A 57,101-nucleotide genomic window follows, 5' to 3' on the forward strand; every position below is an offset into this window, starting at 1 on the left:
TGGTGAAGACCAGGACGTCCTCGCGCGCCTCAACTGCCGTCTGATCGAGGGGCCCGGGACGGAACTCGTCGGTCATCAGCAACGCGCCGCCGGTGGTGGGAACCGGATCCATCGGGTCGTAGGTGAACTCCTCGGGCTGCTCGGCGACAGGCGGCGGCTCCTGGGCGAGGCGTCCGTCCGCGCGCAGGTGGAAGTCGGTGTCCACGGCCCGCGACGGGGGCCACTGCGTCTCCTCGCGCCACTGGTTGACGCCCATGACGAACAACAGCACCCTGCCCGTGTCCGGCTCCAGCGCCTCACCGTCACCGATCGTGCGCTCGTACCAGTCGAGCTGGAGGCCGTGCAGGGGGCCGCGCATGCCCATGAAGGCGGAGTTCGCGCCGAACCCGAAGTTGACATCGCCGATGACATGCTGCTGGTTGGCGTGACTCCACGGCCCCATGATCAGCGTGGCTGACCGGCCGGCGCGGCGCATGGCGGTGAAGTTGTCGAGCGTGCCCTGGGCGAAGATGTCGTACCAGCCGCCGACCTGGAAGGTGGGCAGGTCCACCTCGTCGTGCCGGCCCGCGACCCGGCAGGCCCGTGCCCACTCGGGCTCCCGCCGGGACCGCTCATGGCCCAGCTCGGGAAGAGCGTGCCGGACGAACGCGGGGAACCGCCCGGCGGGCAGTTCGCCGTAGCCGCCGTCGGCCAGGCCGTCGAGATCCTGCACCAGCCTGCCGAGGCTGCCGACGAGCGTCGCGGGGTCGGTGCCGTGCCGGCGCGTCAGCGCGTCGGCACCCATCATGAGGGTCCACGGCGCGGTGATTCCGAGCTCGATCGCACCGCCGCGCGTCCACAGTCCGTCGTCCGGATCGGACCACGTGACCATCGGCGCGATCGCCTTCAGCTCCGGCGGCTTGGACAGCGCCGCCATCCACTGCGTGTGGCCGAAATAGCTGGCTCCGATCATGCCGACGGAGCCGTTCGCGCCGGGAAGGGCAGCGGCCCACCGTACGGTGTCGTACCCGTCGCTCTCCTCGTGCGTCCACGGATCCCACTCTCCCTCGGAGGTGAACCGGCCACGGGTGTCCTGGACGACCACCATGAAGCCCCGCCTGGCCGCCGCCAGGGGATCGAGCAGAGTGACCGCCAGGGGCATCTGCTTCCCGTACGGCAGCCGGCTCAGCAACACCGGCCACGGCCCTGAGCCCCCGGGGCGGTAGACATCGGCGCGCAGCACCGTGCCGTCACGCATCTGGGCCGGCACATCGAACTCGATCCGGATGTCTGCCACGTACTGCTCCTTTGCGTGTCGCGACGCTGCAACGCCACATGGTGGAACGTGGTCCACCTCACGCACTACACCCGAACGGGGGTGTCCTACGGTTTCGGGCGGGTCAGGCCGTTGTGCTGAGCAGGTCGGCCAGTACGTCGGGCCGTTCCAGGGAGATGAAGTGGCCGGCGTCGGGCACCTGTGTGAAGTCGGCGGCCGGCAGGAGCTTCTTGTTGGCTTCCCGGTCCGAGGGGCGGGACCAGTCGTTCTCCCCGTAGACGAGGTGGATGGGGGCCTTGACCTGGGGGTAGCGGGAGCGGGCCGCGATGAGGGTGGGCAGGTTCTGGTAGACGCCCCGGGCGACGGTCGGGTAGCCGGGACGGCCGCCGACCTGGAGGAGTTCGTCCAGGTAGTCGTCGCGCAGCGCGCTCTTGTCGCCGAGGCCGCCCTGGAGGATCGTGCGCAGGGCGGGCTTGGGCTCCACCCCGGCGATCACCGGGCCCACGCCGGGCGTGAGGACACCGCTGACCACCACACGGGCGAGGAGGCTGGAGCGGGTGATCCCGCCGCGGAAGTCGTAGGTGTTCACGGCGACGACGCGTCGTACCCGTTCCGGGAGATCGGCCGCGGTGGTCAGGGCGAGCACCGCGCCCATGGACTCACCGACCAAGGTCACGTCGTGCAGGTCGAGTTCGGTGAGGAGCCGTTCGACGCCCGCGCGCATGGCCGGCTCGTCGTAGGAGGCGCCGGGCACGATCTCGGAGTAGCCCATCCCCGGCAGGTCGAGGGCGTACACGGTGTAGTGGTCCGCGATCAGGGGGATGAGGTGGCGGAAGTGCTCGGCCTGGGTGCGCACGGTGTGCAGCAGGACCAGCGGGGCACCGGTGCCCGCCTTGAGGTAGCGCAGCGTTCCCTCGCGGCTGTCACGTCCTGCCCGCGGGGCGATGGTGTGGCTGGTGGTCCCCGGGATGCGGATGGTGGGGCGCGGTTCCTGGCTGGGCATTGTGTCGACTCCTTGTGCGTGAACTGCGAATGGATGATTCGGGGTGCGGGTTCGACTGGGAGGGGTGACCCGGTGGCGTGTGGCCTGCGGCCCTGCTGTGGTCCGCGACCCAACGATGGGAAACCGTTTGGTTTCCATTACGGTAAACCGATCGGTTTCCCGGCGCAAGGTCATTCACGGAACTCGCGTGGGGTCGTCGAGACGTACCGGCCCCCGTCGTCGGCGACTCGGGCCTGCGGCTCGGGTCCGCAACTCGGGCTTGCGTGTGGAAACCGATCAGTTTACGGTGGTGGAACTGATCGGTTTCTCGTCGTGCGGGCGGGCGAGTTCCGGACCCGAGTCATGAGGAGCACGGATGACTGCCGCGCGTGACGCCGAGGGACAACCGCCGAGTCCCAGGCTTCCGGCGAAGCTGGCCGCGCACCCGTCGGTGCAGGCCGTACTCGCCCGGCGCAGGGCCGGTGACACGGCACGCCCGACGGAGGTGATCGACGCGGCCTGGCTGCGCGAACTGTGCCTGGCGGCCGGCGCGGACGACGCGGCCGCGGTGAGCCTGGACCACCCCGATCTGGCCGGTGAGCGCGAGTACGCCCGGTCCGCGCTGCCCGGCACCCGCACCCTGATCGCGATGGCGGTCCGGATGAACCGCGACAACTGCCGCTCCCCGGCTCGCAGCGTGGCCAACCAGGAGTTCCACCAGACCGACGAACAGGCCAACCACGCAGCCCGCAGCGTCACCCGGGCGCTCCAGGACGCCGGATACCGCGCACTCAGTCCGTCCGTCGGCTTCCCCCAGGAGATGGACCGCTTCCCCCGTGAGCGGATCTGGGTGGTGGCGCACAAGACGGTCGCGGTGGCCGCCGGGCTCGGCGTGATGGGTCTGCACCGCAACGTCATCCACCCGAAGTTCGGCAGCTTCATCCTGCTGGTCACCGTGCTGGTGGACGCGGAGGTGAGCGAGTACGGGCGGGCGCTGGACTACAACCCTTGCATCGACTGCAAGTTGTGCGTCGCCGCCTGCCCGGTCGGCGCCATCCACAAGGACGGCGCCTTCGACGGCCTGGCCTGCACCACGCACAACTACCGCGAGTTCATGAGCGGGTTCACCGACTGGGCGCAGACCGTGGCCGACAGCGAGGACGCCGCCGACTACCGCTCCCGGGTCACCGATTCCGAGAGCGCCTCCATGTGGCAGAGCCTGTCCTCGCCCCCCGGCTACAAGTCCGGCTACTGCCTTGCCGTCTGCCCCGCCGGGGAGGACGTCCTGGGCCCTTACCTGGACGACCGCAAGTCGTTCATGGACACCGTGCTGCGCCCACTCCAGGACAAGAAGGAAACCCTGTACGTCCTGCCGGGCTCGCACGCGCAGGAGTACGCCCAACGCCGCTTCCCGCACAAGCCCGTCAAGGAAGTCACCGGCGGCTGGCAGCCCCCGGCGAAACGTTCCGCGTCCCCCGACCGAGAGACACGTACGTCATGAGTGGCATTCACCCCTTCCGCATCCTGCGCACCAAGCCTCTGTGGATCGCCAACGGCGTCATCACGGGCGTCCTCGCGCTGCTGTTCGCCGTGTTCTACGTCGGCGCCAACATCGATCCGGTCGATCACATGACCAAGCTGCCGGTCGGCCTGGTCAACGCCGACAAGGGAGCCACCGTCGGCGGCAAGCAGGTCAACCTCGGGGCTCGGATCACCGAATCGATCAAGAAGTCCACCACCGGCGGGAACAAGATCGACTGGAAGGTGATGGACCAGAAGGAGATGAAGGAGGAGCTCGGCAAGGGCAAGCTGTTCGGCGCGCTCGTCGTGCCCGCCGACTTCACCTCGGCGACCACCGCACTGACCGGCACAGCGCCCGCCGGAACCCCGGCCCGCCCGACGCTGAAGGTGCTGACCAACCAGTCCGCCGGCAGCATCGGCTCCAGCCTGGCCCGGACGGCGACGACGACCGCGGCCGAGAACGCCTCGCTCCAGCTCGGCAGGCAACTGACCGCGCAGACCGGCGCCCAGCAGGCGAAGCTGCCCGCCGCGGCACGCGTCCTGCTCGCCGACCCGGCCGCCGTCACGGTCAAGGACGGCCACCCGCTCGACTCGCACAGCGGCCTGGGCCTGACGGCGTTCTACTACGCGCTCACCCTCGTGGTCGTCGGCATGCTCTCCGCCAACGTCATCAGCGGCCAGGTCGACCACGCCCTCGGCTACACCCACAACGACATGGGCCCACTGCGCCTGCACCGCCCGCTGATCCGGGCCACCCGGGTGCAGACCCTCGCCATCAGCAGCACCCTCATGGTCGCTCTGTCCCTGCTGATGGGCACCCTGGTCATGGTCGGCGCGGTCGGCATCATGGGCATGGACGCCGCCCACCTGTCCCTCCTGTGGCTGTACTCGGTGTGCGCGGTCGCCGTCACCGGGATCGGCGCGCTCACCCTCCTCGCGGTCTTCGGCACACCCGGCATGCTCGTGGTCACGCTCGTCTTCATCGGTATGGCGGTGCCGACGGCCGGCGCCACCACCCCCATCGAGGCGCTGCCCGGCTTCTACCGCGTCCTCGCGGAGTTCGAGCCGCTGCGGCAGATCACCGGTGGCATCCGCTCGATCCTCTACTACGACGCCCAGGGCGACGCGGGCCTGACGCGGGGCTGGGTCATGATGGCGGCCGGCCTCGTGGCCGCAGCACTGTTCGGTTTCGGCGTACTGGGGTGGTACGACCGCAGGGGGCTGCACCGCATCCCGGTGGAGGCGACGCCCGAGAAGACGGCGACCCCGGCATAGCGCAGGCCACCCTCGCCACATCCCTGGGTGTCACCCCTGCCGGGGCGACGGGCACGTGCACTGACGGATCCCCCCTCCAGAACGCTGCCCACGAGTTCGCCGATCCGCGTCAGGAGGGTTTCGGGGCGCGTCGAGATCGGCTGTGCGTAGGCGTCCGCCATGGCCTGGCGGGCCCGCTCGACGCCCTTCACTCCATCGGCTGCCCCCTCGAGAGTCGCGCGGGTGTGACGCCGACCCGCCCGGCGAACGCCGTGCGGATGACGCTCTCGCGCCTCTCCCGCGCACTGTGACCCTGCCCATGCCGTCCTGCTCCTTGCTGAGCTTGCACGAGGAAACCGATCGGTTTACAGTGATGGGAAACCGATCGGTTTCTCATTTTCGGGAGTCATGATGACGACAGATCGGCCGGTGGCACTCGTGACGGGTGCGTCCTCCGGCATCGGTAAGGCGGCCGCGCTCGCACTGGCCGCAGCGGGTTTCGAGGTGGTCGGCACAAGCCGAGACACCTCACGCGTCACCCCGCTCGACGGTGTGACGTTCCTCGGCCTCGACGTGGCCAGCGACGCCTCGGTCGCAGGACTGGTCCAGGAGGTGAGCGAGCGGTTCGGCCGGATCGACGTCCTGGTCAACAACGCCGGCGTCGGCTCGACGGGTGCGGCGGAGGAAACCTCCGTCGAGCAGGCCCAGGCCGTCTTCGACATCAACGTCTTCGGGGTCATGCGCATGGTGACGGAGGTCCTGCCGTACATGCGCGCGCAACGACGCGGACGCATCATCAACATCTCGTCCGTACTCGGATTCATGCCCCAGCCGTACATGGCCGTCTACGCCGCCTCCAAGCACGCGATCGAGGGCTACTCCGAGTCCTTGGACCACGAGGTCCGGGAGTACGGCATCCGGTCGCTTCTCGTCGAACCCGCCTACACCAGGACCGGATTCGAGGCCAACAGTGCGAAGCCCGACACACCCCTGCACGCCTACGCGAGGCAGCGGCAGACCGTCGACCGCGTGCTGGCGGAGGCGATCAGGGACGGCGACGCACCCGCCGTCGTCGCCAAGGCGATCGTCGCGGCGGCGACCGACGTCAGGCCGAAGCTGCGCTACACCGCCGGTCCCACGGCCGGGCGCGTGAGCACGCTGCGCCGTCTCGTTCCCGCCCGGGCCTTCGACAAGCAGATCCGCAAGATCAACCGCCTGGCCGGCTGAGGCGCAGGCTCACACGGCGACGGCCGCCCGCGCGATGGCTGCCGCCCGTCCTCCAGCAGTGCGCCGCCCCGACCTTCCGGACCAACTGACCGACCTCCACGGACGGAGGACACCTTGATGCCGGAGCGCAATCCCACCCTGATCGCGGGTGCCGCCGGCGAAATCGGCGGTATGAGCCGGACGATGGTCGACCTGCTGCTCGAACAAGGGCACCCCGTGCGCGTGTTCGTACGACAGGACGACGAGTGCGCCCAGTCGCTCCGCCGGGCGGGGCGGAGGTCTTCGTCGGTGACCTGCTCACCATCGCGGAGGGAGGGCGTCGGCCGTCGCATGACGCGGTTGGAGCGCATTCGTCCCAGCACCTCGACCGGTAGGCCGCCCAGGAGGTGGGCCATGCGCGGGGCGTCGTAGGCGGCGTCGAAGACGATGAGGATGTCGCGGTCGCCCAAGTGCCAGCGACCCATCTCGATCAGCTCCGTGACCACCGGCGGAGCTGCGCGGCGGTGACCTCGGCGACGTCGGCCTTGGGACCTGGACGGACGGCATCCAGGAACTGGCACCAAGACGTTCGGCCCGATTCGAGGGCGGCGACGAAGGAGTACGGCCAGCCGGGGATGAACGGGTCCGAGGACCGTCCGCTGCGACCCTAGACGTCGCAGAACAGGCGATCCGCGCCGGTCGGCGCGTCGGGACGGAGCCGGCTGCTGACGTCGACCGCCAGGACCAGGCGCTCGTCGGCGGCCCTCGGCATCGGCAGGCCGGCCAGCACTTTCCGCAACTGGGGCACGTCCATGTTCCCGCAGCTCAACGCCTCGTACATCGCGCCGCGCCGGTGCTCGGCCACCGGCGTCAGGTCCACCGGCCAGGTCACCGGACCGTCCGCGCATAACAACGCGTCCACGAGTTCGAACAGTTCGTCCCCGCGCACGGTCAGACAGTCGAATGTTCGAGATGTCGTTCGACGCCGGGAGCCAGGCACGGGCACTGCTGCCTCAGCTGGCGAGCAGGGCCCGCATCCACTGGTCCTCGCGTTGCTCGACGTATTCGGCGTCGTTTCGCCAGGCGTCGCCGTGGCCTTCAGCCCACAGCCTTGCCCAGGGCTGGGCTCCTTGGGCTGCCTGGTCGCGCAGGAACTCGTGCATGGAACGTGTCGGATCAGCTCGTCCTTTGACCGAGTGCGCTGTGTCGGTTGGTTTGACGTCGCCCAGAGGCTTGAGCGTGCTTCCGTCAGAGGGTCCCGAAGCGGAAGTCTCGGTGGAAGGTCGGTCTGTACGCCGCGATCCGCCGTGACCACTGTGGCGGCATGTCGCGGTGGGTTCAGACTCAGCTGCCGGACCGGTAGCGCAGGCCGTTGACGATGAGAGTGATCATGTGCCGGGTGTAGGCGCTGTCTTCCGGGTCGACGAGGTTGGCCATGGTGCGCAGTAGGTCGTATGGGGTGATGTCGGCGCGGATGTCCCCTGACGCGTCAGCGGCGGTCAGCAGTCCCTCGACGACGGGGCCGAAGCGTTCCATGAAGTAGGCAGGGAGGTTCTCGTAGGCAGGGTCGCCGGAGTGCAGGGCGGTCTTGAAGCCGCGTTTGGTGGCGAAGAACTCCGCCAGGCATCCGAGCCAGAGGGTAAGGGCTTCCAGGGGTTCGTACTGGGCCGATAGGGCGGTGGCGGCGTCGACGCAGGCGTCGATTTCGCGGCGGAAGACGGCCACGATGAGGTCTGAGCGCTGCGGGAAGTGCCGGTAGAGCGTGCCCGACCCGACTCCGGCCTTCTCGGTGATGCGTCGCACGGGTGCGTCCACGCCCTCGGCGGCGAACACATCGGCGGCTGCTGTGAGCAGTGTGTCCAGGTTGCGCTGCACGTCGCGTCGTACGCGGTGGGGCGCTGGTTCCTCGGATGGTCCTGTCGTCACAGGGCACCTCCTTTTGTGAAACGGACCAATGTTCCGTATTGTAGTTCGCGGAACGATGTTCCGTTTCGTTTCCGGGGTGGGATACACGCCGGCCGTTGTCCAGCCGTTGGACCATCCCCTTTCCGTCCTTCCTTGCGTGTCAGGAGCAGATCCGCATGAACAACCTGATCAGCACAGCCCGCCAGATCCCCGTCAACGAGTCGGCAGGCAGTCTGACGGTCAGCACGCTCACCCTGCCGGCCCCGGACCGGGCACTGCTGCTCGAAGTGCGTGTCACCGCCCCCGCCACCGGCAGCAACCTGCCCATCGTCCTGCTGTCGCACGGCGGCGGCCAATCCCTCTACCTGTCTTCCAAGGACGGCTACGACCCGCTCGTTCACTTCTACGCCGCCCACGGGTTCGCGGTCATCCAGCCCAGCCACCTCAGCTCGAAGATCGGGGGTCTCGGCCTCGACCCGAACGCCGAGGGATTCCCGATTTTCTGGCGCTCCCGTATTGCCGACATGAAACACATCCTCGACAGCCTGGACAACATCGAAGAACGGATTCCCGCGATCACCGGCCGCCTCGACCACACCAACGTCGCAGCCGTCGGCCACTCCGGCGGCTCGCAGACCGTCGCCCTGCTGCTCGGCGCCAGGCTGACCGACCCAACCGACGGCACCCTCATCGACGAGGACTACACCGAGCCGCGCATCAAGTCGGGCGTTCTGCTGGCCGCGGTCGGCAACGGCGGCGACAGCCTCACCGACGCCGTCCGCAAGGGCTTCCCGGAACTCCACCTCGACTTCTCGCACATGACGACGCCGACACTGGTGGCCTACGGCGACGAGGACGACAGCCCCGAACTGACTGTCCGCGGCGCCACATGGCACGCGGACCCCTACCACCACGGCCCTGGCGCCGATCACCTGCTGACCCTGTTCGGCGCCAAGCACTTCCTCGGCGGAATCATGGGCTACGACTTGAAAGAGACCGACGACGAGGACCCGGAGCGCCTCGCGATCACTCAGCGCATGACCTGGGCCTACCTCCGCTCGGCACTCTGTGAGGGAGATTCCGCCTGGCCCCAAGCGTGTGCTGCGCTGGAGAAGCACGCCCCCACCTACGGCCGGGTCGACAGCAAGTCGTAACTGAGCGTTTCAGCCCCCGATCCACAGGCCTGATGTCTTTCGGGTTCAATCTCTCGCCGCGAGCGCTTGACCGTGCGTGCAAAAGCCGCCGGGAATCCCGGCGGGCCCCTGCCCCTTTGTATGTTGACCACATATGGGCAGGGAGGGGGCCCCGGCGCTGCGGCTGGTCGTGGTCACGGACGACGACTCGGGGCCGCGGCTGTGCCGGGGGTGTGGTGGTCCGCCCGATGCCTTCGGCGAGGGCGACGGCGGTGTTCTGTTCGCCGGGGACTTTCCGTGCGTGCCCATGACAGCGATCGACGTGTGCCCGGCCATCAGCGTGTTCAGCGCCGCCGAACAGTGCCCCACGGGGATGCCGAGGCGCCGAGCCCGCGCGATCTCCTGGTTGTCCTCCCGACCGCTTGGGTGAACACCGCAGCGGCCGCGGCCATGGGCGGCATACGGCCGTGGGCCTTGGCATTCCCACCGTGCGTGGTGATCGATGAACCCACGAAGGCGGACTGCCGCCGATGCCGACCGGACCGGCGGTCACCCGGTGGGGGTCTCGCACTCCCCATTGTGGGGAAGCGCTTCGACGCGCAACCTTCTCGACTCGATGGAGGTTCCATGCGGGTTAGCCCGTTCTCTCCGTCGCCAGGTTGCGCTAGGCTCCGCCCCGCGTTGAAGCGCTTCGACGGTCGATGTTCGATATGAGGGGAAGGGCTTTCGAGTCAATGGAGAGTTCCATGCCGAGTTCAGCCGGGTTCACTCGCCGTCAGGTCATGACGACCTCCGCGGCCCTCGCCGTCGCGGCGTTGTCCATCCCATCGGCCGCCCAGGCCGCTGCCCGGTCCACCGGTTCCGCCGCGTCGGCGTCCGCGCTGGACGTAGTGGCAGACATGCAGCCCGGTTGGAATCTGGGCAACAGCTTCGAGGCCATCGGCGCCGACGAGACGGCGTGGGGCAACCCGCGGGTGACCCAGGCGTTCTTCCGCAGGCTGAAGGCGCAGGGCTTCAGGAGCATCCGGATCCCGGTGACCTGGGGCCAGCACGAGGGCGCGGCTCCGACCTACACCCTCGACCCGGCGTTCCTGGCCAGGATCAAGCAGGTGGTCGACTGGGCCTTGGCCGACGGTTTCTATGTTCTGATCAACATGCACGGCGACGCGTGGCAGTGGGTGCCGAACATGCCGGCCCAGCATGACGCGGTCCTGGCCCAGTACACGGCCACCTGGCAGCAGATCGCGGCCACCTTCCGGGACGAGCCGCGCCGACTGCTTTTCGAGAGCATCAACGAGCCCTTCTTCAACGGCAGCGCCGGCGACGAGCAGAACGCCGTCCTGATGAACGAGCTCAACACGACCTTCCACTCCGTCGTGCGCGCGACCGGCGGAGGCAATGCCGACCGGCTGCTCGTCATGCCGACCCTGGGGGACACCCCGGATCAGCCCAAGATCGACACCCTGCTCGCCACCTTCACCGCGCTCGACGACCCCAACCTCGTGGCCTCGGTCCACTACTACAGCTTCTGGCCCTTCAGCGTGAACCTCGCCGGCTACACGACCTTCAACGCGGCCACCCAGCAGGACCTGACCGACACGTTCGACCTGCTGCACAGGTCCTTCGTGGCCAAGGGAATCCCGGTCGTCGTCGGTGAGTACGGGCTGCTCGGCTGGGACTCCGGCCCCGGCACGGTCGAACAAGGTGAGACGCTCAAGTATCTTGAGTATCTCGGCTACTACGCGCGGTACCGGGGCTTGACCACGATGCTGTGGGACAACGGCAGTCGCTTCAACCGCCGCACCATGCAATGGAACGACCCGAGCCTCTATGCGCAGATTCGTTCGAGCTGGACGGAGCGCTCCGGCACCGCGTCCACCGATCAGCTCTTCGTGCTCAAGGGCAAGGCCCCGACGGACGCGACGATCACGCTGAACCTCAACGGCACCAGGCTGAAGGGGATCGATGTCGGCACCCGCCACCTGATCCGGGGCGTGGACTACACCGTCAACGGCAACACGCTGACCATCGCAGCGGCGACGCTCAGCCGGCTGACCGCGTCGCAGGAGCATGGCACGAATGCCGTCCTGTCCCTCCGGTTTACGGACGGAATTCCTTGGGCCGTCAACGTCATCACCTATGAAAAGCCGGTGCTGACGAGCGCGACGGGTACGACGACCTCGCTGGTGATACCCACCGCGTTCAACGGAGACAAGTTGGCGACCATGGAAGCCGTCTACGCCGACGGCACCGCCGCCGGTCCGCAGTCCTGGACGACGTACAAGCAGTTCAATGTGGCCTTCACACCGGACTACACCGCAGGCACGATCACCTTGCCGACCGCGTTCTTCGACGCTGTCACCGACGGCTCCGCCGTGACCCTCACCTTCCACTTCTGGAGCGGGGCGATCTTGACGTACACGCTGGCCAGGTCCGGCACCGCGGTCACGGGCACCTCCGTTTGAAAACGGTCTGTCAGCAATGGGGAGGATGTCTCATGTGGTGAGTTCGGCGAGCTTCTTCGGCCTCCTTTTCCGCCTGGACGGACGCCGCGTCGACGACCGCAGAGGTCCAGTCCACCTCGCCCCTGGCGCCGGGTCCGTCCAACACCGCCCGGTACAGCCGGAGCCACAGGCCCGCCTCGGTCCACACCGCGAACCGGCGATGTGCGCAGCAGGAAAGGTACCGAACGTCGGCGGCAGGTGCCGCCAGAAGAGCCGCCGACGCCGGTGAGGACGACCGCCGCGCTTCAGGCGTACGTGCTGATGGGGATTCCTCCAGTGGACGTCGGGCACCAGGCGGAGCCGCCGCGAGGGCCGAGGCGCTCCTCGGGAGCACGAGACCGCAGATCTCCGGCGAGTCGCCCCACCGCTTGGCCCTCGCCGTAGGTCCTACTAGACGATCGCCGACAACGCCTCGTACTCCGACATGGCCTTCGGCCTGGACAAGATGCTCGGGAAAAGGGACGGCCGCCGGGTACGACGGGCCGCTGGAGGCCGTGGCCCGCAGCAAGGTCAACTTGAAGCAGCTGCCTGCGTCAACTCGGCTGTCCGGTATGCAGTTCGTCGATGCTCCGGCGCGTCATACCCCTTGTCTCTCGATCGCGGGAATGGGGTTTTCCTTGAACCATCGCGTGAGGAATTCGAGCAGGATGACGATCTTTCTGGGCACGGCCTGACCGGGACCGTAGATCGCGTACAGCGGGCGGTCCGGGACAGGGACGTCAGGGAGCTGGACCTGGAGTGCTCCGGAGACCAGGTCCTCGTACGCCGACCGCTGGGGGAGCAAGGCGATCCCGAGACCTTGGACGGCGGCCTTCTGCAGGGCGAGGTACGAGTTCGAGGAGAAGGCCACGTTGCGGATCTTGTGCAGGCTGGAGGTGGATCCCTGACCGAGTCGCCACACGGGCTCGTTCACGTGCACCAGGCAGTCGCGTTCGGTCAGGTCGCCGGGATGGTCGAGGAAGCCGTGTCGTTTCACGTATCCCTCGGACGCGCACAGGGTGAACGGCAGTGACGCGATCTTCTTGAGGCGAACCTGGGAATCCCGCAGGTCACGGGTATGGAGGGCGATGTCGAAGCCGCTGTCCAGGAAGTCGTAGGTGCGCTCCGACAGGCCACCCAGTTCGAACCGTACGGAGATCTTGGGATGCGCGGCGGCGAAGGCGGCGACAGCGTCCCCGACGTCCAGGCTTCCGATCCACTTGGGGCAGATGACGCTCAATGCGCCCTCCGCCCGGTCGTGCAGCTGCCCGATGAGGGCCTCCTCCGCCTCGACCTCCGCCAGGATGCGGGAGGCGAACTCGGAGTAGCGCAGCCCCGGTTCGGTCAGGCTGACGGACCGAGCCGTGCGGTTGAGGAGGCGGACACCGATCTGCCGCTCCAGTTCCGCCACGTGACGTGAGACGAGAGAGCCGGACGAGCTGAGGGCCCGGGCGGCTCCGCTGAAACTGCCGATCTGGGCGACGGTGACAAAGCTGCGCATCAGGAGCATGCGGTCCATGGAAATCCTCCAGTCGGCCACGGCTCAGGTGTCCCTCCGGCCGTGTGAGACATGGGGCGCGGTGCACGAGCACCCGAACTAGATCGATCTAGTTCGGTTCAGTCGACGGTAACAGAGGTTCTTGACTTCTCGCGAGGGTCGGGAGCGTCCAGGTGGGGGAGCGGCTATGCGGTCACGCCGCGTCGCCGTTCGGCGGCGTCGCGGCGGTCGCAGCGGGTCGCCGGGCCGCCCCGTGCAGGAAGACCCGGACCGCGACGGCGATGCTCTCCTGGACCTCGTCGTCGTCGGGCTTGTGCGGGGAGTTCGTCAGGAGCCGCATCTGAGCGTCGCCCAACATCGCCTGGTACAGCTGCGCTGCCGCACGGACGGGGTCGATCACTTCGATCTCGCCTGCGTCGCGGGCCTGGCGCAGATACCTGGCCAGAACTTGCTGGCCGGCGGAGGGGCCGTGCTCGAAGAAGGCGCGGCCCACCTCCGGCATCCGCTCGGCCTCCGCGGTGACCAGTCGGTGCAGGGCGATGGCCTGGGGGGTGAGAACCAGGGCGGCGAAGTGCCCGCCGAGGGCCGTGAGTGTTGCCGCGAGATCCGCGTCGGGAGGGGTGAAGGAGTGCACCGGTTTCGACCATTCGTCGCACAGGTCCTCCACCGCGGCCCGGAACAGCTCGGCCTTGTCGGCGAAGTGGCGGTACAGCGTGGCTTTGGAGCCGCCGACCTTCGCCAAGACGTCTTCCATGGTGACACCTGAGTAACCCCGGACGATGAACAGCTCGCCTGCCGCCCGCAGGATCAGCTTCCGACGGTCCGCTGCCTTCATCCTCTGCACGGTCGACATCGTATAAGCCGCTTCCTGTGCAGGGCGGGCACGCTGGTTCCCGTCTCGCGTCGACTGCCCTCACAACGCCTCTTGTGCATTTTCACGACAGGGCGGTACTGTACCGTACAGTACCGCTGCCGGTCGGGGCATGCCCCTCCGTGCCGCATGTGTACGTCGAGCCGAAGACACTCGCCGAGCGAACACTCATCCGGTCGCGCTGACGCTCGGGCAGCAGCTGCCCGAGCGCGGGCCAGGGCCCCTGCCCCCCTCACACCCGCAGTTGAAGCACCCGCAGCCGCGTCGGCATGGCACCTCGGCATGACATGGAGGAAGCAATGGCACACCTCGAGGATCAGATACGCGAGGCCGGCGGGCCGCTCGCGCTCATGCGCGGCGGGCGATCGGGGGCGTACCCCTTCCCGATCCGCGCCGAGTTCACCAACTGGCGTGACGAGCAGGAGAGCTGGCGCACGACCGCCGCGCTCATGGACCTCTCCCACCACATGACCGACATCACGCTGCAGGGTCCCGACTGCTACCTCCTGCTGGCGGCGCTCGGCGCGAACAGCTTCGAGGGCTTCGGGCCGATGCAGGCCAAGCAGTTCATCGCCGTCAACCACGACGGCTACCAGATCGGCGACTGCATCCTCTTCTGTCTCGCCGACAACCTGGTCCGTCTCGTCGGGCGCCCGCCGGCCCTCAACTGGGTCCAGTTCCACGCAGAGACCGGCGGCTACGACGTCACCCTCCGCCGTGACGAGCGCACCGCCCAGAACCCGCACGGCCGCGAGTTCTACCGCCTCCAACTGCAAGGCCCCCACGCGGCGCGCATCTTCGAGGAGGTCAACGGCGGCCCGATGCCGGACATCCCCTTCTTCACCATGGGCAAGTTCCATATAGGCAAGTACGAGGTCACCGCCCTCAACCACCGCATGTCCGGCTTCCCCGGCCTGGAGTTCTTCGGCCCCTACGCCGACCTCGACGGCGTCCGCGACACGCTCCTGGAGGCCGGCGAGCCCTACGGGATCCGCCAGGTCGGCGCGCGAGCCTACGCCTCGGTGGCCACGGAGTCGGGCTGGATCGCGTCCACCGTGCCCGCGGTCTACTCGGGCGAGAGCATGCGCCCGTACCGAGAGTGGCTGGGTGCGCGCACCTTCGAGGCGAACCTCTCCGTCGGCGGCAGCTTCACCCCGGACCGGGTGGAGGACTACTACGTCACCCCCTACGACCTCGGCTACGGCCACATCCTCAAGTTCGACCACGACTTCGTCGGCCGCGCGGCCCTGGAGGGGATGCGCGGGCGGAAGCACCGAAAGAAGGCGTGGCTGTCCTGGCACCGCGAGGACGTCGCCCGCATCTACGCCAGCATGTACGAGCAGGGCGACCGGCGGTTCAAGTACATCGACACACCCGCCGCGTTCTATTCGGCCTCCCAGTTCGACCGCGTCGAGAGCGACGGCCGGCTGATCGGGCTGTCGACCCTGTGCAGCTACTCGTCCAACGTCCGCGGCTGGATCTCCGTCTGCATGATCGACGCGGACGAACTGGGCTACGGACGCGAGGTCGACCTGGTCTGGGGGGAACCGGACGGCGGTTCCGCCAACCCGACGGTCGAGAGCCATTCCCAGACCATCATCCGCGCCACCATCTCCCGCAGGCCCTTCGCGGGCGACAAGCGCTGACGCGTCGACCCCACCGGCTCCTGGGCGAGGGCATCCCCGTTTCGGCGCGCAACCTCAGCTTTCGCTCGACGAACGGGAGTACACTGCCCAGAAGCTAGAACGATTAAGTTCCCGGCTGTAACATCCTGACCTAATCGATTTAGTGATCCTTTCCCGCGGCGGAACGCGGGCTGAAGGAGGTTGCCGCCGATGCCAACCGTGCAGGACGCCGCCGTCGGGCGGTCGAGAACACCCACCGAACCGGAGGGGCTGCCCCGGCCGGGCCGATGTCTGGTCATGGGGATCCTCAACGTCACGCCCGACTCCTTCTCAGACGGCGGCGTGTACGCGGACACCCGGCACGCGATCGACCGTGGGCTGGAACTCGCCGCTCAGGGCGCGGACATCGTGGACGTGGGAGGCGAGTCCACTCGGCCGGGAGCGAGGCCCGTGGGCAACGAGGAGGAACTGGCCCGCACCGTGCCGGTGGTGCGTGAACTCGCCCGGGCCGGCGTGTGGGTGAGCGTCGACACCATGCACGCTCCCGTGGCCCGCGCCGCAGTCGAGGCGGGCGCGCGCCTGGTCAACGACGTCAGCGGCGGCCTGGCCGACCGGGACATGGCGCGGACCGTCGCGGCGGCCGGCGTTCCGTACGTCGCCATGCACTGGCGTGCGCACAGTCGCGAGATGGACCGCCATGCGCACTACGGCGATGTTGTGGCCGACGTCATCGCCGAACTCCGCTCCCGCCTTCGGCGGTTGGCGGAGGAGGGGGTCGATCCGGACCGCATCGTCCTCGACCCAGGGCTCGGCTTCGGCAAGCGTCCCGAGCACGACTGGGCACTCCTGGCCGGGCTGGAGAGGCTGCGGACGCTGGGCCATCCCCTGCTGGTCGGCGCGTCGAGGAAGCGGTTCATCGGTGCGGCGCTCGCGGAGGCGGGTGCCGGCGAGGTACCTCCCGCGGGGCGTGACGTCGCGACGGTCGCGGTCTCCGCGCTTGCCGCCGTCGGGGGCGCCTTCTGCGTCCGGGTGCACGACGTCGGCGCGAGTCTCGACGCCGTACGCATGGCAGCCGCCTACGCCGAGAGCCTCCATCGCACGTAAGGATCGCGAAGGCCACACCTCTCCCTGGCGACGCTCTGCCGGCCACTAGATCGTTTAAGTTCCCGGGACCCGCCCTTCGCGCAGGCGCTCGCGACCGCCACTCACCAAATCGATCCAACGCTCACGGGACACACAGCTACGAACAGGAGCCGTTATGGCAACCCCTTCCCTCCAGGACGGCATCGACAAGGCCGGCTCGGCGATGAAGCTGCTGTGGCAGCCGAACGCCCAGCCCTGGACCCCCGAGGTCGTCGAGCGCGAGTACGCCGGCTGGCGCAAGGAGCAGGCGGCCTGGCACGAGGGCGTGGCCCTCCTCAACCTCTCGCACCACATGTACGACATGTGGATCGAAGGCCCGGACGCCACCCGCGTGCTGGCGGACCACGGCGTCAACAACTTCGAGAAGTTCGCGATCGGCCAGGCCAAGCAGTACGTGCCGGTCACCCGTGACGGACACATCGTCACTGACGGAATCCTCGCTCGCGAGGGCGAGAACACGTATCTGCTCAGCGGGATCCCGACCGCCCAGCACTGGGTGCAGTACCACGCCGAGAAAGGCGGTTACGACGTCGGCTTCGTCACCGACCCGTCCTCCGCCTTCCGCCCCGGCGGCGGTGATCCCAAGCTGTTCCGGTACCAGATCCAGGGGCCGCTTGCGGCGGAACTCATCGAGCGGGCCTTCGGCGGGCCGCTGCCCGAGACGAAGTTCTTCCACTCCACGGCGGTCACCCTGGACGGGCGTCCGCTGCGCGCCCTGCGGCACGGCATGGCCGGCCAGGCGGGCTTCGAGTTCATCGGCCCCTGGGAGCACGCGGCCTACGTGCACGAGACGTTCCTGAAGGTCGGGGAGCCGCTCGGCCTGATCCAGGTCGGCGCACTGGCATACGCCACACCCAGCGTGGAGAGCGGCTGGATCCCTTCACCCGTGCCCGGGATCTACACCGACCCGGAACTGGCCGACTACCGCGCCTACTTGCCCCTGTTCGGCATCGAGGGCAAGCGCCCCCTGAACGGCAGTTACTTCTCGGAGGACATCGAGGACTACTACGTCTCCCCGTACGAGCTCGGCTACGGGAAGATGATCCACTTCGGTCATGACTTCGTGGGCCTGGACGCCCTGCGGAAGGCCAAGGACGAGCCGCTGCGCGCCAAGGTCACGCTCGTCCTCGACCCGGACGACGTGCGCACGGTCATCGGCGAGGGCCAGGACCCCGGCTTCGTGCTCAGCTACGCCCGTCACCGGGTGGAGAACGGTGCCGGTCTGGTCGGCGTGACGATGCAGTGCGCGTCGATCGACCCGGTGGGCACCGTGCTGGCGCAGACCCTGATCGATGCCGAACACGCCGCGCCGGGCACCCAGGTGACGGTGGTCTGGGGCGAGCACCCCGGTTCCGGCACCGATCCCGAGGCCGACCTCGGCTTCCCCCGCATCCGCGCCACCGTCCAGCGCTCGCCGTTCAACGAGCACGCGCGCACCTTCTACCGCCGCGACCGCTGACGCCGGCCCGGAAAGCGAGACGTAAGACGATGAACCCCGCGAACACGGTACGAACAGCGGCCGGCACCGCACTGCTTGAGGACTTCTCCCTGGAGATGACCGGGAAGGACGTCCCCAAACTCGAGGAAGCCCGCGACACCATTCCCCAGGGCACCCGCATCAACGTCGCCTTCCTCGGCAACGAGGACCTTCGGATGCGGCTGGACGCGGCCCGGGCGGTCAAGCGGCTCGGCTTCGTCCCCGTACCGCACATATCCGCCCGCCGCCTCGGATCGCGCGACGACTTCGAACGGTTCCTGGCCGGCCTGCACGCCGACGGCACGTCCGACAACGTGTTCATCGTCGGCGGTGACCCGGCACATCCCGAGGGCCCCTACGCCGACTCGCTCTCCCTGATCGACACGGGGCTGCTGTCGGAGTACGGCGTCCGCCACGTCGGCATCACCGGATACCCGGAAGGCCACCCCGCGATCGACAGCACCGCTCTGTGGTCCGCGCTGCAGGACAAGCACACGGCCCTCAGCGCCCAGCCCCTGCAGGGCGGCATCATCACGCAGTTCGGGTTCGACGTCGAACCGGTGCTCGCCTGGGTGGAAGAGGTACGGCGCCGAGGAATCGGGCTCCCGATCAGGATCGGGGTGCCCGGCCCCGCCGGCATCAAGCGGCTCATGGCATACGCCTCCCGCTTCGGCGTCGGCACCAGCGCCTCCGTCGTCAAGAAGTACGGGTTCTCGCTGGCCAACCTCATGGGGACCGCCGGACCGGACCGCTTCCTGCGTGACCTCGCCGCGGCCCACGACCCGGCCCGGCACGGCGAGTTGAAGATCCACTTCTATACGTTCGGCGGGCTCAAGGCCACCTCCGACTGGGCCGCCCGCTTCCGCAAGGAGAGCCTGACATGACCCTCACGCAGGACGCCCCGGCCCGCACGGCGACGAGCGGGCCGGCCGCCCCCCAGGCCTCGCTCATCGTGCAGGGCGCCGACGCGACGGGCATCGTCGCCGCCGTGGCATCGGTCCTCAGCAGCCATGGCGCGAACATCGTCTCCCTCGACCAGTACTCCGACAACCCGCAGGGCGGCGCCTTCTTCCAGCGCACCGTCTTCGGCCTCGACGGTCTCCAGGCCGCGTTGCCCGCCCTGCGGGCCGGCCTGGACCAGCGACTTGTGGGCGAGTTCGGGCTGGACTACACGTTGCGCGACCTCTCGGTACCCAAGCGGGTCGCCATCCTCGCCTCGAAGTCCGACCACTGTCTGCTCGACCTGCTCTGGCGGCACCGGCAGGGCCAACTGCCCGTGACCATCGCCATGGTGATCTCCAACCACCCCGATGTGGCGGAAGAGGTGCGGTCGTTCGGCATCCCCTTCTTCCACGTGCCCTGCCAGGGCGCGGACAAGTCCGCCGCCGAGGCCGAACACCTGCGGCTGCTGAAGGGCAACGTCGACTTCGTCGTCCTGGCCCGCTACATGCAGATCCTCTCCGGAGACTTCATCGCGGACGTCGGCGTCCCGATCATCAACATCCACCACTCCTTCCTGCCCGCATTCATCGGCGCCGGACCCTATGCCAAGGCCAAGGAACGGGGAGTGAAACTGGTCGGCGCCACGGCCCACTACGTCACCGAGGACCTCGACGAGGGCCCGATCATCGAGCAGGACGTCGTCCGCGTCACCCATGCCCACACCGCCACCGACCTCACCCGCCGCGGCGCCGACGTGGAACGCGCGGTGCTTTCCCGCGCCGTGCTGTGGCACGCCGAGGACCGGGTCATCCGCAACGGCAACCACACCATCGTCTTCGCCTGACGCGGACTTTTTCCCGGCGGGCAAACCGGCTCGTGCTGGAGGAACAGGTCCTGCCGCGCGCGGCCGCCGACCGCGCACGGCCGATCCCGTCCTGGCCGGCCCATCGTTCCGCATGACGAGAAAGACAAGGAAGCGGTTCGCCACCATGACAACCAAGATCGACGGCACCACGATCGCCCGGCGCATCCGTGTACAGGTCGCCGAGGAGGTCGCCATGGCCGCGGCCACCGGTTCGGCGAGAGTCCCCGGGCTGGCGACCATCCTGGTCGGCGACGATCCAGCCAGCGCCGTGTACGTCGCCGCCAAACGCCGCGCCATCAGAGAAGCCGGCATGCGCGACTTCCATCGCCACCTGCCCTCGCACGCCACCCAGGACGACGTGGTCTCGGTGATCGACGAGCTGGCCGCGGACCCGCACGTCTCCGGCATCCTGCTCCAGCTCCCGTTGCCCCGGCACCTGGACGCCGCCGTGCTCATCGACCACATCCCCGTCACCAAGGACGTCGACGGCCTCACCACCGCCAGCGCCGGACGTCTCGCCCGCGGGGAACGGGGTCTGCGCCCCTGCACACCCAGCGGCGTGATCGAGCTCCTCGACGCGGAAGGCATTCCGCTCCAGGGCGCTCATGTCGCTGTGGTCGGCTGGGGCGAACTCGTGGGCCGGCCTCTCACACAGCTCCTGCTGCGACGTGGGGCGACCGTCTCCGTCGCGCACGAACACACCACCGACCTCGCGGCCATCACCCGGCCGGCCGACATCGTGGTGGTGGCCACCGGCGTCCGCGGACTCGTCGGCCCCGAACACGTCCGTCCGGGCGCCGTCGTCATCGACGTCGGCATCCACCGCACACCCTCCGGCCTGACCGGCGACGTCCGCTCCGCCGAACTCGACGGCATCGCCGACCGCATCACCCCCGTTCCCGGCGGGGTGGGCCCCATGACCATCGCCATGCTCATGGTCAACACGCTGCGGGCCGCGCAGTGGGGCGCCGAGCGCGAGAGTGTCGCGGCGTAGGTGTTCGTCCGGGGCAGTCTGTACGACACGGGAGGTGCGGAATGGAACAGTCCCGTCCGATGGCCCTGCTGGGAGGACATCTCGCCACTGGTCTCGCCGACGTCACCAGCGATCCGGCGGCGCTGGACTCCGAAGGCTTCTGGGCGGTAGCGGCCGACTTCGAGGGTGGCCTGGTGTGCGCCCGCTTCCTCGACGTACGGCCAATCGTGGACAGCGGCGTTCCCGGGGCACCGTGGCGGGGTCCGCGCGCCGACTCCTGGTCCACCTCGCTCGACCGCCTGGCCTACACGGACGCGGTGACCCGCATCCGTGAGCACATCGCCGCCGGTGAGGTGTACCAGGCGAACCTGTGCCGCGTCCTGTCCGCTCCCGTCGGCGAGGGCGCCGACGTTCAGGCGCTGGGCGGGCTGCTGGCACGGCACAACCCGGCGCCGCACGCCGGCGTCATCCGCCTTCCGGGCCATGGCGTGGAGGTGGCCTCCGCCTCCCCGGAGCTCTTCCTCCGCCGCAAGGGCCAGGACGTCACCTCGAGCCCCATCAAGGGCACCGGCCGCACCGAGTCCGACCTGCTGGACAAGGACCACGCGGAGAACGTGATGATCGTCGACTTGGTCCGCAACGACCTCAACCGCGTCTGCGACCCCGGTTCCGTGACGGTGCCCGACCTGTGCGCGGTGGAGAAGCACCCTGGGCTGGTCCACCTCGTGTCCACGGTGCGGGGGCGTCTACGCGACGGGCTGGGCTGGCCCGAGCTGCTGGCCGCGACCTTCCCGCCCGGGTCCGTCACGGGTGCTCCCAAGCGGAGTGCCCTGCGGATCATCGCTGCCCTGGAGACATCGGCCCGGGGCCCCTACTGCGGGGGCCTCGGATGGGTCGACGCGGACCGCGACTGCGGCGAACTGGCGGTCGGCATCCGCACGTTCTGGATCGACCGGGCCGAGGGACTCCTGAAGTTCGGTACGGGGGCGGGCATCACCTGGGGATCGGACCCGGAGCGTGAGTGGTGGGAGACCGAACTGAAGGCGCACCGGCTGCTGGCCATCGCGTCGACAGAGGTCTCGGGAGCCTGCCGCGAGGCGTGACGGACAGTGCGGGCCCGGCAAGGCCCGGCCCTCGCGCCAGGGGAGACAGCGTGAGGGGCCGTGTGGTGGGGAGGCGGTGGTCAGACGTCGCGACGGTAGTGCCGGCGGGCGGGATCGCCGTGCGGCGCAGGCGTAGGGTCGTACGGAGCGGGGAAGGCAGCAGCTGGCGTCGGCCGGCGCCAGCGCCAGAAGGGTGCCTACTGGGGCGAGCGGATCGGTCTGGAAGGCGGTGCCGGGCTCGGCGTCGGGTTTCCACAGCAGTCCCACGGCCGAGCCCGCCTGGTCGACGCCGTTCTGGAGACTCGGTGCCGAAGGGCTGAGGCCGACTGGAACGATCTAGTCGCGTAGGCTGGGGTCCCGAGCTTAAACGTTCTAGAGATCGGACGCCGCTTTCGGTGACACCGCTCGTGGGTGGGTGCGCCCAGTCCGAGGAAGAAGGAGTGTGCCGGTATGGGTCGTTCTGGCCGGGTGACGTTGACTGACGTGGCCAAGGCGTCCGGAGTGTCGCGCGCGACGGTGAGCTTCGTCCTGAACGACGACCCGCGGCAGACGATCTCGGCGGCCACCAGGGAGCGGGTGGTGGAGGCCGCCGCCGATCTGGGGTACGTCCCACACGGCATCGCCCGCGCCCTGCGTGAGGGATCCTCGCGCATCGTGGTTCTCAACGTCGACTGGGGCATGGAGGGCAACTTCTCCCGCAGCTACGTCCGGGGTCTCGACGAGGAGCTGGCCGAGCACGACCACATCCTTCTGGTCCGGCATGGGCATGCGATCCCGGAAGCGACTCAGAAGGTCCTCGACACCATCGCGCCCCGGGCCGTGCTGCGGCTCGGCGAGGTCTACATGCAGGGCCACGCGCCCAATGCGGAGGACTGGGAGAACGGGTTCGCCGCCAACGCCGCCCTGCAGCTCACCTACCTCGCCGAACGGGGACACGCCCGCATCGCGATGGCCATGCCCGACCACGACTTTCCACTGACCGCGGCCCGCCTCGGATTCGCCCGGGAGGCCGTCCGGCGGCTGGGACTTCCCGCTCTGGAACGCTTCGTCGTACCGAGGCCGCGGGAGGCCGGCGCGGCTGCCGTCAAGGTGTTCCTGGCAGCGCATCCGGATGTGACCGCCCTGGCCGCCTTCGACGACGACATCGCCCTGCGCAGCCTCACCGCGCTGAACGACCTCGGGGTGCGCGTGCCCGAGAACATGGCGGTGATCGGCTTCGACGAAACCGAGCACGGCTCCTTGTCCACGCCCGCGCTCACCACTGTCCACATCGACGCCGAGATCCTCGGTCGGATCGCCGCCCGCGACGCCCTGGGCATCGACAGCGGGGGGCTGGCGCCCGTGCCTGGCCGGATCGTGGTCCGCACGTCGGCGTGAGCGCGGTTCCGGTTCCTGGTTCTGGTTGTGCGTCGGCGTTTCTGGGGGCGTCCTGGGCTTTGGCTCCGCGATGGAGGCTCGCGACGCCGGCGCAGGGGTCCGTGGTCTGAGCCAGGGCCACCAGCACTCGCCGCTGATCGACGGGATCGGCGGCCCAGATCCGGATCCGGTCCAGCCTCCCCTTCACCGACTGTTCCCTCACCCCATCCGGTCCTCGGCTGACAGATGCTGCACTGTCCTGCCCGTTTGCGTGAAAGTCCGTGTCACATGCCCTGACGTGTACACCCACAGGATGCGAAGCGGGGTGTCCCCGATGTTGCGGAACAGGTGGGGAACGGGAGAGGGGATGTAGGTGGTGTCGAACTTCTCCAGCTTCGTCACCTCGCCGTCCACCACCACCTCCGCCTCGCCGTCCAGGACCGTCACGTGCTCGTCGCAGTTGTGCGTGTGCAACGGCGCCCCGGAACCGACCGGGTACACGCTCATCCCGCTGGTGATCCGATTCTCCCCGCCCGCCGAGGGCGTGGTGATCAGCGGCGTGGTCAGCACGGCTCCGCCTCGGTCGAGCAGCGGCACCGACGCGACCTTGATGATGGTGGTCATCCGGGGTTCCTCTCCACTTCACGCTGTTGCGTCGAATGACGTTAGGTCGCGTCCGCGTGAATGGGTGCCCTCCAGCGTGCAGTTTTACCTTGCACTCCGGGAGGGGTGAGCTTTTCCGGCCCGGCGGTACCGTCGGCTCGCACCGCACGGCTAGTGATCCGTTCGGGAAACGCGCCGGAAAGAAAAGGCAGGTACTGCCCAGATGAGGCTCCCCGTTCTCAGCGAAGAGGAAATGGATCCGCGCCAGCAGGAACTGGCTGCCCGCATCGCCGGCCGCCGCGGTGCCGTCCGCGGCCCCTTCCGGGTCTGGCTGCACAGCCCGGAGATGTGTGAGCGCGCGGAGTCCCTCGGTGCCTTCGCCCGCTTCGACTGCGGCCTCCCCAAGCATCTGCGTGAGCTGACCCTGCTGATGGCCGCCCGTAACTGGGACGCGCAGTACTCGTGGAACGCCCACGTCCACCAGGCGATCGAGGCCGGCATCCCGGAGGCGGCCGTCAAGGCCGTCGCCGAGAAGCGTGAGGCGGTCTTCGACAACGAGGCGGACCAGGCCTTCTACCAGTTCTGCCGGGAGGTGCTGGAGGAGCACTTCGTCACCGACGAGACCTTCGCGCGCGCCCATGAGCACTTCGGTTCCAAGGGCCTGGTCGACACCATCGGCGCGCTCGGCAACTTCACCATGCTCGGCATGTGCCTGAACACCTTCCAGGTGGACCTGCAGGCCGACAGGGAGCCCCCGTTCCCGGACATCCGCGGCTTCGGGCGGGTCGTCGCCGACAGCGACGGGCCGCGGCCGTGACAGCCCGCCGTGACCGGGGCTCCGAGGCCGTGGTCCGCGACCGGGAGGCCGTGGTCCGCGTCCGGGGCGTCACCAAGACCTTCGGCGGGGCGGCCGCCCTCAAAGGCGTCGATCTCGATCTGTATCCCGGTGAGATCCACGCGCTGATGGGCATGAACGGCGCCGGCAAGTCGACGCTGGTGCAGGTCCTTTCCGGCGTGCACCAGGCCGACGACGGCACCATCGAGGTGGCCGGGCAGGCGCACTCCGGGCTGACCGTGCGCAAGGCGCGCAGGCTCGGCATCGCCTGCGTCCCGCAGCGCCGCGAACTGGCCATGGGGCTGACCGTCGCCGAGAACGTCATGCTCGGCGACCTGCCCACCCGGGGCCGTACCGTTCGCTGGAAGGCCGTTGAGCAGGGGGCCCGCGAGGCGCTTTCCGGCCTCGGCATCGACATCGACGTACGCCGCGTCGCCGGGACCCTCACCGTCGCCGAACAGACCATGGTCGAGGTGGCCCGCGAGGTCCGCCGCGGCGGCCGGATCCTGATCCTCGACGAGCCGACCGCTTGTCTGAGCGCCAAGGACGCGGACCGGATCCGTTCGCTGGTGCGGACCTTGCGGGACGACGGCGTAGCCGTGGTCTACATCTCGCACTACATCGACGAGGTCATGGCCGTCGCCGACCGGCTCACCGTCCTGCGCGACGGTGCCGTGGTGACCAGCGCCCCGGCTGCGGAGATGGACCCTGCCTCGCTGGTGCGCAGCATGGTCGGCCGGGACGTCGTCTCGCGGCGCCCCGAGCGCCCCGCGCCGAAGGACGACAGCGGTCTCACCGTCCGCGGGCTGAGCCACGGTCGGGCCGTCCGAGACTTCACCGTCGACGTGCGCAAGGGCGAGATCGTCGCCGTCCTCGGGCCCGCCGGCGACGCCCAGTCACTTTTGTTCGACCTGCTGTCCGGACGGCAGTGCCCGGACGCGGGGCAGATGTGGGTCGACGGGCGGGCGGTGCCCTTCGGCAAGGTGTCCGCCTCGCTGGCCAGCGGGCTGCGCTGCGTGACCGGCGACCGCCGCACCCTCGGCCTGGTCCAGGGCATGACCCTGGACGAGAACCTGATGCTGGCCGGGGACCGCTTCGCCCGCCGTCGACTGCACCGCCGTGGCGAACTCGCCCGCCGTGCCGCCCCGTTGCGCAGCGGCTACGGCGTGGTCGCCCTCACCGGCAACCCCCCGGTGGGCGCGCTGTCCGGCGGCAACCAGCAGAAGGTCCTGCTGGGCAAGTGGCTGGAGACCGACCCGGTCGCCTGTTTCCTCGAGGACCCCACCAACGGTGTCGACGTCGCCGCCATGGCCGACATCCACACCCTGGTCGACGAGCTCGCCTCGCGCGGCGTGGCCGTGCTGCTGGCCTCCTCCTCGGCCGAGGAGGTCTTGCGCCTCGCCGACCGTGTCGTGGTCGTCAGCGCCGGCCGCACGGTCGCCGAGCACGACATCACCGCCATCACCCGCGACGAGCTCGTCGCCACTGCCCTCGGAGGTCAGCCGCAGTGAGCCTCAAGACCCCCTCCGCAGCCCAGGACGTCGCCGCCGGCCCGCCGGAACGCACCGCGTCCCGGATGTTTCCGCAGGCCCTGCTGCGGGTCCCGCACGGCGGTCTGATCGTGGTCCTCGTCCTGGTGGCGCTGTTCACCGCCCTGCAGGCGGACTCTTTCACCAGCTCGCAGAACCTGCTGAACGTGCTGCGGCAGATCAGCGTGACCGCCGTGCTCGCGGCCGGGCTGACCGTGCTGATGACCGCGGGCGGCATGGACTTCTCCATGGGCAGCAACGTGGCCGTCACCGTCTCGGTGGGCGCGACCCTGCTGCACGACGGTCGGCCCACCGCCGTGACCGTGGTCGTCACGCTCGCACTCGCCACCCTGACAGGCCTGGTCAACGGCCTGGTCGTGACCTTCACCCGGGTCGCCCCGTTCGTCGCCACCCTGGCCTCCGCGATGCTCCTCGACGGCGTCGCCCTGCTCGTCCTGGACGGCGAGTCGATCACCATCGGCCAGCGGATGTGGGCCCTCGGCAACGACAAGGCGCTCGGCGTTCCCTACTTGTGTGTCGTCGCGATCGTCGTGCTCGCGGCGATCGGGCTGGCCATGCGGTTCACCACTTTCGGCCGGGACGCCTTCGCGATGGGCGGCAACGAGCACGTGGCCAGCCTCAGCGGCATCAATGTCTCCGGACGCAAGCTCGCCCTGTACGCCCTCGCCGGCGGCCTCGCCGGTCTGGCCGGACTGATGCTGCTGTCCCGGCTCGGCGCCGCTGCCCCCAACACGGGCGGCCTGCAACTGCAGCTGACCGCTGTCGCCGCGGTCGTCATCGGCGGCACCTCGCTGGCCGGCGGGCACGGCACTGTCGTAGGCACCGTCCTCGGCGTGGTCCTGCTCGGCGTCGTCGCCAACGCGCTCAACCTGCTCCAGGTCGACAGCTACTACCAATACGTCGTGACCGGCGGGGTGCTGCTCGTCGCGGCGATCATCAACGAATTCCAGCGCAAGTCCGTGCCCGGCCGCTAGCGCCACACGACGAGACCTGCCCACTTCCCCGCAGCCCCCAGTGCGCGCCCCTACGTCCGCAACCTTCTCTTCAACGATGCAGGAAAGGCCAACCCCATGAAGCCCACCACCCGGCCCCGCCGCACCGCCGCGGTCTCGCTCGTCGGTGTCGCCGCCCTGGTGCTGTCGGGATGCGGCACCGAGGACGACGGGGCGGGTGGCGCCGGCGGCTCGGTCACCCTCGGGTTCGTCAACGGCGCCAACACGCACTTCCACCAGTGTCTGCTCAAGGCCGTCGAGGAGACGGGCAAGGCCGAGAACGCCACCGTCTACTCCGCCAACTCCAAGCAGGACGCCGGTACGGAGCTGTCCAACATCGAGGACATGATTGCCCGCAACGTGGACGCCCTGATCGTGCAGACGGTCAACGTCGACGCCCTGGAAGGCGACATAGCCAAGGCCAAGAGCGCCGGCATACCGATCTACCTCACCTCGGTGGCCACCTCCGACCTGTCGGACGTGCTGGGTGTCGCCCAGGTCGACCTGAAGAAGCTCGGAGCGCTGGACGCGGGCTGGATCGAGAAGGACGCCGCCGGCAAGAGCGTGAAGGTCGGCATCGTCGCGGGCGCCCCGGGCGCCGCCTCCGACCTGATGGTGGGCGGCTTCAAGGACGCGCTGCCCTCGACCGCCGAGGTCGTCGCCAACCAGCCCGGGATGTTCAACCCCGCCAAGGCCCAGGACGTCGCCGAAAACATGATCCAGGCTCAGCCGGACCTGGATTACGCCTTCGTCGCCAACGAGGAGATGGCGTTCGCCGTCCGCAAGGCCTTCGACGCGGCGGGCGCCGAGGACGTCAAGATCGTTACTGCCAACGGTACCGAGGACGGCATTGCCGCGGTGAAGAGCGGACAGCTGTCCGCGACCGTCGCCAACTCGGCCATGACCATCGGCCAGACCGCGGTGAAGAACGCCATCGGCCTTCTCGACAAGAAAGAAAGTGTTGACAAGATTGCCAACATTCCTCTTGTCTTGGTCGACAAGGACAACGTGAGCGAAGCACCCCAGTACTGCCCCAAGTAGCGGGCCCCACCGGGAAGCGGTGCCTGCCTCACCATGCCCGAGCCGCATTTGCACCCTCCGCTCCCGGCTTTTCCGTGAGCGGGCGGGAGCCCCCGGAGGAAAAACATGGATCGCTTGCTCCTCATGCACAGCTTCGTCACCGTCGCGCAGGTCGGCAGTTTCAGTGGGGCCGCCAAGAAGCTGGGTTCGTCCGGCTCTCTGGTGTCACGGCATGTCGCCGAACTGGAACGACAGGTGGGTGTCCGTCTGGTCAATCGCACGGCCCGGTCCGTCAGTCTCACCGAACCGGGCCAGCGGTACGCGGAATTCGCCGCCCGCATTCTCGACGAAATCGAGGCCGAGGACGCCGGCATTGCCCATCTCCACGACCGCGCCGAAGGCACACTGAGCATCATCTGCCCCAAGTGGATAGGCAGCCTGGACCTCGGTGACGCCATCGCCGCGTTCTCAGCCGCGCATCCGAAAATCCAGGTGCGCTTCGAACTCGGCGGCATGTCCGACCGGACGTACGACTTCCTGGACAGCGGGTTCGACGTTGCCTTCCACACAAGGGACCTGCGCGACTCCAGCGTCCGCCTCAAGAAGATCTCCTCACTGCCGTTCGTCCTGTGCGCCTCGAAGGCGTACATCGACCGGCACGGCGCCCTCACCCACCCGAACGACCTCGCCACCCATGACTGTCTGGTGCACGTGAACGACCCGGTCTGGCGCATCGGTCACGGCCACGCGAGCACCCTGCACAAGATCCGCAACATCGCCTTCTCGTCCAACTCCTACATCGCCCTGCAGAAAGCGGCCGTCCACGGCCGGGGCATCGCCCTGCTCCCGCAGCGTCCGGTCTACGACGACCTCGTCTCCGGCGCCCTACAGGCCCTGCTGCCCGACCTGGCCGTGCCCGACCGGCCCCTGTTCGCGATCTACGGCCCCGGGCAGGACACCCCGCGCAAGGTCAGCGTGTTCCTGGACTTCCTCGCCGAGTGGTTCTCGCAGAACCCCATCCCGGCGATCCGGCCGTAACCGCAAGAAACGATTGCGCACCTCGTGCGGCTCGGGTCATTGAGGGTCCCGCGACCCGAAACCTACGCTCACGAGGCGACCCGGAAACGAGGAGTCCATGGGAATCCAGAGAATCGAATCGGTCACCTACGGCATCGACGACCTCGACGCATGTGTCCGGTTCTTCGACGACTTCGGGCTGTTCCCGGTGGAACGGACCGGCGAGCACGCGGTGTTCGAGACGCTCACCGGGCAGACGCTCCATCTGGACACCGAGCCGGGCCCGCTGCTGCCGCCCCCGGTGGAGGACGGCCCCACTCTGCGCGAGGTGGTATGGGGCGTCAACACCCCTGAGGAGCTGGAGCGGCTGGTGGCGGCGGCCGGCAAGGACCGGGGGATCCAGGAGAGCGTCGACGGCGTCCACCACACAGTCGACGAGACAGGCTTCGGCGTCGGCCTGACCCTCGCCCGGCCGAAGCACGCCCGCGTCAGACCCCGCCCCGCCAACGCGCCAGGCCGCGTCGACCGCTGGAACACCGCCCTGGAGCCGCTGGGGCGCGCGTACCCGCTGCGCATGTGCCACGTCGCCCTGAACATCCCCAAGCGGGGCAAGGACGATGCTGTCGCCTTCTACACCGAGCGCCTCGGCTTCCGGCCCACCGACGTGGTCGAGCCGATGGGCGTCTTCATGCAGGCGCCGGGCGACGACGACCAGCACACCATGCTGCTGTGCCACCGCCCCGACCGCGCCGGGATCAACCACATCGCCTACGAGGTCCCCGGCTTCGACGACGTCGTCGAGGGCGGAAATTACATGATCGAGCAGGGCTGGCGGGAGGCCCGCAGGCTGGGCCGCCACACCATCGGCTCGAACGTGTTCCGCTTCCTGCACGCCCCGTGCGGTGGCCGCGTGGAGTACGCCGCCGACATGGACCGGGCCGATGACAGCTACGAGACCCGTGTCCACGAGACCACCCCGCCGCACCACATCTGGGCCCTGCGCAGCAACCGCGACCAGGACGCCCCCGCTTCCTGAACCACCCACCCGCGCAGCCCGAGAGCCAGCCTGAGAGCCAGCCTGAGAGGCACCCACCCATGACCACCGACCACGGCCACCCCGCCGTCCGCATGTACATCGCGGGCGAGTGGTGCCAGGGCGGCACCGGCACCACCGCCCCGATCGTGAACCCGGCCACCGAGCAGGTGATCGGAGAGGTACCGCTCGCCACGACCGCCGACCTGGACCGGGCGCTCACCGCCGCCGAGGAGGGCTTCCGCGTCTGGCGCGGCACGCCTGTCGCCCGGCGTACGGAGATCCTGCACGCCGCCGCCGACCTGATCAGCGAGCGCGCCGTCGAGATCGGCCGCGTCATGACCCTGGAGCAGGGCAAGCCCCTGACGGAGTCGACCGGCGAGGCCCGCCGCACGGCGGAGACTCTGCGCTGGCACGCCGACGACGCCCGCCGCGCGTACGGCCGCATCATCCCCTCGGCCCCCGGCACCGTGCTGACCGTGCGCCGCGAGCCGATCGGCCCGGTCGCCGCGTTCGTGCCGTGGAACTTCCCGGTCGGCGGCCCCAACCGGAAGATTTCCTCGGCGCTCGCGGCCGGCTGTTCGATCATCATCAAGGGCTCGGAGGAGACCCCCGCCACGGCGGCCGCCTTGGTCCGCTGCTACGCCGACGCGGGCCTGCCCGCCGGTGTCCTCAACCTCGTCTTCGGCGAGCCCGCCGAGGTCTCCGCCCACCTCATCGCCTCACAGGTCACCCGCCTGATCGCCTTCACCGGCTCGGTCCCGGTCGGCAAGCTCCTCGCCGCCGAGGCCGGAAAGGTCATGAAGCCCTCCCTGATGGAGCTGGGCGGCCACGCCCCGGTGATCGTGTGCGCCGACGCCGACCCCGTGCAGGCCGCGCGCAAGGCCGCGCAGGCCAAGTTCGCCAACGCCGGGCAGGTGTGCACCTCGCCGAGCCGCTTCCTGGTCCACGAGAGCCTGGTCGAGGAGTTCACCGCCGAGTTCCTGAAGGCCGCCGAGGAGGTCGTCGTCGGCGACGGACTGGCCGAGGGTACGACGATGGGCCCCCTCGCCAACGAGCGCCGGCTGAAGGCCATGGAGCGCCTCACCGCCGACGCCGTCGCCCGCGGCGCCAAGGTGCTCACCGGCGGCGAACGGCTCGACCGCCCCGGGTACTTCTTCGCGCCGACAATCCTGACGGACGTACAGGAGGACGCGGAGCTGCTGCACGAGGAGCCGTTCGGGCCCCTCGCGCCGATCGTGCCCTTCTCCGATCTGGACGAAGCGCTGGCGACCGCGAACCAGTTGCCCTACGGGCTGGCCGCCTACGGCTTCACCCGCTCCGCCGCCACCGCCGAACGGCTCTCGGACGAGCTGGAGGCCGGGATCCTCTCCCTCAATCACTGCGGCGGCTCGGTCCACGAGGCCCCCTCCGGAGGGGTGAAGGACAGCGGCTACGGCCGCGAGGGCGGCCCCGAGGCCCTGGACGCCTATCTGGTCACCAAGCGCGTCTCCCACCTGCTGGTGCCATGAGGTACGCACGCGTATCGGTCGGCGGCCGGACGGTGTGGGGCCGGGTGGGGGAGGAGGACATCGAGCTGCTGTCCGGCTCCCCTCTGGACGGTGATCCGGAGGTCGTCGGCGAGACGTCACTCGGGACGGCCGTATGGCTGCCGCCCGTTGTCCCGCCCGTCTTCTACGCGGTCGGCTACAACTACCCGCGTCACATCGCGCACGCCGGAGCGCCGACACCCGAGCGCCCCGAAGTCGGATACCGCGCCAACAACGCGCTCACCGGCCACGGTTCGCCCATCGTCAAGCCCGTAGAGGTCGAGGGCCGATTCGAGGCCGAGCCCGAACTCGTCGCGGTCATCGGCCGTACGGTCCGGCACGCCACCCATGAGGAGGCGCGCGAGTCCGTCTTCGGCTGGACCATCGGCAACGACGTCAGCGCCCGCGCCTGGCAGCACCAGGACCGCACGTTCTGGCGCAGCAAGAACAGCGACACCTTCAAGCCGATGGGCCCCTGGATCGAGACGGACGTCGACGCCCTCGCGCAGACCACGACCCTCCGCGTGAACGGGCAGGTCCGCTCGGAGTTCGCCACCGGCGACATGCTCTTCGACCCCTTCGACTACATCGTCGAGATGACCCGCCACCTCACCCTGCATCCCGGTGACGTGCTGTGGATGGGCGCCGAGTCGACCTGCCGGATCGAGCCGGGCGACACCGTGGACGTCGAGATCAGCGGCATCGGTGTGCTGTCCAACCCCGTACAACTCGAAGGGAAAGCTTCATGAGCGCGGAACCCCGCTACATCCACCACGTCAACTTCCCCACCACCGACCCCGACCGGACCGCCGAGTGGTACACGAAGGTCTTCGGGATGAAGCGGATCACGCCCAAGTCCAACACCAAGGTGGTGCTGATGACCCGGGGCAACTTCGACCTCCACTTCACCCCGGTCGAGGAGATGGAGCGCATGGCGCCCTACCACTTCGCCGTCGAGGTCGACGACTGGGACGACTTCCTGGAGCACCTGAGGGATCTGGGTATCCGGCACACCCGCCCGATCCAGCGCCCCGAGAACCAGTCGAAGTTCTGCTACATCCACGACCCCGACCACACCATGATCGAGCTGGTCTGGCACGGCAGGCGTCCCAACTAAACAAGCACGTACGGGAGTTGACCCATGCCCATTGCCGACTCCGACGGCACCTCCATCTACTACGAACGTCACGGCAGCGGCCCGGCGATCCTCTTCGTGCACGGCAGCGGCGGTCACCACGCCGCCTGGTGGCAGCAAGTGGCCTCCCTGCGCGAGGAGTTCACGGTCGTCACCGTGGACCTGCGCGGCTTCGGCAAGTCCGACTCGTCCATGCCCGAGTTCGACGGACAGGACTTCCCCGGTGACGTGGTCGCCGTCCTCGACGCCGAAGACCTGACCGACGCCATGCTGGTCGGCCAGTCCATCGGGTCCGTCGCCGCCCTGCGCGCCGGCCTGATGCGTCCCGAGCGCGTCTCCTCCGTCGTCCTCGGTCACTCCCTGGGCGGCATCAGCCACCCCGAGCTCAAGGAGCTGGCCGCCGCCGACCGAGCCGAGGCCGTCAAGCTGCCGGTGATCGACCGCCTGCTGACCAAGCGGTTCCAGCAGGAGCGCGCCGACCTGACCTTCCTGTTCCAGCAGATGGGCACGTTCAACGTCGCCAGGATGCAGGACCTGCGCAACCTCGACACCAACGGCCCGTCGCTGGAGGAGATCCAGGCCTCCGGAGTGAAGGTCGCCTTCCTGGCCGGCGAGAAGGACGCGGTCCTCAGCGTCAAGACCATCACCCGCGCCCACGAACTTCTGCCCGGCTCCCACCTGGAGATCGTCGAGGGCGCCCCGCACTCCATGTACTGGGAGACGCCCCGCGAGTACAACGCGGCGATCGCCCGTCTGCGCCGCACCCTCACCGGACCGAAGGAAACAGCATGAGCAGCCTCACCCTGGACGCCGCCGAGGAGATCATCGCCGCCGCCCACAAGCGCGCCCGGGCCGTCGGGAAGGCGGTGAGCGTCGCCGTCGTCGACGCGGGCGGTTTCCCCATCGCGATCCGCCGCCTCGACGGGGCCCGCCCGCTCACCCCGGACATCGCCCGCGCCAAGGCCTACACCGCAGCGATCATGCAGCGCCCCGGCACGATGCTGAAGAAATGGCAGGAGAGCCAGCCCGTCTTCTTCTCCCAGCTCTCCCAACTGCCCGGCGCCGCCATGCCGATCATGGCCGCCGAGGGCAGCCTCACCATCAAGAAGGACGGCGAGATCATCGGCGGCCTCGGCATCGCCGGCGGCACCGCCGACGAGGACCAGCAGATCACCGAAGAAGTCCTCCAATCCCTCGGCTATGAGCTGGACTTCGCCGCCTGGGGTGTCGCGGGCAAGCCCGCCGGAAAGGACGCGTGAACCATGGCGGACACCTTCAACTACCGCATCGACCACCACGGCAGCCTGGTCCGCCCTGCGGGTCTGACCCGTGACGACGCCGACGCGGTGGACGCGGCGGTCCAGGACGTGGTGGCGTACCAGCGCAAGCTGCGCTCCACGGTCGTCACCGACGGCGGTTACCCGTACGAGGACTTCCGCAGCCCTGTCCTCGACGGGCTCAGCGGGGTGCGCCGCACCGGCGAGACGGACGGCCACGGGCTCGCGTGCTGGGTCGCCGAGGCGTTGCCGAAGGCCGACGGACCGCTCGTGGCGGATCGCGTCAAGCGCCTTGGCGAACTCACCGCCATGGCCCCGAAGGTGAGGCTGCCGGCTCCCTCCTACCTCGCCGCCACGCTGTACAACGCCGAACTCGCCGCCTCGGGCGGGCCTGCCTCCGCCCGCGAACTGGGCGAGGCGTTCGCGGGGATCATCCGGGCGGAGATCGCGCGCCTGGTCGGCGCGGGTGTCCGCCTGATCCAGCTCGACAACCCGCTGATGCTCGCGGCGACAGCACCGGCCGAGGTGCCCATCGGCGCCTTGTCGTTCGCGGACGCCCTCGCGGTCGACGCACCCGCCGTCCGCCTCGACACCCGCTCCGAAGGGGTCCGCATCGGCGTCTGCCCCGGCTGGGCGGCCCCCGCCTCGGTGGACCTGGCCAAGGCCGATCGCCTGTACGCGGAAGTGCCCGCCGACCGCTGGGTTCTGCCGCTGCTCACCGGATCCGAGGCGGAACACGACCTCGTACGCGCCCTGCCCGAGGAGCGGGATGTGTGCTTCGGCGTGGTCGACGCCGCCCGTCCGGGGCTGGAGGAGATCGACACCGTACTGGACCGCCTGGACGCGGTCGGGGAGCTGAAGGACCTGGAGGACGCGGCCGTCGCGCCCTCGCGCGGCTTCGCCGACATCGCCGACCGTCCGCTCGTCGCCGCCGATGACCAGCGCCGCAAGCTGGTCCTGGTCGAGACCCTCGCCCGCTACGTCTGGGGCAACGAGTTCTGACCCGGGGCCTGCCGAAGGCCGGGAAGCGCCACGCGGGCGTCCCGGCTTCAACACGCGCTACCGCTAGAGGACTTCGGCGAACGTCACCGACCGGTCGGTGAGCAGCGGCCACACCGCCTCCACGATCAGTTCCCTGAAGTGCCCGGCGGCCTTGTGCGCCTCGAAGCCGGCCTGGTCGGCGTACAGCTCGTACAGCACGAAGTTGCCGGGCTTGCCCACCTCCGCGTGCACCTGGTACTCCAGGTTCGCCGGCTCCGCACGGGTGTGCTCGCGCACCTTCAGCAGCGCGGCGCGCACCGTGGCCTCGTCGGCGGGGTCGCAGTAGTAGCGGGCGATGACTGCGTAGGCCATGTCTGTCTCTCCTTAGCGGCTGTGCGGCTGCCGCGGGCCGGGCCCTGCGGCCTGCCGATTCCAGCACGGATCACTCACCCGCCGACCTGCGTGCGGCGCAAGCAATGCCTGCCGCCGCGGGGCTGGTGGCCCGTCCCGACATGGTGTGTTGTCGCATTCGGCCCGCACGGCCGTGCTCTGTGCAGACCGCGTCACCGCGGCGGACGAAGGAAGTGATCTTCATGCGTACTGTGGAAGCCCTTTCCGGCGGGGAGTGGGTGACGACCGGCGAGTGGATCGACGTCCACGACCCGGCCGACGTGCGCGCCCCGATCGCCCGCGTCCCCGCCCTCGCCGCCAAGGACGTCACCCGCGCCTACGACCACGCCGAGCGCGCCTTCGCCGTATGGAAGAGCACCAGCCCCTTCGGCCGGGCGCGCATCCTCACCGACGCGGCACGGCTGATCCGCGAGCGGGTCGAGGAGATCGCCGCCGACGTCACGGCCGAGAACGGCAAGACACTCACCGAGGCGACCGGCGAGACCCTCAAGGCCGCCGACTTCCTGGAGTACTACGCTGGTCTCGCCCGCCAGGGCTACGGCACTCTCCTGCACGACGTACGACCCAACCACCGCACCCACACCCAGCGTGAGCCCATCGGCGTGATCCTGGTGATCAGCCCTTGGAACGACCCCCTGATCACCCCGGCCCGCAAGCTCGCCCCGCTGCTCGCGGCCGGCAACGCGGCCGTGTTCAAGCCGGCCACCGAGACCCCGCTGTCCGGACTGCACTTCGCCCGCGCCCTGCACGACGCGGGCCTGCCGGCGGGTGTTCTGAACGTGGTGACCGGTCGTACGGCGGAGATCGAGGAGGCCCTCCTCGACGACCCCCGGATCGTCGGCGTCACCTTCACCGGCTCCAACGCCGTCGGCAACCGCATCCGCCGCCGCCTCGCCGACCGCAACGTCCGCTTCCAGGGCGAACTCGGCGGCAAGAACGCCTCCGTCGTCCTGAAGGACGCCGACCTGCCGGCCGCCGCGAAGGCCGTCGTGGCAGCCTCCTTCGGCCAGGCCGGCCAGCGCTGCACCGCCACCAGCCGGGTCATCGTCGAGCAGTCGGTGTACGAGGAGTTCACCCGGCTGCTGGTACGGGAGGTGGAGGCGCTGAAGGTCGGCCCGGGCAGCGACCCGACGACCACCCTGTGTCCGTTGTCGAGCCCCAGGCAGCGCGACAGCGTCCTCGCCGACGTCGCCAAGGCCGTCGAGCAGGGCGCCACCGTCCTCACCGGTGGCACGGCGGACACCGAGGGCGAGCGGGCCCACGGCTGCTTCGTCCGGCCGACCGTCCTCGCCGACGTCACCCCCGAGACGGCGATCTGGCGCGAGGAGGTCTTCGGCCCGGTCCTCGCCGTCCGCACGGTCGATGACTTCGCTGCGGCCGTCGACGCGGTCAACGACTCCGACTTCGGGCTCGCCGCGGCCGTCTTCACCCGCGACCTCGCCTGCGCGTACCGCTTCGTGGACGAGGCCGAGTGCGGGCAGGTCGCGGTCAACTCCACCACCACCGGGTGGGACGTCCACCTGCCCTTCGGTGGGTTCCGCGACTCCGGAACGGCCTACAAGGAGCAGGGTGACGAGGTCCTGCGCTTCTCCACGCGCGTGAAGACCGTCGCCGTCCACCTCGGCGCGTGACGCCGCGTGACGCCCGTATCCCAAGGAGGCAACCGCCATGGCTGACGAGACCATCGGCATCGTCGGCGCCGGCATCGTGGGCCTGGCCACCGCCCGGGAGATCTCCCTGCGCCGCCCTGGCACCCGGGTCGTGGTGCTGGAGAAGGAGCACGCGGTCGCCGTGCACCAGACCGGCCATAACTCGGGCGTCGTGCACGCCGGCATCTACTACGCGCCGGGCAGTCTGAAAGCGGACCTGTGTGTACGGGGGGTGTCCATGCTGCGTGAGTACTGCACGGAGCGCGGGCTGCCGTACGAGGAGATCGGCAAGCTCGTCGTCGCCGTACGCGAGGACGAGCTGGACCGCATGGAGAACCTCTACCGGCGCGCCAGAAACAACCACGTGCCGGACCTGCGGAAGGTCTCCCGGGAGGAGATCCGGGAGATCGAGCCGCACGCCGGCGGCATCGCGGCCCTGCACTCCCCGCGCACCGCGATCACCGACTACAAGGCGATCGCCCGCGAGTTCGCGGGGGACATCGGGACCTCCGGCGGCGAGGTACGCCTCGGCTTCCCCGTCACCTCGATCACCAACGTGCCGGGCGGCATCGAGGTGGCCTCCGGCCAGGACCGGATCCGCGTCGACCGGCTGATCCTCTGCGCCGGCCTGCACGCGGACGCCGTCGCCCGGCTCGCCCAGGACAAGCAGGAGCCGCGGATCATCCCCTTCCGGGGTGAATACATGCTGCTCAGGCCGGAGAAGACGGACCTCGTACGAGGACTGATCTATCCAGTGCCCGACCCCCGATACCCCTTCCTCGGCGTGCACTTCACCCCCCGCGTCGACGGCTCGGTCGAGGTCGGCCCGAACGCCGTCCTGGCCCTGGCCCGCGAGGGCTACCGGCGCGGCCGCATCTCGCCCAGGGACCTGCTCGGCCTCGCCGGCTACCTCGGTACCTGGAAGATGGCCGCGCAGCACTGGCGTACCGGCATCAAGGAGTACCGCGGCTCGTTCTCCACGGCCGCCTTCATGAAGGACGCGGGGCGGTACGTCCCCGGCGTCGGCGTGTCCGACGTGGTGCGTGGCGGCGCGGGCGTCCGTGCCCAGGCCCTGGACCGGGACGGCACGCTCCTGGACGACTTCCGCATCCACCAGGCCGGCCGGGTCACCGCCGTCCGCAACGCCCCCTCCCCGGCCGCCACGGCTTCCATGGCGATCGCCGGACACATCGTCGACGCCGTTTTCGACGACGCGTGACGACGTGTCGCGCACACAGTAAATGCCCTGCGTGCAGCGGTGTTTCGCGCAACAACAGCTTGCATCCCCAAGGCTCTGCAAGGTCTCGCGTCCCGCCTAGCGTTCCGTCCGTACCACCCCACCACGCCGCTCCAGAGAAAGAGTTGAAAGCATGTTCGTTGTCGACACCCAGATCCACATCTGGAAGGAAGAGACCCCGGACCGCCCCTGGGTCCCCGGCGCGCGGGAGCGCATCCGCCTCAACGGACACCGAGAGGATCCCTTCTCGTACGAGGAGGCCCTGGAGCTGATGGACGAGGCCGGAGTCAACCGGGCCCTGATCCTGCCGCCCTCCTGGGAGGGCGACCGCATCGACTACGCCCTGGAAGCCTGCGAGGCGCACCCGGACCGCTTCGGCATCATGGCCCGCATCCCGCAGAACAAGCCCGAAGAGGGCAAGGCCATGCTGAAGGACTTCGCCGAGAACCCGCACGTCAAGGGCACTCGGCTGACCTTCCACCGGCCGATCGACCGCAACTGGATGATCGACGGCACCAACGACTGGTACTGGCCGATCGCCGCGGAGCTGGGCATCCCGACCATGGTCCACGCCCCGATCTGGAAGCGTGAGCTCGGCGAGATCGCCGCCAGGCACACCGAGTTGAAGATCATCATCGACCACATGGGCATCATGGCCCGCTGCGTCGACGACGCGATCGGCTACTGGGTCCAGGAGACCGCTGACCTGGCCGCCCACTCGAACATCTACGTCAAGGTCTCGGCGCTCCCGGGCTACTCCACGCAGCCCTTCCCGAACAACAACATCCAGAAGTACGTGCGCGAGATGGTCGACAAGATGGGGCCGCAGCGCTGCTTCTACGGCACCGACATCACGCGGCTGCTGGGGCACGGCGTCACCTACACCGACACGATCGAGCAGTTCACCAAGCACTGGGACTTCACGCCCGAGGAGCTCGAATGGATCATGGGCCGCGGTATCTCAGAGGTCCTGAACTGGCCGATCGAGGGCTGAGGAAGCACGAGAGATGACCGACACGACCAACTCCCCGGGTGCCGACGGCGGCGATGCTCTCGTTTCCGCCTTCAACGCCGTCGGCGCCGACTACCTCTTCTGCTCCTCGGGCTCCGAGTGGGCCCCGGTGTGGGAATCGCTGGCCCGGCGCCACCGGGACGGGCTGCCCTGCCCCGAGTATCTGGACCTGACCCACGAGACCATCGCGGTCGGCATGGCCACGGGCTACGGCCTCGTCAAGCGCCGCCCGCAGGGAGTGCTGCTGCACGCGGCTCCCGGCCTGCTGCAGGGCTCCATGTCCGTCCACGGGGCGCTGCTTGCGGGCGTCTCGATGGTGGTCAGCTCTTCGGAGTCGACCACCTATGGCGACGGCCCGGGGCAGGACCCGGGCGGCCAGTGGTACCGCAACCTGTCCATGGTGGGTGGCCCGCATGGAGTGGCTCAGCCATTCACCAAGTGGTCCAACGAGGCGGCCAGCGTCCACACACTGCCCACCATGATCACGCGGGCGGCGGAGCTGGCATGGCGGGCACCGGCGGGACCGGCGTACCTCAACATCCCGCTGGAGATCCTCCTGGAGGACTGGGACGGCCGCGAGGCCAAGTCCATCGTGCCGCCCGGCTCCACGCACAGCTCGCCGGAAGAGGTCGACCCAGTCGCGCAGATGATCCGGGAGGCCGTGAACCCGGTGATCGTCACGGAGACGGCGGGCCGGGAGGCGGGCGGCTTCGAGGCCCTGGTCGCCCTCGCCGAGGCGTGGGACATCCCGGTCGTCGAGCCCGACTCGGCGGTCTGCGGCAACTTCCCGCGCACCCACCCGCTGCACGCCGGCAGTGACATCGGCCCGTGGATGGACGAGGCGGACCTGATCCTCCTCGTCAACTGCCGCGCCCCGTTCTACCCGCCGTCCCGCCGGCCCTCCCAGGCGCAGATCGTCGTCATCGACGAGGTGCCGCAGCGCCCACACGTCGCCTACCAGGTCCTGTACGCCGACAGGTACTTGGAGGGCAACGTCGCCAACACCCTGCGCCAGCTCACCAAGCGGGCGAAGGACCTCGACGAGGCCGCGATCGCCGTACGGCGGGCCGCGCAGGAAGAGCGACACGCCGCCGAGCAGGCCGCCATCGCCGACGCCGAGGCGAAGGCCTCGGCTCGGTCCGAGGGCATCGACCCGGTGCTGGTCGCCGCCACCCTGCGCACCCTGCTCGAGGGACGGGACGGGATCGTCGTCGACGAGACCATCACACACAGCCGCATCGTGAAGCGCCATGTGCGGACCGACGCCCCCGACTCGTACTTCTACGTGCAGGGCGGACTCGGCCAAGGCATCGCGGTTGCGCTCGGCGTCAAACTCGCCGCACAGGAACGCCCGGTGGTGCTCACGATCGGCGACGGCGCGTTCGCGTACAACCCGGTCATCCCGTCGTACGACGCGTCCAAGGCGTACGAACTCCCGCTGCTCATCGTGGTGTTCAACAACCGCGTCTACAAGTCGATGAACCTCAACCACCGCAGGTTCTACCCCGAGGGCGCCGCCGCCGAGACGGGGGAGTGGCTCGGCACCGATCTGCACCGGCTGCCCCGACTCGCCGCGTTCGCCGAGCCGTTCGGCATGCACACCGAGACCGTCGACGTGCCGGACGCGCTCGCGCCCGCGCTGGAGCGTGCCCTTAAGGCCGTGTCCGAGGGCACCACCGCTGTCGTCGACGTCCTCGTCACCCGCTGACCCAGGAGGCACCCGCCATCATGACCGACACAGCGACCCCCAAGCCGGGCAAGGTACGCCTCCCCGCCGAGGGCCTGCGCACCTTCTCCGCCGCCCTCCTGGAGAAGGGCGGCCTCAGCCCGGAGAACGCCGCCACCACCGCCGACGTCTTCGTCTGGGCCGCGCTGCGCGGCGTCGACTCCCACGGCATCGCCCGCGTCCCCGCCTATCTGGAGCTCCTCGCCAAGGGCGTGGCCAACGCGCAGGCCGAGATCAGCATCGAGTCGACCACGCCGGCCGCCGCCGTCATGGACGCCGACCGCGCCCCTGGCCCGGTGGCCCTCAGCGCCGCCGCCGAGGAGGCCGCCAATCGGGCCCGCACCACCGGCATCGCCTCGGTCGGCGTGCGCGGCACCGTCCACACCGGCGCCATCGGCTACTACGTCTCCAAGATCGCCGGACAGGGTTTGGTCGGTCTCGGCTTCGTGGCCGGCATGCCCAACATGGGCTACACGGGAGTGAAGGGCGCCGCCGTGGCAACCAGCCCGCTCGCCATCGCCGTACCGACGGACGCGTCGTCCGGTGACGCCCCGCTGCTCCTGGACATGGCCACCGCCACCATCGCCCTCGGCAGGATCCGCCAGGCGAAGGCGAGCGGCACCCCGCTGCCCGAGGGCGCGGCCGCCACCGAGGACGGCACCCCCACCACCGACCCGGAGAAGGCGGTCATGCCGCTGCCGCTGGGCGGCGTCAAGGGCTCCGGCATGTCCCTCGCGTTCGAGCTGCTCACCAGCGTCCTGGTCGGTGCGCCGATCTTCGCCGCGTTCCACTCGGACGACCCGAAAGGCCGCAAGCACCGCCAGAACGCCCTGCTCATCGCCATCGACCCGGCCGCCTTCGGCAGCACCGAGGGCTTCACCGAGGGCGTCGAGGCCACGCTGTCCACGCTCAAGGGCCTGCCGGTCGCCGACGGCGCCGACGGCGTGTACTACCCGGGCGAGCGCAGCGCCGCCGTGGCGGTGGAACGGGCCGAGCACGGCATTCCCGTGGCGCCCAAGGTGTGGCGCGAACTCATGGGGAATGCCGAGAAGTTCGGGATCACCCCGCCGACACCCCTCGTCTGACAGAGGACGGGATCGGATGTCGCCAGCCATCGGAGGGGACGGTTGACGACTGCTGTTTCCTCAGCGCCGGACGGCTTCCCGCACATGGCGGTCGATCAAGGAGCAGGTCTCCTGCGCCTTCTGCTCGTCCGTGCCGTACTTGTGGTCGCCCCGGCCACGTCGTGATGCCCGAGCAGAACCCGGTTCCACAATATGCTCGGCCTGCGGCGTCTCATGGTCGCAGGCGGCACCGAAGCCGCGCTGGTCATGGCTTTCCTGGCGACCTCGGTCGGCGTCTCGTATCCCCTCGCCCTGTACCCGTCGATCCATCTCCTCGGCGGATGCGTAGGCCTCCTCTGCACGAGCGCCCAGAACGCCACCTTCGTCGCGGTCCCGCCCTCCCGGACGGCCGACGCCACCACCCTCCTCAACATCCAGCGGCAGACCGCCGCCGCCTTCGGCGTGGCCCTGGCCGGCACCCTGTCGGCATCCCTCGCCGGGTCCGGCGGCGCCGCTGCATAATTGCGTCGGCTTTCTCACCATGGCCGCGCTGAGCCTGCGTGCCGCTCTCCTGGCCCTGCACATCAGCGACCGCCGCTCCGGGAGGCGTACGAGGCCGACGCCGCGCACCACGCGTCCGTACCGGCGGGCACCGCCGCCGATCCCTGACGGCTCCGTATGCTGGGCGTCCGGTGGCTGGACTTAGAGGTCCGAGGAGTGGACGCTGCATCGCCGTGTACCGGGGGCAGCGTGCGGATGAGGTGGTCGCGGTGCTCAGGAGTGATGTCCGGCTGGAATGGTTCGTGTCGTTCCTCGCCGTCGTGGACACCGGCAGCTTCGGTGCCGCCGCCGAGGCGACGCACCGCTCGCAGCCCCGCGTGAGCATGCATGTCGCGGCACTGGAGCGGGAGGCGGGGGTCGCGCTGTTCGACCGGCGTAAGCGTCCGGTGGCACTCACCGACGCGGGCGCCGCGCTGGCCGAGCACGCCCGCCGGATCGTCTTCGCCACCGCTCTGACCGGCGGCGTCTCTCTTCGTCGCCCGATGACCGTGATCCCGGCTCTACATCGGCAACAGTTCCAGCCCCCTCGGCTGCATTCCGTCCAACACAGCTGGCGCAAGTCTTTCGTAGACGCACGGACCCACTTCACGGCATCGACACTGTCGTCAGAGTGACGTGACGTCCGTACGCCGACGGTCGGGCTTGAAGGGCAGCGCGGTGACCGTCGCCCTGATCTCGCGCTGGGGCGTGCCCGGAGCGCCCCAGAGCACGGCCACTTCGGTTCCCGGGGCGGCGGACGCCTGCTCGATGACGCAGAGCGAGATGGTCTGCCGCAGGTTCGCGCTGATCGTCCGTCCTGTGGCGACCCCTATGGGAGTGCCGTCCCTGAGGACCTGGTCGAAGTGAGGGCCGCGCCCGCGAGGGATCTCCATCTGGTCGGGCGCTTCACCCTGCTCCAGGAGCGAGGTGAGTACCCCGGCCACGTCCCGCTTGTCCCAGACCAGACCCATGAGAGTGCGCCCGGGGCCGCCGTCGCGGGCGTCCTTCACCAGTGCGTCCCGCCCGAGGAAGTCACGCTCGGGAACACCGTTGCGGAATCCCCATCCCAGTTCGCCAGGCTTGCGGAAGTAGTCGGTAACGCCGTTGGTCGGCACGAAGCTGCCCGTCGGCGTGCCCCTGCGGAACTGGCGGGGTGCGCCGGGCGAGAGGATGGCGGCGGGCAGATAGTCGAGGCCGTTGGTCGCTATGCCGGCTTCGATGTGCTGCACGGGCTGCGAGCGCAGGCCCAGTTGCCTGATGCCGAACTGCAGGCCGCTCTGCACGACCGCCGCCCAGATGCCGTTCGCGTGCTCCGCCGGTCCGTGGAGTTCGTAGCCGAGTTCTCCCGAGATGCCCGTACGCAGCACGCGTACCGGCACTCCGGAGACCTGCGCCATCCTGCTGCGGCTGAACCCGATGTCGCTCAGGGGCTCGCCGGTGAGCTTCTCCACGGTGTACAGGGACGCCGGTCCCTGGATGCCGAAGATGAACCGGTCGGGGCTGATGTCGACCGCCTCCGCGTCCCAGTCGCCCTGGCTGAACTGCCAGAGCAGCCAGTCGCAGCTGCCCGCGGTGTAGACGAACTCCTGCGCACCGAGCCTGCACAGGACACCTTCGGAAGCCACCCAGCCGTTCTCGTCCAGCTGGACGTGGTGCTTGATCTGACCGATGTCGAAACGAGCGAGGTTCCGCATGCCCAGCCGGCCGAGAAACTCCAGAGCCTGCCGCCCCCGTACGACGACCTTGTGCAGAGAGCTCCAGTCGCCGACGTAACACGACTCGACGTGTGCGGTGGTCTCCTCCACCCATCCCGCATATTCCGTGGGGATCAGCATCTGAGCGAAGCGGCTGAGCGAGCCGTGGGTGTTGGCGATGTCCTGGGCCGCGGCGGCAGGGCTGAACAACGGTGGGCGCTCGGTGACGAACGGTGCCTCGAATCCCAATCGGAGGGTCGTCTCGTAAGTGCTGCGCTGATGATCGGTCAGGTTCATTCTCGGCTCCAAATTCTGCGCACGGATCCGCCCCTCGGTCATGGCGGCACGAAGGCGGTGCGATGGCCGCGACGCCGCATGCGTTCCTTCGTCGCCCTGAGACGGGTGGCGGCATGGTCCGCCGGACGGACACGGTGATCATGTGGGTTCCGGCAGGCGTCGCTAGATCGTTTTAGCGGACGGTAGCAGGTGACTGTCGACGATTTCGAGTTCCGTGCGGGGAGAATTTGGGCGCAGGTTCTCATCCGCACCGAGGCGGGCGAAGGTGACTCAGCGGGTGCGGCGGCGAGGCAGCGGAACGTGCATGAGGTCTGAACCCACGAGCATCGAGCCGCCGAAGTCGGCGCGGCGCGCACTGTCGCTCAGCTGCCGACGCCAGGTCGATTCCGGGACGATGTCCGGGTGCCCGGGACTGAGATGGGTGGCGACCAGGGCGCGCGCCCCGGCCTCGGCGGCGATCCGGCCCAGATCGCTCACGTCCGTGTGCGTGGCGAGGATGTGGTCGATCAGGCCTTGAGGGAGACCGAGCTCGGCCAGCCCGCCGGGGTAGAGGGCCTCGTGCACCAGGATGTCCGCGTTCCTGGCGAGCGTGATGATGTTCGGCGTGGGAGTGGTGTCACCGGAGAAGACGACGCTGCCGTGGTCGGTGTCGAAGCGGTAGGCGTAGGCGGGGAACACCGCGCCGTGTGGCACCAGGACTGCGGTGACCCTCACGTCGTCGTTCTCCATGACGGTGAAGGGCGGCATCGGCGGCGCGGTGTTCGTGGCGGACGCACCGGCGGAGGACGGCGGGAGCACGTCATGCACCCGCAGCAGTGACGCCGGGTCGCTCCCGGTGTGTTCGGCCATGAAGAAGGTGGGGGAAGCGGCGTAGGCCATTCCGGCCAGCCTCGTCATCTCGACGGTTCCCGGCAGCGGCCCGGGCGCGCCGGCGAGGAGCGAGGGGATCCCAGCCGTGCCGGGGCCGTGCACCTCCACCGGATCACGGAACCCCTGGGAGCCGGCAGCACCCGCGGCCAGCAGCGGAAACGAGTAGTAGTCGACCATGTGGTCGGCGTGGAGGTGGGTCAGGAAGATGCCCGCGAGCGACGGCAGCGACAGCCCGGCCCGCATGTACTGGGTCACGGCGCCCCGGCCGCAGTCGACGACATAGGTCCGGCCGTTCACCACAAGCGCCGACGAGATGCCGTAGCGATGCGCCAGCGGTGGCGGCCCGCCGTTGGTCCCGAGCAGGTGCAGGGACAGGGGTGAGTCGGGGGCGTACGACGCGGCCGACAGGTCGGCGAAGAGCGGCGTGGCGGCTCCGACGCCGACCGCCAAGGCTCGCAGCACCGACCGGCGAGGTGTGTCGGCCGGTCCTCGTCGAGGCCCTGCGGCCCCGGGCTCGGTCGATGTCATGTCGTCTTCGGTTGGGCACATCCTGGGTGGCTCCTCTGGCGGCTACGCACGTGATGACGCAGCGGAAGGTTGCTCATGACTGAGCGCGATGGGGGAGCCTGCGGGGTGCAACTTAAGGTGGCGCGACAGGAACCCTGGTGCCTGGGCCAACGAGACGGCCGTTGGAACGGAAGGAACGGTGGGGTCCTTCGACATACGCGGGTGTCCTGAGGCGGCGACCAAGCACACTGGTCCCGGCGGGGGGATGTACGTGAGGGCAGCATTCCAGCCACGTCCAAGGGCGGAGAGCAGAAGGCGGAGCAGTGACCCGCCCGCCGGGGTGCCGTGCCGGCCGTACCGCGGGGCGGAAGGCCCGTACCGCAACTGCTCAATGCACGTCGTCTGCGCCGATCGATCTCCCGGTGTCGCGCCTGGTCGTGGGGCGGCGCAAGTGTGGTCGGCGCCGCTTGGGTTCGACCGCCAGGAAGCGGTGGAGCCCGTGGCCGCTGCGAGACTCGCAAACTTAACTTGTTGCCGGTGTGCTTCCGCCTGTCTGCTGATGTGCGGACACTTTGCGCCATTGACGGGATTGGTCCGCGAGCTGGACCTTTGCGGTGGGACAGCGGTTGTCGGTGCAGCTCGTGAACGCTGCCCAGCACTCGGTGCACACGCGGAGGATCGGGTCGCCAAGGTGCTCGGCGTCATCGCGGAGCCGAGTCTCAATTCTTCGACTACCGGGTAGCCGCGCGATCCGAAGCCGTCCGCGGTGTTCGTGATCTACGAGGGCACGTGGACGAGGACGCCTTTGTGGCCGGTGAAGCCACGGCCCGCTTCGCGATGTGGTTCACGCCTGAGGTGCCGCCGCGTCCGAAGCCGCGGACGAAGGCCCGAACGCGCTCCCCTCGTACCCTCTCCGACCGCTCCGTGGCGGTGGGTGATACCGGACCGAACCATCGTCCGCTCAAGGAAGTTCGGACGCTTGTCCATGGAGGCATAAGCAATGGCGCTTATCAGAAACAGGTGGCTGGGCTCGTGCACGGCTGCGCTCGCCGCGTCGGCGATGCTGGCGGGGTGCGGTGGCTCCAGCGCCGGGTCCAGCAGCTCCGGCGCATCGGGCAAGGGCAGTTCCACATCGGGTCTTGCCACGGCCGAGAAGAAGGTGGCGAGCCTGCAGGCCACCACCAAGAGCTACCCCGTTCCCACCACGAGTGTGTCGGGCGTCGAGAAGCTCAAGGGCCGCAAGGTGTTCTACATCCCGATCGTCCAGCAGGTCCCTGCCTTCGTCGCCACGGCCCAGTCGACGAAGCAGGCGCTCTCCAAGGCCGGCCTCTCACAGCAGGTGTGCGACGGCAAGGCCCAGCCGAGTGCGATCGCCTCCTGCGTCCAGCAGGCGATCACGGCGAACGCGGCCGGGATCATCCTGGACGCGATCCCTTACGGCATGGCGCAGAACGCCCTCGACGCCGCCAAGGCCAAGGGCATCCCGATCGTCATCGCGGACCAGAACCCCCCGCCCGGCGTCAAGAACAGCAACCAGGTGAGCTATGTGCCGGGGGCGGGTGCTCAGCCCACCGCGATCGCCTGGTGGATCATCGCCAATTCCGAGGGCAAGGCCAATCTGATCATCGCGCAGAATGCCGACAGCCCCACAGCGAAGCAGATGGTGGCCGACTCGCTGCCGATCTACAAGAAGTACTGCCCCCACTGCAAGGTCACGGTCAAGGAGATCACCGCCTCGACGCCGGCGCTGCTGGCCTCGAAGGCGAGTTCCAATGTCCTGAGCAACCCGGGCGCCACCTATTACTACACGGAGTTCGAGGACAGCCTCCAGGCCACCGTCCAGGGCATCCAGCAGTCGGGGCGTTCTTCGGGCATCTCCCTGTCCACAGCGGCCGGTTCGGTGAACGGACTGGGTCTGCTCAAGGGCGATTCGGTTGTCAAGGCCGTCGTGGTCGCGGACCAGGTCTACATGGGGTACGGCGTGACCGACCAGCTCCTGCGCATGATGACCAAGTCCGGACCCGTCGACGAGGCCCAGCCCATACGGCTGTTCACCAAGGAGAACATCGGCACCATCAAGGTGACGGCCGCGGCCCAGGCCTCGGGTGAGTGGTTCGGCGACGGCTCCTTCAAGGAGGACTTCACCAAGCTCTGGGGCCTGGGGCGATGAGGGGGGCACACACCGTGAGCGCCGACTCGCAGACCGACCCGCCGGACAGGCCACGGCACCACCGTCTGGAAGTGGCCGAGCTGTCCAAGAGGTTCGGCTCGACGCGGGCACTACGCGAGGTTCACCTTCAGGTCGCCCCCGGAGAGTTGCACGGCCTGGTCGGCCAGAACGGGTGCGGGAAATCCACCCTCGTCAAGATCCTCACTGGCGTGTACTCGCCCGACCCGGGAGCGTCCATCGCGGTGGACGGCCAGCAGCTTGCGCTGCCCGTCCGCCCGATGCAGCAACGCGAGGCGGGAGTCTCGGTCGTCCACCAGAACAGCGGTCTGGTGGACGACCTGACGGTGTGGGAGAACGTGCGGCTGGGGCACTATCAGGCAGGCCGGCTCTCGCGGCGGATCAACCGCCGCCAGGAGCAGCGGGCAGCCGAGCAGGTCCTGGCCCGGCTGGGCCGCCCCCTGGAGGTCGGCCGACAGGTCGGGCGGCTCTCGGCGGAGGACCGGGCCGTCGTCGCCATCGCTCGGGCGGTGCAGGACCACCGCCCGGGGGGTGGGCTGATCGTCTTCGACGAGTCGACCAGAGCCCTCGGCAGGCAGGCGCGGGCCCGCTTCTTCGAACTGGTCCGCTCGCTCGTCGCGGAGGGCACCTCAGCCCTGCTCATTTCACACCAGTTGGAGGAGGTCGTCGAATCGACCGACCGGGTCACCGTCCTGCGCGACGGCGCCGTCGTCGAGACGGGCCTGCCCACGTCCGAGGTGGACGAGGTCTCTCTCACGCGCATGATGCTCGGACGTCACCTCGTCACGCACAGGCGGGTCGAAAGCCAGGTCCAGGACGAGGTCGTCGCCTCGGCGCGGGGTCTTGCGGTCGGCGCGGTGACCGGCCTCGACCTCGATGTCCGGCGCGGGGAGATCCTCGGAGTGACCGGGCTGATCGGCTCGGGCTTCGTCGAGGCGGCCGAGGCGCTGGCGGGCGCGCGCTCGGCATGCGCCGGCACGCTGGCGGTCCACGGGCGCGACCTCGCCCTGGACCGCAGACGTGGCTGCACGGAGGAGTTCGTCGACGCGGGGGTGGGTTTCGTGCCCGAGAGCCGCCTGGAGGCTGGGGTGGCCGGAGACCTCTCGGTGGTTGACAACCTGACGCTGCCGCGGGTGCGCCGCCGCGGCAGCCGACTGCGGACCGGCTCCGCGTGGCAGGCCGAGGAGACCGCCGTGATGATCGCGAAACTCGATGTCCGGCCGCCCGACCCGCACGCGCCGGTCCGCACACTGAGCGGCGGCAACCAGCAGAAGGTCCTGCTGGCCAAGTGGCTGGCGGGCGCACCCAACCTGCTGGTGCTGCACGAACCGACGCAGGCTGTCGACGTCGGCGCCCGCCACGACATCATCGAGGCGATCCGCGAGGCCGCGCGGGACGGCTGCGGAATCATCATCGCCTCGATCGACCCGGTCGACCTCGCGGTGCTGTGCGACCGGGTGCTGGTGTTCCGCGACGGCCAGGTCGCCAAGGAGCTGAGCGGCGAACTGGAACAGGCCGCCATCGTCCACGCGGTGTTCGGCGAGGGCACAAGGCCGCAGGGAAAAGTTCAGGAAGTACCTCAGGAAGAATCCCAGGGAAAGGGGAGGGGCGACTGATGGACGTCACCAGCCAGGAAGTTCAGGAAGACCTCGACACCCCTCCCGCCGCGCCGAGGGCGGCACGGACCGGGAGGCCGTTGTCGACCTCCGCCCTGGCCGGGCGGCTCGCGTCGCGTTACTCGGTGATCGGCATCTGGGTGGCCATGATCGCGGTGTATGCCGCCGCGGAGCCGGGGGTGTTCCTGACCGAGGGAACCTTCCAGACCATCTTCGGCTCCCAGCAGGCGCTGGTGTTCCTCACCATGGCCCTGCTGTGCACCGTCTGCGTCGGAGAATTCGTCGACCTGTCCGTCCCGGCCGTCTTCGGATTCTCCGCCACGATCCTGCCCGTCCTGGTCGTGGAGCACGGGTGGGGAGTGTGGCCGGCGGCGGTCGTCGCCGTCCTGGGCGCGCTCGTGGTCGGTGTGGTCAACGGCCTGCTCGTCGTTGTGGTCGGGGTGAACACCATCGTGGTGACCTTGGGAATGGGCACCTTCCTCGGCGGCATCAGCCTGTGGTTGTCGCACCTCAACACGGTCAGCGGCCTGCCGACCGGGTTCGGCAGGATCGCGTTGTACACCGTGTGCGGCCTGCCGATCTCGTTCTACTACGGCGTGGTGCTGGTGACAGGCTTCGCCTACCTGCTCGCGTACACACCCCTTGGCCGCCACATCCGCTTCGTCGGAGCCAACAGAGAGGTCAGCCGACTCTCCGGCATCCGTGTCAACCGGATCCGCTTCGGCTCCTTCGTCGCCTCCGGAGCCCTGTGCGGTGTCGGCGCGGTCATCGCCGTCGCGGCCCTGGGCGGTTTCAACCCCACCACGTCCGACACCTTGCTGCTGCCGACCTTCGCCTCGGTCTTCCTCGGCACCGCGATCGTCGTGCCCGGACGCTTCAACCCGATCGGTACCTTCATCGGTATCTACTTCCTGGCGACCGGCATCCTCGGGCTCCAACTGCTGGGGCTGGAAGCGTGGGTCTCTTCGGTCTTCTACGGAGGTGTCCTGGTAGCAGCGGTCACCATCGCCACGTTGCTGCGTCGCCGAAGCTCGTGATCGGCTCGCCCACGCCGCAGCCGTGCGAGCCATGCTCCCCGTCGAGCCGTCGAGCCGTCGAGCCGTCGAGCCGTCGAGCCGTCGAGCCGTCGACAGCTGGGCGGCCGTGTCGTCACCTCACGGCGGCGCCCTCACAACGACCGCTGCCGAACCGGTCCCTGCGGGTTTCTCCGGTCTGTCCGGTCCCCGCGGAGCGGAGCAATCGTGCTCTCGGCTCGTAAGCCCGCCTCCGTGACCGGACGGGCGCTGGCACAGGAGGTCCACCTGTTTGGGGGATGCTCAACCTTTCGGGTGGCGTCGTCACCGCAGGCAAGAAGTGGACGGACGGCGGCTCGGTGCACGAGGTGCACTCCCTCAAGCGCCGCGCGGCTACCGCGACCCGGCTTGTGCCCATCCCGCCGCAGTTCGTACGCATGCTCCATGCGCACATCGAACGCTTCGGCGTGGCGCTGGACGGCCGACTGCTCCGGAACCAGGCCGGCCACTACGTGGACGCAGCTGCCCATGGCACAACGTGGGCACGGGCACGGAAGTACGTCCTGCCCCGTACAGAACTCGCCTCCAAGCTGGCCAAGCGGCCGTACGATCTTCCGCACGCCGGGATCTCGTTCTGGCTGTACTCCGGTGTGGACCCCGCCGAGTGCGCTCGTCGCGCGGGCCAGAGTAATGAGGTCATGAGGTCCTCTTCCGTCACTACGCCAGGTTCCTGGACGGCGTCCGAGAGCAGGCCAACCGCGCATCGAGCAGTCCATGCAGGAGTGGGACCGCGTCAGCCAGGGCGCGGAGTCTGAAGGGTGAGGCGGGGTTTGGTCCGTGACTGGTCCGGAAGCACCGGTCAGGAGCGGGACAGTCGTGGGAGGAACTGGGAGTTATGACGTAAGTCGGTCCTGTCTCTGGGGGGGCCGAGAGAAAGGCGCCTGGCGGGCAAAAGCCCAGGGCAGGCGCCTTTTCGTGCCTCTAGAAGAAGCCCAGCTTCTTCGGCGAGTAGCTCACCAGCAGGTTCTTCGTCTGCTGGTAGTGCTCCAGCATCATCTTGTGCGTCTCCCGGCCGATCCCCGACTGCTTGTAGCCCCCGAAGGCGGCGTGCGCCGGGTACGCGTGGTAGCAGTTCGTCCACACGCGGCCCGCCTGGATCGCGCGGCCCGCGCGGTACGCCGTGTTGATGTCGCGGGTCCATACGCCGGCCCCGAGGCCGTACAACGTGTCGTTGGCGATCTTGATGGCGTCGTCGAAGTCGTCGAACGAAGCCACCGAGACGACCGGTCCGAAGATTTCCTCCTGGAAGACACGCATCCGGTTGTCGCCCTCGAAGATGGTCGGCTGGACGTAGTACCCACCCTTCAACTCACCGTCGTACTCGGCGCGTTCACCGCCGATGAGCACCTTGGCACCCTCCTGGCGGCCGATGTCGATGTAGGAGAGGATCTTCGACAGCTGTTCGCCGGAGGCCTGCGCGCCGATCATGGTCTCGGTGTCGAGGGGGTTGCCGGGCTTGATCAGCTCGGTGCGGGCGACGGCCGCCTGGAGGAAGTCGCCGTAGTTGCCCCGCTGGATCAGACCGCGCGACGGGCAGGTGCACACCTCGCCCTGGTTCAGCGCGAACATGGTGAACCCCTCGAGGGCCTTGTCGCGCAGGTCGTCGTCCTTCTCCCAGATGTCGTCGAAGAAGATGTTCGGCGACTTGCCGCCCAGCTCCAGCGTGACCGGCTTCAGGTTCTCGGCGGCGTACTGCATGATCAGCCGCCCCGTGGACGTCTCGCCCGTGAACGCGACCTTCGCCACCCGAGGGCTGGACGCGAGCGGCTTGCCCGCCTCCGGGCCGAAGCCGTTGACGATGTTCACCACGCCCGGCGGCAGCAGGTCGGCGACCAGGCTCATCCAGTAGTGCAGGGAGACCGGGGTCTGCTCGGCCGGCTTGATGACAACCGCGTTGCCGGCCGCGAGCGCCGGCGCGAGCTTCCATGTGGCCATCAGGATCGGGAAGTTCCACGGGATGATCTGCGCCACGACACCGAGCGGCTCGTGGAAGTGGTAGGCGACGGTGTCCTCGTCGAGTTCGCTGAGCGAGCCCTCCTGCCCGCGCACCGCGCCGGCGAAGTAGCGGAAGTGGTCGATGGCCAGCGGGATGTCCGCCGCCAGCGTCTCCCGGACCGGCTTGCCGTTCTCCCAGCTCTCGGCGACGGCGAGGGGCTCCAGATAGGCCTCCATGCGGTCGGCGATCTTCAGCAGGATGTCGGAGCGCTCCGTCGCCGACCTACGGCCCCAGCTCGGCGCGGCCGCGTGCGCCGCGTCGAGCGCCCGCTCCACGTCCTCCGCCGTGCCGCGTGCCACCTCGGTGAACGGCTGCCCGTTGACGGGAGACGGGTTCTCGAAGTACTGCCCGCGGGCCGGCGGCACATACTCGCCGCCGATGAAGTGGTCGTAGCGCGCCTGGTAGGAGACGATCGCGCCCTCGGTGCCGGGCGCCGCGTAACGGGTCATGCCGGTGTGCCTCCCTCAGCAGGGCCGCCCGCCGTTGGGCGGCTCTTGCGGGAGGCTAGGGACACGCACGTTGCAGTGACGTTGCGGCGATTACCGAGACAGCTCGCGGCGCGACCATCCGGACGGTGCCGTCAGCTCCTGTTCCAGCGACGCCAGCCGCGCCCGTATCGCCGCCGTGGGGCGTACCGCCGCCAGCGCCCGCCACACGTCGAGGTCGTCCTCGCCCCACGGCGTGTGCGCCCAGTCCGCCAGCAGGTCCGGATCGTGGCCGTCGATCAGCGCGGCGCGCAGACCGTCGGCGAGGCGGTGGCGCAGTCGTACGACCGCCGGTGCCTGCGACGCCGGCAACAGCGGCCCCGTGTATGCCGCTACGGCCGCCGTGACCGCGCCGGCCGCGAGCCGCCGTTCGACCACCGAGACGTCCGACTCCACGGGAACGGTGAGCCGGTAGGGGCGCGACGCCAGCAGCCCGGGGCCGAGCGCCCCGCGCAGCCGGGCCAGTTCCACCCGCAACGTCACCGGCGTCACCGACTCGTCCTCGTACAGCGCGCACAGCAGCTCGTCCCCGGTCAGCCCCTCCGGATGACGGGCCAGCAGCACCAGGATCTCGCTGTGCCGGCGGCTGAGCCGGATGCCGCGGCCGGCGGTGACCAGGCGTGCCTCGTCCCGGCCGAGTGCGGTCAGCTCCGGCATCTCCGCCTGTGGCCCCTCGGGGGCGAGCAGCGCGAGGTGGGACTCCGCGGCCCGCGCGACCGCCTGTACGAACCCCAGGCTGTGCGGATGGGCCAGTCCGTCCCCACCGGTGATGTCCACGGCCCCCAGTACCCGCCCGGTCCGCGGGTCGTGGACCGGTGCCGCCGCGCAGGTCCACGGCTGCACCCGCCGGATGAAGTGCTCCGCCGCGAACACCTGCACCGGCCGGTCCAGGGCGACCGCCGTGCCGGGCGCGTTCGTCCCGACGGCGCTCTCCGCCCATCGGGCACCCGGCACGAAGTTCATCCGCCCCGCCTGCCTCCGTGTCGCGGCGTGCCCCTCGACCCACAGCAACCTGCCATGCGCGTCGCACACCGCGAGGAGGTGCTCTCCGTCGGCCGCGAACGTACCCATGAGCTCCCGGAACAGCGGCATCACCCGCGCCAGCGGATGCTCGGACCGGTACGCGCCGAGGTCCGCGTCGGTGAGCTCCACACTCGCGGTGCCGTCGGGACCGACCCCGGCCTGCGCCGAACGCCGCCACGAGTCGGCCACGACGGCCCGCACCGGCCTGGGCACCGTCCCCGCCTCGGTGAACGTCTGGTGCGCCCGGCGCAGCACCCGCACCCGTTCGGCAGGGTCGGCCCCCTGCTCCAGGGCCACCCATGGATCGCTCGGCAACTCACCCTCCCGGAAGACGATACGGCTGGGGACATCGTCACTCCGGGTGTGCGGGGCGACAACCGTTTGGACGGTGGTCATCCGAAAGGCGGTCGCCGCTTCCGGTCAGGCGAGGTTGACGAGCCTCAGGTAGCGCACCCAGTCCCAGTTCGGACCGGGATCGGTGTGGTCCGTGCCCGGCACCTCGTAGTGACCGATGATGTGCGCGCGGTCCTTCGGGATGCCGTACCGCTCGCAGACCGTGGCCGTCAGCCGGGCGGACCGCTCGTACAGGGCTTCGGTGAAGTGGTCGGGCCGGTCCACCCATCCTTCGTGCTCGATGCCGATGCTTCGCGTGTTGTACTCCCAGTTCCCCGCATGCCAGGCGACGTCGGCCTCACGCACGCACTGTGCCACCCGACCGTCGGCGGAGCGCAGCACGTAGTGCGCGGACACCCTCTTCTTGGGATTCTGGAAGATGGACAGGGCCTTGTCGTAGGTGGTCTGGGTGACGTGGATGACGACACGGTCGACGGAATAGGTCGTGGGGCGGTCGGAGGCCGTGTAGTTGGAGGCGGTGGCGGGCTGCCACTCGGCGTGCGGGTAGTCCACGGCCTGGGTCTGCGCTCCGGCCCGCGCGTCGGGGAGCAGGGCGTACGGGACGGCCGCGAGGGCGGCGCCTTTCAGGATCCGCCGTCTGGTGGGGGCGGACAGGGGTCTTGCGTGCTTCACAGGGAGTTGCCTTTCGGATGGACGTGCCTCAGCCATTCCTCGCGGAGCTTGGCCACGCGCGGGTGCAGGGTGCCGCGCACATGGGCCAACGGCGATTCGACCGCCTGGGTTGCGAGCCGGTACGCCTTCAACTCACCGGATCTCAGTGCTCCGTTCTGCGGAGGGCTGACGGCTGCGCCCCGCAGGGATCACGTTACGGCGATCACCGGTCGCGCAGTGGGTGTCCGTGGAGTTCCGTGGACGAGCGCCCGGCTGTGGACAACTCGCTCACCCGAGCGGGGAGTTCCGGCCGAAGGGGCAGGTGGCGCCGGTCGTTCAGGCCCGCTCCGCCACCACCGCGGGATCGTCCAGCACGGCCCGGACCACCGAGTGCGCGGCCCCCAGGAGCGGCCCCTCGGGGCCCAGCCGTGAGACGGACACGGGGCGGGCGGGGCCGGCGGTGCGCCGGGCGAGTTCGGATTCGAGTGAGGGCAGCAGCCAGGGCGCGAGCCCGGCCAGCGCGCCGCCGAGCACGACGCTGTCGGGGTCCAGCAGATTGAGCGCCCCGGTCAGGGCGATGCCGAGGGCCGTGCCCGCCTCTCGCAGGGCCCGCCGTACATCGGGGTCGCCGTCCGCCGCGCGCCCCGCGAGGAGTCCGACACGGTCGCCGCCCGGCTCGAGACCGGCCGCGCGCAAGACCGCCTCCTCACCGGCGTACTGCTCCAGACAGCCCCGGCCGCCGCACACGCACTCCGGTCCGTCGGGGTGGACCGGCACATGCCCCAGTTCGCCCGCGAAACCCCGGGTGCCGCGCAACAGGCTGCCGTCCACGACCAGCGCGGCGCCGATGCCGATCTCCGCCGACACGTGCAGGAAGTCCCGCGGGGTGCCCTCGCCGAGCCAGAGTTCGGCCAGCCCGCCGAAGTTGGCCTCGTTGTCCACCGTCAGCGGGTAGTCGCCGGGCAGGAGGGCGCCGAGGTCGGTGTCGTGCCAGTCGAGGTTCGGGGCGCGGACGACGGTCCGCGCGTCACGGGCGACCAGGCCGGGGACGGCCACGGCGAGCCCGGCCGGCCACAGCCCCGCGCCCTCCGCCTCGGCGACGACCTCACGCACCAGGCCGGCCAGTTCCTCGACCACCGGCTCG

49 protein-coding genes and 1 pseudogene (2 of these 50 cut by a window edge) are annotated in these 57,101 nt (G+C 69.4%); 35 read left to right on the forward strand and 15 right to left on the reverse strand.

The genetic code is table 11. The features are described from left to right. Positions 1–1,276, reverse strand: partial view of a CocE/NonD family hydrolase gene (locus ACIBVL_RS19785; RefSeq protein ID WP_399098489.1) — the 5' portion only. The gene continues 401 nt to the left of window position 1, outside the view; only the first 1,276 of its 1,677 coding nucleotides appear in the window; its start codon is at positions 1,274–1,276; its stop codon lies off the left edge, out of view. Between the two features lie 103 nt (positions 1,277–1,379). Beyond that, a complete protein-coding gene (locus ACIBVL_RS19790; RefSeq protein ID WP_399098490.1) occupies positions 1,380–2,258 on the reverse strand; it encodes an alpha/beta fold hydrolase in 879 nt (292 codons plus the stop codon). Between the two features lie 355 nt (positions 2,259–2,613). Between ACIBVL_RS19790 and ACIBVL_RS19795 the strand changes: the two genes are divergently transcribed. The 3 genes from ACIBVL_RS19795 to ACIBVL_RS19805 all read left to right on the forward strand — a co-directional run bounded on the left by ACIBVL_RS19795 (position 2,614) and on the right by ACIBVL_RS19805 (position 6,239). Beyond that, positions 2,614–3,738 (forward strand): 4Fe-4S binding protein, encoded by a 1,125-nt coding sequence (locus tag ACIBVL_RS19795; RefSeq protein ID WP_399098491.1) that lies wholly within the window; start codon positions 2,614–2,616, stop codon positions 3,736–3,738. After that, entirely contained in the window at positions 3,735–5,033 is a 1,299-nt protein-coding gene (locus tag ACIBVL_RS19800) for an SNG1 family protein (protein WP_399098492.1), read from the forward strand. The genes ACIBVL_RS19795 and ACIBVL_RS19800 overlap by 4 nt, the downstream gene beginning before the upstream one ends. 390 nt (positions 5,034–5,423) lie before the next feature. Next, positions 5,424–6,239 carry an oxidoreductase gene (locus ACIBVL_RS19805; RefSeq protein WP_399098864.1) on the forward strand — a complete coding sequence of 272 codons (816 nt, stop codon included), beginning with the start codon at positions 5,424–5,426 and terminating at the stop codon, positions 6,237–6,239. A 302-nt stretch (positions 6,240–6,541) separates the two neighbouring features. On the opposite strand, the pseudogene ACIBVL_RS19810 reads toward ACIBVL_RS19805, so the two are convergent. The 3 genes and pseudogenes from ACIBVL_RS19810 to ACIBVL_RS19820 form a co-directional block, all read right to left on the reverse strand. After that, positions 6,542–7,224 (reverse strand): annotated as a pseudogene (locus tag ACIBVL_RS19810) (transposase); the annotation flags it as partial. 7 nt (positions 7,225–7,231) lie between these two features. Then, positions 7,232–7,381 carry a hypothetical protein gene (locus tag ACIBVL_RS19815; protein WP_399098493.1) on the reverse strand — a complete coding sequence of 50 codons (150 nt, stop codon included), beginning with the start codon at positions 7,379–7,381 and terminating at the stop codon, positions 7,232–7,234. Positions 7,382–7,562: 181 nt separating this feature from the next. Then, positions 7,563–8,144 carry a TetR/AcrR family transcriptional regulator gene (locus tag ACIBVL_RS19820; RefSeq protein ID WP_399098494.1) on the reverse strand — a complete coding sequence of 194 codons (582 nt, stop codon included), beginning with the start codon at positions 8,142–8,144 and terminating at the stop codon, positions 7,563–7,565. A gap of 155 nt (positions 8,145–8,299) precedes the next feature. On the opposite strand from ACIBVL_RS19820, the gene ACIBVL_RS19825 reads away from it, so the two are divergent. Further along, the gene (locus ACIBVL_RS19825) at positions 8,300–9,277 is read left to right on the forward strand and encodes an alpha/beta hydrolase family protein (RefSeq protein ID WP_399098495.1); all 978 of its coding nucleotides are present in this window, start codon (positions 8,300–8,302) and stop codon (positions 9,275–9,277) included. Positions 9,278–10,038: 761 nt separating this feature from the next. Beyond that, complete coding sequence (locus tag ACIBVL_RS19830; protein ID WP_399098496.1) at positions 10,039–11,721, forward strand: cellulase family glycosylhydrolase; 1,683 nt, start codon at positions 10,039–10,041, stop codon at positions 11,719–11,721. Between the two features lie 616 nt (positions 11,722–12,337). Here ACIBVL_RS19830 and ACIBVL_RS19835 read toward each other — a convergent pair. After that, positions 12,338–13,258, reverse strand: a complete 921-nt coding sequence (locus tag ACIBVL_RS19835) for a LysR family transcriptional regulator (protein ID WP_399098497.1) — start codon at positions 13,256–13,258, stop codon at positions 12,338–12,340. 172 nt (positions 13,259–13,430) lie between these two features. After that, positions 13,431–14,072: a TetR/AcrR family transcriptional regulator gene (locus ACIBVL_RS19840; RefSeq protein WP_399098865.1), complete on the reverse strand. Its 642-nt coding sequence runs from the start codon at positions 14,070–14,072 to the stop codon at positions 13,431–13,433. 335 nt (positions 14,073–14,407) lie between these two features. On the opposite strand from ACIBVL_RS19840, the gene ACIBVL_RS19845 reads away from it, so the two are divergent. The 8 genes from ACIBVL_RS19845 (at position 14,408) to ACIBVL_RS19880 (ending at position 23,613) form a co-directional block, all read left to right on the forward strand. Then, positions 14,408–15,754 (forward strand): aminomethyl transferase family protein, encoded by a 1,347-nt coding sequence (locus ACIBVL_RS19845; protein ID WP_399098499.1) that lies wholly within the window; start codon positions 14,408–14,410, stop codon positions 15,752–15,754. A 189-nt stretch (positions 15,755–15,943) separates the two neighbouring features. Then, a complete protein-coding gene (folP, locus tag ACIBVL_RS19850; protein WP_399098500.1) occupies positions 15,944–16,837 on the forward strand; it encodes a dihydropteroate synthase in 894 nt (297 codons plus the stop codon). Between the two features lie 154 nt (positions 16,838–16,991). Further along, positions 16,992–18,335, forward strand: a complete 1,344-nt coding sequence (locus ACIBVL_RS19855) for an aminomethyl transferase family protein (RefSeq protein ID WP_399098501.1) — start codon at positions 16,992–16,994, stop codon at positions 18,333–18,335. A 29-nt stretch (positions 18,336–18,364) separates the two neighbouring features. Next, a complete protein-coding gene (locus ACIBVL_RS19860) occupies positions 18,365–19,237 on the forward strand; it encodes a methylenetetrahydrofolate reductase (RefSeq protein WP_399098502.1) in 873 nt (290 codons plus the stop codon). Then, positions 19,234–20,139: a formyltetrahydrofolate deformylase gene (purU, locus tag ACIBVL_RS19865; protein WP_399098503.1), complete on the forward strand. Its 906-nt coding sequence runs from the start codon at positions 19,234–19,236 to the stop codon at positions 20,137–20,139. The genes ACIBVL_RS19860 and purU overlap by 4 nt, the downstream gene beginning before the upstream one ends. A gap of 145 nt (positions 20,140–20,284) precedes the next feature. Continuing rightward, positions 20,285–21,154, forward strand: coding sequence for a bifunctional 5,10-methylenetetrahydrofolate dehydrogenase/5,10-methenyltetrahydrofolate cyclohydrolase (locus ACIBVL_RS19870; RefSeq protein WP_399098504.1), 870 nt, complete (start codon positions 20,285–20,287; stop codon positions 21,152–21,154). Positions 21,155–21,195: 41 nt separating this feature from the next. Continuing rightward, positions 21,196–22,236 carry a chorismate-binding protein gene (locus ACIBVL_RS19875; protein WP_399098505.1) on the forward strand — a complete coding sequence of 347 codons (1,041 nt, stop codon included), beginning with the start codon at positions 21,196–21,198 and terminating at the stop codon, positions 22,234–22,236. Between the two features lie 450 nt (positions 22,237–22,686). Then, a complete protein-coding gene (locus tag ACIBVL_RS19880; protein ID WP_399098506.1) occupies positions 22,687–23,613 on the forward strand; it encodes a LacI family DNA-binding transcriptional regulator in 927 nt (308 codons plus the stop codon). Between the two features lie 198 nt (positions 23,614–23,811). Here ACIBVL_RS19880 and ACIBVL_RS19885 read toward each other — a convergent pair whose 3' ends face one another. Further along, a complete protein-coding gene (locus tag ACIBVL_RS19885) occupies positions 23,812–24,216 on the reverse strand; it encodes a cupin domain-containing protein (protein WP_399098507.1) in 405 nt (134 codons plus the stop codon). Between the two features lie 232 nt (positions 24,217–24,448). Between ACIBVL_RS19885 and ACIBVL_RS19890 the strand changes: the two genes are divergently transcribed. From ACIBVL_RS19890 to ACIBVL_RS19945, 12 genes are all read left to right on the forward strand, one after another. Then, entirely contained in the window at positions 24,449–25,012 is a 564-nt protein-coding gene (locus ACIBVL_RS19890) for a carboxymuconolactone decarboxylase family protein (protein WP_399098866.1), read from the forward strand. Then, positions 25,009–26,541, forward strand: a complete 1,533-nt coding sequence (locus tag ACIBVL_RS19895) for a sugar ABC transporter ATP-binding protein (RefSeq protein WP_399098508.1) — start codon at positions 25,009–25,011, stop codon at positions 26,539–26,541. The genes ACIBVL_RS19890 and ACIBVL_RS19895 overlap by 4 nt, the downstream gene beginning before the upstream one ends. After that, complete coding sequence (locus ACIBVL_RS19900) at positions 26,538–27,554, forward strand: ABC transporter permease (protein WP_399098509.1); 1,017 nt, start codon at positions 26,538–26,540, stop codon at positions 27,552–27,554. The genes ACIBVL_RS19895 and ACIBVL_RS19900 overlap by 4 nt, the downstream gene beginning before the upstream one ends. Before the next feature lie 96 nt (positions 27,555–27,650). Then, positions 27,651–28,613 carry a sugar ABC transporter substrate-binding protein gene (locus ACIBVL_RS19905; RefSeq protein WP_399098510.1) on the forward strand — a complete coding sequence of 321 codons (963 nt, stop codon included), beginning with the start codon at positions 27,651–27,653 and terminating at the stop codon, positions 28,611–28,613. 105 nt (positions 28,614–28,718) lie between these two features. Then, complete coding sequence (locus tag ACIBVL_RS19910) at positions 28,719–29,630, forward strand: LysR family transcriptional regulator (RefSeq protein ID WP_399098511.1); 912 nt, start codon at positions 28,719–28,721, stop codon at positions 29,628–29,630. A 97-nt stretch (positions 29,631–29,727) separates the two neighbouring features. Further along, positions 29,728–30,645 (forward strand): VOC family protein, encoded by a 918-nt coding sequence (locus ACIBVL_RS19915; RefSeq protein ID WP_399098513.1) that lies wholly within the window; start codon positions 29,728–29,730, stop codon positions 30,643–30,645. Between the two features lie 59 nt (positions 30,646–30,704). Next, positions 30,705–32,153 carry an NAD-dependent succinate-semialdehyde dehydrogenase gene (locus ACIBVL_RS19920; RefSeq protein WP_399098514.1) on the forward strand — a complete coding sequence of 483 codons (1,449 nt, stop codon included), beginning with the start codon at positions 30,705–30,707 and terminating at the stop codon, positions 32,151–32,153. Further along, a complete protein-coding gene (locus ACIBVL_RS19925; RefSeq protein WP_399098515.1) occupies positions 32,150–32,920 on the forward strand; it encodes a fumarylacetoacetate hydrolase family protein in 771 nt (256 codons plus the stop codon). The genes ACIBVL_RS19920 and ACIBVL_RS19925 overlap by 4 nt, the downstream gene beginning before the upstream one ends. Then, positions 32,917–33,288, forward strand: a complete 372-nt coding sequence (locus ACIBVL_RS19930) for a VOC family protein (RefSeq protein WP_399098516.1) — start codon at positions 32,917–32,919, stop codon at positions 33,286–33,288. The genes ACIBVL_RS19925 and ACIBVL_RS19930 overlap by 4 nt, the downstream gene beginning before the upstream one ends. A 24-nt stretch (positions 33,289–33,312) precedes the next feature. After that, entirely contained in the window at positions 33,313–34,098 is a 786-nt protein-coding gene (locus tag ACIBVL_RS19935) for an alpha/beta fold hydrolase (RefSeq protein WP_399098517.1), read from the forward strand. Continuing rightward, entirely contained in the window at positions 34,095–34,565 is a 471-nt protein-coding gene (locus ACIBVL_RS19940) for a heme-binding protein (protein WP_399098518.1), read from the forward strand. Before ACIBVL_RS19935 ends, ACIBVL_RS19940 begins: the two co-directional genes overlap by 4 nt. Before the next feature lie 3 nt (positions 34,566–34,568). Beyond that, positions 34,569–35,585 carry a methionine synthase II (cobalamin-independent)-like protein gene (locus tag ACIBVL_RS19945; protein WP_399098519.1) on the forward strand — a complete coding sequence of 339 codons (1,017 nt, stop codon included), beginning with the start codon at positions 34,569–34,571 and terminating at the stop codon, positions 35,583–35,585. A gap of 63 nt (positions 35,586–35,648) precedes the next feature. Here ACIBVL_RS19945 and ACIBVL_RS19950 read toward each other — a convergent pair whose 3' ends face one another. Then, complete coding sequence (locus ACIBVL_RS19950) at positions 35,649–35,936, reverse strand: putative quinol monooxygenase (protein WP_399098520.1); 288 nt, start codon at positions 35,934–35,936, stop codon at positions 35,649–35,651. A gap of 221 nt (positions 35,937–36,157) precedes the next feature. On the opposite strand from ACIBVL_RS19950, the gene ACIBVL_RS19955 reads away from it, so the two are divergent. From ACIBVL_RS19955 to ACIBVL_RS19985, 7 genes are all read left to right on the forward strand, one after another. Then, a complete protein-coding gene (locus ACIBVL_RS19955; protein WP_399098521.1) occupies positions 36,158–37,606 on the forward strand; it encodes an aldehyde dehydrogenase family protein in 1,449 nt (482 codons plus the stop codon). A gap of 37 nt (positions 37,607–37,643) precedes the next feature. Beyond that, positions 37,644–38,843 carry an L-2-hydroxyglutarate oxidase gene (lhgO, locus tag ACIBVL_RS19960; RefSeq protein WP_399098522.1) on the forward strand — a complete coding sequence of 400 codons (1,200 nt, stop codon included), beginning with the start codon at positions 37,644–37,646 and terminating at the stop codon, positions 38,841–38,843. 151 nt (positions 38,844–38,994) lie between these two features. Next, positions 38,995–39,855 (forward strand): amidohydrolase family protein, encoded by an 861-nt coding sequence (locus ACIBVL_RS19965; protein ID WP_399098523.1) that lies wholly within the window; start codon positions 38,995–38,997, stop codon positions 39,853–39,855. Positions 39,856–39,868: 13 nt separating this feature from the next. Continuing rightward, positions 39,869–41,581, forward strand: coding sequence for a thiamine pyrophosphate-dependent enzyme (locus ACIBVL_RS19970; RefSeq protein WP_399098525.1), 1,713 nt, complete (start codon positions 39,869–39,871; stop codon positions 41,579–41,581). 20 nt (positions 41,582–41,601) lie between these two features. Beyond that, positions 41,602–42,684 (forward strand): Ldh family oxidoreductase, encoded by a 1,083-nt coding sequence (locus ACIBVL_RS19975; RefSeq protein WP_399098526.1) that lies wholly within the window; start codon positions 41,602–41,604, stop codon positions 42,682–42,684. A 192-nt stretch (positions 42,685–42,876) separates the two neighbouring features. Then, on the forward strand, positions 42,877–43,185 hold the full coding sequence (locus ACIBVL_RS19980; protein WP_399098527.1) for a hypothetical protein: 309 nt from the start codon (positions 42,877–42,879) through the stop codon (positions 43,183–43,185). Positions 43,186–43,397: 212 nt separating this feature from the next. Beyond that, positions 43,398–43,838: a LysR family transcriptional regulator gene (locus ACIBVL_RS19985; protein ID WP_399098528.1), complete on the forward strand. Its 441-nt coding sequence runs from the start codon at positions 43,398–43,400 to the stop codon at positions 43,836–43,838. On the opposite strand, the gene ACIBVL_RS19990 is transcribed toward ACIBVL_RS19985, so the two are convergent. After that, a complete protein-coding gene (locus ACIBVL_RS19990; RefSeq protein ID WP_399098529.1) occupies positions 43,830–45,194 on the reverse strand; it encodes an aminomethyl transferase family protein in 1,365 nt (454 codons plus the stop codon). The genes ACIBVL_RS19985 and ACIBVL_RS19990 overlap by 9 nt on opposite strands. Before the next feature lie 270 nt (positions 45,195–45,464). Further along, positions 45,465–46,526 carry an MBL fold metallo-hydrolase gene (locus ACIBVL_RS19995; protein WP_399098531.1) on the reverse strand — a complete coding sequence of 354 codons (1,062 nt, stop codon included), beginning with the start codon at positions 46,524–46,526 and terminating at the stop codon, positions 45,465–45,467. Positions 46,527–47,571: 1,045 nt separating this feature from the next. On the opposite strand from ACIBVL_RS19995, the gene ACIBVL_RS20000 reads away from it, so the two are divergent. From ACIBVL_RS20000 to ACIBVL_RS20010, 3 genes are read left to right on the forward strand one after another with little or no spacing between them, the layout of a single operon-like run. Next, positions 47,572–48,741: a sugar ABC transporter substrate-binding protein gene (locus ACIBVL_RS20000; RefSeq protein WP_399098533.1), complete on the forward strand. Its 1,170-nt coding sequence runs from the start codon at positions 47,572–47,574 to the stop codon at positions 48,739–48,741. Positions 48,742–48,755: 14 nt separating this feature from the next. Next, the gene (locus ACIBVL_RS20005; RefSeq protein ID WP_399098534.1) at positions 48,756–50,375 is read left to right on the forward strand and encodes a sugar ABC transporter ATP-binding protein; all 1,620 of its coding nucleotides are present in this window, start codon (positions 48,756–48,758) and stop codon (positions 50,373–50,375) included. Then, positions 50,375–51,412 (forward strand): ABC transporter permease, encoded by a 1,038-nt coding sequence (locus ACIBVL_RS20010; RefSeq protein ID WP_399098535.1) that lies wholly within the window; start codon positions 50,375–50,377, stop codon positions 51,410–51,412. The genes ACIBVL_RS20005 and ACIBVL_RS20010 overlap by 1 nt, the downstream gene beginning before the upstream one ends. A 957-nt stretch (positions 51,413–52,369) precedes the next feature. Here ACIBVL_RS20010 and ACIBVL_RS20015 read toward each other — a convergent pair. The 4 genes from ACIBVL_RS20015 to ACIBVL_RS20030 all read right to left on the reverse strand — a co-directional run. Beyond that, a complete protein-coding gene (locus tag ACIBVL_RS20015; protein WP_399098536.1) occupies positions 52,370–53,893 on the reverse strand; it encodes an aldehyde dehydrogenase family protein in 1,524 nt (507 codons plus the stop codon). Between the two features lie 90 nt (positions 53,894–53,983). Further along, positions 53,984–55,348 carry a GAF domain-containing protein gene (locus tag ACIBVL_RS20020; RefSeq protein WP_399098537.1) on the reverse strand — a complete coding sequence of 455 codons (1,365 nt, stop codon included), beginning with the start codon at positions 55,346–55,348 and terminating at the stop codon, positions 53,984–53,986. 24 nt (positions 55,349–55,372) lie between these two features. After that, on the reverse strand, positions 55,373–55,978 hold the full coding sequence (locus tag ACIBVL_RS20025) for an N-acetylmuramoyl-L-alanine amidase (RefSeq protein WP_399098538.1): 606 nt from the start codon (positions 55,976–55,978) through the stop codon (positions 55,373–55,375). A gap of 315 nt (positions 55,979–56,293) precedes the next feature. Then, positions 56,294–57,101: the 3' portion of an ROK family protein gene (locus tag ACIBVL_RS20030; RefSeq protein WP_399098539.1), read on the reverse strand. Its footprint extends 401 nt past the window's final position; 808 of the gene's 1,209 nt are visible here — the last part of the coding sequence; its start codon lies off the right edge, out of view; it ends in the stop codon at positions 56,294–56,296.

The sequence above is a fragment of the Streptomyces sp. NPDC049687 genome (assembly GCF_044465285.1).
GTDB lineage: Bacteria > Actinomycetota > Actinomycetes > Streptomycetales > Streptomycetaceae > Streptomyces.

Excerpts from the sequence above, each read along its gene's own strand:
- ACIBVL_RS19790 (WP_399098490.1), bottom strand. The coding sequence starts at position 2,258 with ATGCCCAGCCAGGAACCGCGCCCCACCATCCGCATCCCGGGGACCACC.
- ACIBVL_RS19795 (WP_399098491.1), top strand. The coding sequence starts at position 2,614 with ATGACTGCCGCGCGTGACGCCGAGGGACAACCGCCGAGTCCCAGGCTT.
- ACIBVL_RS19800 (WP_399098492.1), top strand. The coding sequence starts at position 3,735 with ATGAGTGGCATTCACCCCTTCCGCATCCTGCGCACCAAGCCTCTGTGG.
- ACIBVL_RS19805 (WP_399098864.1), top strand. The coding sequence starts at position 5,424 with ATGACGACAGATCGGCCGGTGGCACTCGTGACGGGTGCGTCCTCCGGC.
- ACIBVL_RS19815 (WP_399098493.1), bottom strand. The coding sequence starts at position 7,381 with ATGCACGAGTTCCTGCGCGACCAGGCAGCCCAAGGAGCCCAGCCCTGG.
- ACIBVL_RS19825 (WP_399098495.1), top strand. The coding sequence starts at position 8,300 with ATGAACAACCTGATCAGCACAGCCCGCCAGATCCCCGTCAACGAGTCG.
- ACIBVL_RS19830 (WP_399098496.1), top strand. The coding sequence starts at position 10,039 with ATGACGACCTCCGCGGCCCTCGCCGTCGCGGCGTTGTCCATCCCATCG.
- ACIBVL_RS19835 (WP_399098497.1), bottom strand. The coding sequence starts at position 13,258 with ATGGACCGCATGCTCCTGATGCGCAGCTTTGTCACCGTCGCCCAGATC.
- ACIBVL_RS19840 (WP_399098865.1), bottom strand. The coding sequence starts at position 14,072 with ATGAAGGCAGCGGACCGTCGGAAGCTGATCCTGCGGGCGGCAGGCGAG.
- ACIBVL_RS19845 (WP_399098499.1), top strand. The coding sequence starts at position 14,408 with ATGGCACACCTCGAGGATCAGATACGCGAGGCCGGCGGGCCGCTCGCG.
- folP (WP_399098500.1), top strand. The coding sequence starts at position 15,944 with ATGCCAACCGTGCAGGACGCCGCCGTCGGGCGGTCGAGAACACCCACC.
- ACIBVL_RS19855 (WP_399098501.1), top strand. The coding sequence starts at position 16,992 with ATGGCAACCCCTTCCCTCCAGGACGGCATCGACAAGGCCGGCTCGGCG.
- ACIBVL_RS19860 (WP_399098502.1), top strand. The coding sequence starts at position 18,365 with ATGAACCCCGCGAACACGGTACGAACAGCGGCCGGCACCGCACTGCTT.
- purU (WP_399098503.1), top strand. The coding sequence starts at position 19,234 with ATGACCCTCACGCAGGACGCCCCGGCCCGCACGGCGACGAGCGGGCCG.
- ACIBVL_RS19870 (WP_399098504.1), top strand. The coding sequence starts at position 20,285 with ATGACAACCAAGATCGACGGCACCACGATCGCCCGGCGCATCCGTGTA.
- ACIBVL_RS19875 (WP_399098505.1), top strand. The coding sequence starts at position 21,196 with ATGGAACAGTCCCGTCCGATGGCCCTGCTGGGAGGACATCTCGCCACT.
- ACIBVL_RS19880 (WP_399098506.1), top strand. The coding sequence starts at position 22,687 with ATGGGTCGTTCTGGCCGGGTGACGTTGACTGACGTGGCCAAGGCGTCC.
- ACIBVL_RS19885 (WP_399098507.1), bottom strand. The coding sequence starts at position 24,216 with ATGACCACCATCATCAAGGTCGCGTCGGTGCCGCTGCTCGACCGAGGC.
- ACIBVL_RS19890 (WP_399098866.1), top strand. The coding sequence starts at position 24,449 with ATGGATCCGCGCCAGCAGGAACTGGCTGCCCGCATCGCCGGCCGCCGC.
- ACIBVL_RS19905 (WP_399098510.1), top strand. The coding sequence starts at position 27,651 with ATGAAGCCCACCACCCGGCCCCGCCGCACCGCCGCGGTCTCGCTCGTC.
- ACIBVL_RS19910 (WP_399098511.1), top strand. The coding sequence starts at position 28,719 with ATGGATCGCTTGCTCCTCATGCACAGCTTCGTCACCGTCGCGCAGGTC.
- ACIBVL_RS19915 (WP_399098513.1), top strand. The coding sequence starts at position 29,728 with ATGGGAATCCAGAGAATCGAATCGGTCACCTACGGCATCGACGACCTC.
- ACIBVL_RS19920 (WP_399098514.1), top strand. The coding sequence starts at position 30,705 with ATGACCACCGACCACGGCCACCCCGCCGTCCGCATGTACATCGCGGGC.
- ACIBVL_RS19925 (WP_399098515.1), top strand. The coding sequence starts at position 32,150 with ATGAGGTACGCACGCGTATCGGTCGGCGGCCGGACGGTGTGGGGCCGG.
- ACIBVL_RS19930 (WP_399098516.1), top strand. The coding sequence starts at position 32,917 with ATGAGCGCGGAACCCCGCTACATCCACCACGTCAACTTCCCCACCACC.
- ACIBVL_RS19935 (WP_399098517.1), top strand. The coding sequence starts at position 33,313 with ATGCCCATTGCCGACTCCGACGGCACCTCCATCTACTACGAACGTCAC.
- ACIBVL_RS19940 (WP_399098518.1), top strand. The coding sequence starts at position 34,095 with ATGAGCAGCCTCACCCTGGACGCCGCCGAGGAGATCATCGCCGCCGCC.
- ACIBVL_RS19945 (WP_399098519.1), top strand. The coding sequence starts at position 34,569 with ATGGCGGACACCTTCAACTACCGCATCGACCACCACGGCAGCCTGGTC.
- ACIBVL_RS19950 (WP_399098520.1), bottom strand. The coding sequence starts at position 35,936 with ATGGCCTACGCAGTCATCGCCCGCTACTACTGCGACCCCGCCGACGAG.
- ACIBVL_RS19955 (WP_399098521.1), top strand. The coding sequence starts at position 36,158 with ATGCGTACTGTGGAAGCCCTTTCCGGCGGGGAGTGGGTGACGACCGGC.
- lhgO (WP_399098522.1), top strand. The coding sequence starts at position 37,644 with ATGGCTGACGAGACCATCGGCATCGTCGGCGCCGGCATCGTGGGCCTG.
- ACIBVL_RS19965 (WP_399098523.1), top strand. The coding sequence starts at position 38,995 with ATGTTCGTTGTCGACACCCAGATCCACATCTGGAAGGAAGAGACCCCG.
- ACIBVL_RS19970 (WP_399098525.1), top strand. The coding sequence starts at position 39,869 with ATGACCGACACGACCAACTCCCCGGGTGCCGACGGCGGCGATGCTCTC.
- ACIBVL_RS19975 (WP_399098526.1), top strand. The coding sequence starts at position 41,602 with ATGACCGACACAGCGACCCCCAAGCCGGGCAAGGTACGCCTCCCCGCC.
- ACIBVL_RS19980 (WP_399098527.1), top strand. The coding sequence starts at position 42,877 with ATGCTCGGCCTGCGGCGTCTCATGGTCGCAGGCGGCACCGAAGCCGCG.
- ACIBVL_RS19990 (WP_399098529.1), bottom strand. The coding sequence starts at position 45,194 with ATGAACCTGACCGATCATCAGCGCAGCACTTACGAGACGACCCTCCGA.
- ACIBVL_RS20000 (WP_399098533.1), top strand. The coding sequence starts at position 47,572 with ATGGCGCTTATCAGAAACAGGTGGCTGGGCTCGTGCACGGCTGCGCTC.
- ACIBVL_RS20010 (WP_399098535.1), top strand. The coding sequence starts at position 50,375 with ATGGACGTCACCAGCCAGGAAGTTCAGGAAGACCTCGACACCCCTCCC.
- ACIBVL_RS20015 (WP_399098536.1), bottom strand. The coding sequence starts at position 53,893 with ATGACCCGTTACGCGGCGCCCGGCACCGAGGGCGCGATCGTCTCCTAC.
- ACIBVL_RS20020 (WP_399098537.1), bottom strand. The coding sequence starts at position 55,348 with ATGACCACCGTCCAAACGGTTGTCGCCCCGCACACCCGGAGTGACGAT.